This is a genomic window from Cellvibrio japonicus Ueda107 (assembly GCF_000019225.1).
Classification (GTDB): domain Bacteria; phylum Pseudomonadota; class Gammaproteobacteria; order Pseudomonadales; family Cellvibrionaceae; genus Cellvibrio; species Cellvibrio japonicus.
The window spans coordinates 2,158,260-2,215,930 of the sequence record NC_010995.1; the positions used below are offsets into that span (position 1 = coordinate 2,158,260).

The window sequence follows — 57,671 nt, forward strand, 5'->3', positions numbered from 1 at the left end:
GGGATTGCCCGTGGAGCCGGACGTGTATATCACATACGCCAGGTTGTCAGGGCGAGTGATAACAGGCAGGTTCGCGCATGACGCAGGGTGCCAGCTGAGCAAATCCGAGTCATTTGGCTCATCCAGGCACAATACCTTCACTTCGTTGGAGACCGGCAGTAACACCGGCAATTTACGCTGGGTAAGCAGCAATGAAATGCCGCTGTCCGCCATCATGTAACGAAGGCGACTCTCGGGATACTCCGGGTCAAACGGTACATAGGCACCGCCTGCCTTTAGGATTCCCAACAAACTGATAACCATTTCGACGGAGCGCTCTAGCGCAATACCCACTAATGTATCCGGGCCAACCCCCATTCCCCTCAAGGTATGGGCCAACTGATTAGAGCGTGCATTCAACGCTGCATATGTCAGTGTTTGCGCCGCTGAATTGCGTTTATCGGTTTCATTACCCGGGAAGATTATTGCAGTCGCATCTGGTGTCTGTTCAACTTGTGCTTCAAATAGGGCCTGGATACAGGTCGCTTTTCCATAATCAACGCTAGTGTTATTCCACTCGCGTGCCATGCGATGGCTCTCAACAGTACTCAGTAAAGGTAAATTCCCGACAGCCTGATCGGAACCTTGCATAAAGGTACGCAGCAAACCGATCAATTGTTGATTCAGTTGCTGAATCAACACATGCTGAAATTGGTGCTGGTCATAGTGATAATGCAGGCTTAACTGGTTCGACAACCCGACTACTAAGGTTAATCCATAGTTGGTCTGTTCGTGGCTATGGATATCACCAAACGAGAGGTTTGAGGGAGAACCTTTTTTCAGGGTATCTGCAATGGGATAGTTCTCAAAAACGATGATGGTATCGAACAGTGCATTACCACCTTGCCCTGCCCAACGCTGGATGTCATACAGCGGTGTATATTCATATTCCCGCAGTGCCAGGTTCTGTAACTGCACCTGGCGAATCCAGTCGCTTACCTTGTCTGTTGGTTGGATGTGGCCAATCACGGGAAGGGTGTTAATGAATAAACCTATTTGCTGTTCAATACCCACTACATCTGCTGGACGTCCCGCGACCGTGACACCAAAAGTGACAGTGTCCTGACCGGTGTAATGCCGTAGTAACAACAGCCATGCCGCTTGTAATACCGTATTAACCGTAACCTGGTTGTTCCTGGCAAAGTCACTTAAACGCTGTGTCTCATCGATTGTTAAAACTTCACAATAATCACTCCTGAGCGTATTAGGGTTTGTATCAGTTTCACTGGATAAGCGACTCACAGCATTAGCCAGTAAGGTCGGTTCTTCCAATATCCTCAACTGCTCTTGCCAAAATTTTTCGGCAACCTTGCCATCGCGCTTTTGCAGCCAGGCCAGATAATTTTTGTAATGCCCCGGATTGCTAGCGGGTGTTTTACCCTGGTACCTCTGCAATACTTCACCAAACAGCTGTGAGGTGCTCCAACCATCCATCAATATATGGTGGTTGGTGTATATCAAGTGGTAGCGATCATCCGATTTCCTGACCAAATCCACTTGCATTAGCGGGACTCGATTAAGATCAAATCCAGCGCGAAGGCGCTGTCCCAATTGGTTCAATCCATCCTCATCTATCCCGGGGTAATCGTATACTTGTCCCCTCCAATCATGCACTTGACAGGGTAGTGTTACCTTTCTACGTACCACTTGTAGCGGCTGTTCAACCCCTTCCCACACAAACCCCGCCCGCAACACCGCATGCCGATCCAGCACCGCCTGCCAGGCACAACAAAACCGCTCTACATCCAATCCCTCAATATCCACCCGCATCTGGTTGATATAGTGCCCAGCACCAGGATCACTCAAACTGTGGAACAACATCCCCTGCTGCATCGGCGACAGGGGATAAATATCGTCAATCTCCACCGCCGGAACCGGCAGTGCATCCAACTGCCCCTGCGTTAACCTGACCAACGGGAAATCCGATGGCGTGACCGATGGATGTTCCTCCCGGCAACAGTGTTCTATAACCCGACGCAACTCGTGCGCGTACTCGTCTGCCAATCCCTGAATGGTTTCAGGACGATACATCTCTCCGCTGAAACTCCAATCCAGGCTGAGTTCACCGTTGTATACCTGACCATTGATCGATAACCAATTACCCAAAGGCGCTTCCGGACTTTGCTCCGGACCACTGTTTTCTCCTGACGGACTGAACAGCGCTCCTTCCGTGTCGAAACTGCCATCAAATTGCCCCAGGTAATTAAAGGTGATACGCGGTACCGGCAACGCCCTGAGTTGACGCTGTACCCGTTCATCACCTAAATAGTGCAGTACACCAAATCCCAGTCCCTTGTTTGGCACAGCACGCAATTGCTCCTTGATGGTCTTGATCGATGTATCCAGGGAAACCGATGGACTCAATTTCACCGGGTACATGGTCGTGAACCAACCCACTGTCCGCGTCAGGTCAATTCCCTCAAACAGATCCTCACGACCATGACCCTCTAACTGAACCAGCACCGACGGCTGTTGTGTCCATCGTGCTATCACCCGCGCCAATGCCGTTAACAGCAAGTCATTGATCTGTGTGCGATAGGCACTCGGGGCGTCTTTCAGCAATTGTGCAGTTAACACCTTATTGAGGCGCGTCGTGGCATGTTGTGCATGCTTGTTCTGCAACCCGGCATTCGGATTATCACGCGGCAAGTCTCCGTCGGTATCCGCCCATTCGGTTTGCCAATAGGACAATTCCTGTTGCAGCGCCTGACCCTGTGCATAGTGCTGTAAGCGCTCGGACCATTCCTGTAGCGAACTACTCTTGGGTGGCAAGGTAATCGGTTGCCCTGCCCGCTGTTGGCGATAGGCTGTTTGTAAATCGTCCAGCAGGATGCGCCAGGACACACCGTCCACCACCAGGTGATGGATGGCCAGCAACAAACGCTGTTGTTGACCTGGCAGTTCCACGAGTACAGCGCGCAGTAATGTCCCTTGCTCAAGGTTGAGGCTGCGCTGCGCATCACTGCACAGTGACTCCAGTTCATTGACATCGCTTACTGTTGCCTGCCACAGCACATTGTTATTGACTTCATGCGGTGACAGGAAAGCGCCTTTCCATCCGGCTCCTGTTCTGGCCGCGGTTATAAATTGCAGGCGTAACGCATCATGGTGAATCAACAGCTGTGCGAGGGCCGCTTGCAACACATCCGCTTGTAATGGCTCGGCGGGTGTTAACAGCACTGACTGGTTCCAGTGGTGACGCTCTGGTATGGCCGATTCAAAGAACCATTGCTGAATAGGCATAAGTGGCAGGTGACCTGTTACCGGGCGTTGATCAACCTGAACACTCCCGTCGCCAACCTGGGCTACCCTGGCCAGGCCCCCGAGACTCTGGTGCTGGAACACATCCTTCGGGACAAACCGGATGCCCTGCTGGCGAGCCCGGCTGACCAGCTGGATTGCGACGATAGAATCGCCACCCAGCTCAAAGAAGTTATCGTTGAGCCCTACCCGCTCAACACCCAACACCGCTTGCCAGATACCGGCCAGTTGCTGCTCCAGTGCCGTTCGCGGTGCTTCATAGGCCCGTTGAAATGCCTGGCTATCTACACGCGGTAACCCTTTGCGATCCAGTTTGCCATTCGGTGTCAGCGGCAGCGCTTCCAATAACAGGTATTGGTTGGGCACCATGTAATCCGGCAAAGTATTTTGCAGATGCGCTTTCACCTCGGCGCAAAAATGGTTGCGGGCGTCCCGCTCCACGTCGGTATCACCGGCAACCAGTGCTGTATTGGTTGGCACCAGGTAGGCCACCAGTTGCTGCTGGCTGCCTGTTCCTGCCTGTGCAAGGACAACAGCGTCTTTGATCGTCACCTGGGATTGCAGCCTTGCTTCAATCTCCCCGAGTTCTATGCGGAAACCGCGGATCTTCACCTGGTGATCGATCCGGCCGGCGTATTCGATGTTTCCGTCTGGACGGAATCGGGCCAGGTCTCCGGTTCGGTACAGGCGACCGCCGCCGGTCTCATCAAATGGATCGGGGATAAAGCGTTCGGCGGTGAGGCCGGGGCGACCGTGATAGCCTCGTGCCAATAGTTCCCCACCAATAACCAGCTCCGCAACTGCACCTATCGGCACCAGATTAAGGCTGTTATTAACGATATAAACCAAACGGCCTTGCAGGGGCTCTCCGATAGGGACTGTGGTGAGTTCAGGTTTATCCGAATTGAAATAACGATTGCAGCAAAAACTCGAAGTAGTGACTGTGGCTTCAGTCGGTCCGTAAAAATTCCACAACGTTACCTGTTTAGATACACCCAGCTGTTGCCATATTGCCAACGCACTTGGCGGCATGCTTTCTCCACCCACCAACATTTGACGTAAGTACCCGAAGTCCGTTATACCCTTTGCTGCGTAATCTGTGATCATCTGATGCCACAATGCAGGAGTCAGATTCACAATGCTGATATCCTGTTGGAGGATATTTTTATAAAGCGTGTCGTGATCCCATAGTTCCTCACCGCGCAGCACAACGGCAGCACCACAGCACAGCGCAGGGAAGAGTTGTTCACCAAAGGTATCGAAGTTGAGTGTGGCGTATTGCAGAACACGATCCCTGGCATTCAATTCCAAACGGTTGGAAAAAACTTCGACATGACAAGCCAGTGATCCTTGGTCAATACCAACGCCCTTAGGTAATCCAGTGGTACCGGAAGTAAAGATCAAATAAGCAAGATTGTTGGGATGCGGCTGGGAAGAAATATTATCAGCACTATAGCCTGTGTAATCATCCTTAATATAAACACGCTGTATACCACGTGGTATGGGTAAATGGTCATCCAGCAACGATTGGGTTAACAGCAGGGTTAGACAGCTGTTTTCCACCATGTAAGCTAAACGCTCTTCCGGGTAGGCAGGATCAAGTGGGACATAGGCACCACCCGCTTTCATAATTGCCAATACTCCCACAACCATTTCAACAGAGCGCTCGACAGCTATGCCAACCAATATATCCGGACCAACCCCCATTTCTTTCAGTTTATGAGCCAGTCGATTGGATCGTGTATTAAGCTCCGCATAAGTCAGCGTTTGTAGACGCTCTTCTTTTCCCTTATATTCAGGGAATATCAAGGCTACAGCATCAGGATCCTTATCAACCTGTTTTTCAAATAGCCTGTGGGTTAAAGCTCTTTTCCTAATATCTGCCGCTGTATGATTCCATGCTTTGATAATATGCTGCGCCTCACACTCATCAAGCAGAGGTAAATCAGCCAAGCGTTGTTCAGTATCATCCAGCATTCCTTCGAGCAATCGTTGCCAGTGAGTAGCTAAACATTTTATTGTCTCTGCTTCAAATAAATCGGAAGCATAGTTAAACGATGCTGCTAGCTCATTCGCCTCTAATGAGATATCCAAGGCGAGATCAAATTGCGCAGTCCCCTGATCCCAGGTTAATTTTTCTATCCGTAGGTCATTCAATTGCTCATACTGTTGATCAATATGGCTATCCTGGTCCTCCTGATAGTTAAACACCACCTGAAATAATGGCGTATGATCCAGGGTTCGCTCAGGCTGTAAGGCATCGACTAATTGCTCAAACGGCAAATCCTGATGTGCCTGGGCATCGAGGACTTTTTGTTTCACTTGTTGTAAAAGGCTGCTCACCTTGGTATCAAAGGTAATTTCCGCTCGCAGGATTTGCGTGTTAACAAAGAACCCGATCAACCGTTCTGTTTCCAGTCGGGTGCGATTGGCCACTGGAACACCAACCCGGATATCGTCCTGATTAGTGTAACGGTGTAATAAAGCCTGGAATGATGCCAATAAAAACATAAAAGGTGTGACATTGGCTGCTCGTGCCTGTTGCTCAATTGCCTTAACCACAGACTTGGGTAATATTTTCGTCCAGCGAGCCCCCTTGTGACTCGGCTGTTGTGGACGAGGATGATCAGTGGGAAGCTCCAATACTGAATAATCCCCCTCCAACGCCTTCTTCCAATAGGATAATTGACGTTCTGCCTCACCGGCCTCCATCACTTGCCGTTGCCAAATTGCATAATCAGCGTATTGAATAGGCAAAGGAGAAAAGTCAGGAGATTGTCCCTGGCAATAGGCGCAGTATGCAGCCACCAACTCTTCCACCATTACCTGCATTGACCAGGCATCAGAACTGATATGGTGTTGTACTAAAAATAAAATGCTTTCACCGGAAGACAAACCAATCAACCACGCCCGCAATAACGGCCCTGTCATTAAATCAAAGGGTTGTCTGGCATAAATACTCAATACCCGCTGCAATGCCATTTCTTCCGTTTCATCATTGCATGTTGTCAGGTTCTCTAAAGTCAAAGACAGTGGCAATTCCTTTGCAATGACTTGATGTACCCCCGTTTCCCCCTCGACGAAATAAGTGCGAAGGGTTTCATGGCGATCAATCAGTAAATCAAAGCTCTTTTTAAGTGCCTCCAGGTTCAGGGTTCCTGTTAGCTTTAAAGCAACACTCATATGATAGGCAGCACTCTCCGGCGCTAACTGCCATAACACCCACTGGCGCTGCTGGGCATAGGAGAGTGGTAAAGCATCTCCCCGGAAAACTGGCTTTATAGGGGTAATGGCAGTCACAGCCTCACACGCGACCCGTTTTGCAAGTGAGCGTAAATCATTAGTTTCAAACAGGGCTCGCAAAGGCAATTCAGTTGACAGGGTTTGACGGATTCGGGATACCATTTGAGCAGCAAGCAGAGAATGTCCTCCCAATGCAAAGAAATTATCGTTGAGCCCTACACGTTTAACACCCAACACATTCTGCCAGATTTCTGCCAACTGCAATTCCATCTCTGTCCGAGGCGCTTCATACTCACGGTAGAAGGTATCGCCCTCTATTAAAGGCAATGCCTTGCGATCCAGCTTGCCATTCGGTGTCAGTGGCATCGCATTCAGCAACACATACTGATTCGGCACCATATAGTCAGGCAACACCTGCTGCAAATGAGCCTTTATACTGTCTTTAAATACATCCTGATGTTCAATGTCTGCATCCTCTGCTACCAGATCACTATTAACTGGCACTACATAAGCGACTAGTTGCTGGCCGCCATCCCCAATAACGTCCTGAGCAATTACCACAGCCTCGCTAACAGAGGTTATGGTTAGTAGCTGCGCTTCAATTTCACCCAATTCAATTCGAAAGCCACGTATCTTTACCTGATAGTCAATACGGCCTTCATACTCAATATTACCGTCTGGACGGTATCGGGCTACATCACCTGTGCGATACAAACGCCCGCCGTTATTGTCATAGGGATTTGGCACAAAACGTTCTGCTGTTAACGCTGGACGTCCATGGTAACCACGGGCCAGCCCAATACCTCCTAAATACAATTCTCCGCTTACCCGCACCGGGACAGTATTGAGTTGAGCGTCTTGAATATAGGTTTGCAGGTTGGCGATGGGACGACCAATAGGTACACGGGAATTGCCATCATTGGTACAGGTCCAATGTGTCACATCAATAGCAGCCTCTGTCGGACCATAGAGGTTGTATAACATTACGGACGGCAGAGTATGGAATACCTGATGCTGCGATTCAGCCGATAAGGCCTCGCCACTACAGATAATGCGTCGAAGACTCCGACAATGGGGCACCAGACCACAACCTATGAAGGCTTGCAGCATGGATGGCACAAAATGCACTGTCGTAATACCAGTATTATTGATGATCTTGACTAAACGCTCTGGCTCGCGATGAATACCCGGTGCAGCCACCACCAGGCGAGCACCATGAAGTAAAGGCCAGAAAAACTCCCATACAGATACATCGAAGCTAAAGGGTGTTTTTTGCAGAACACGGTCAGCAGATGTTAATGCATAGACCTCTTGCATCCAGGCGAGCCGGTTATGCAATGCAAGGTGTGTATTACCAACTCCTTTAGGTTTTCCTGTAGAGCCCGACGTGTAAATCACATACGCCAGGTTTTGCGGTACCGTGATAGGTGGCAGGTTATCATTCAAGCCGACCCGATAGTTGGCATCCCTCAATTCGCTTATATAATTATCCAGACACAGCACATTTATGCTATCAGGAATTGGCAGAATATCCCTTAATGCGGTCTGCGTCAGCAGCAAACTGATTCCACTGTCTGCCATCATATAAGCCAGGCGCTCTTTTGGATATTCAGGATCCAAGGGTACATATGCACCACCGGCTTTCAGAATACCCAGTAGGCCGATGACCATTTCAACAGAACGCTCTACTGCAATTCCTATCAGAACATCCGGCCCCACTCTCATCTTTCTGAGAATATGCGCCAATTGGTTTGCCTGTGAGTTGAGTTCAGCATAAGTCAGTGTTTGTGCGCCTACCTTTTCTGCAGCATTGGCATCGTCACCGGTGAAGAGCAAAGCTATTCTGTCTGGTGTTTTCTCAACTTGCGCCTCAAACAAACGATGGATACATACACTCTCTCCATAATCTACTTCCGTTGTATTCCACTCACACAGAATGCAAGCATGTTCCTCTTCACTGAGCATTGGTATGGCTTCCACACACTGCTCTGGGGTACTGGCTATTGCTTCCAATATGCACTGCAAATGACCGGCCATACGTTGGATTGTTGTCACGTCGAACAGTTCAGGGTTATAGGTAATAGCCGAACCGATTACCTCTCCTTGTTCCCACGTATCAAGTTTTATATCGAATTCCGTGGTCTGTTTATCCCAGGCATACGAACTCATTCGCAGTCCTGTGGATGTTGACAGTTTGTCAATGTCAGTCAGTAATGCCTGGTGGTTAAACATCACTTGGAATAGAGGATTATGTACAAGGCTACGTTCCGGTTGCAGTGCATCTACCAATTTTTCAAAGGGTAGATCCTGGTTGGATTGAGCATCAAGAACTATGACACGCACTGTTTGCAATACATCAGAAAAAGTATTCCTATCATCAATAGTTGCACGCATCACCTGAGTATTAATAAAGCAGCCAATTAAATTTTCTATTTCTGATCGATGACGATTAGCGACGGGAATACCAATTCGAATATCTTGTTCACCGGTATAACGGTAAAGTAATACTTTAAATGCGGCCAGCAACACCATAAACAAACTTGCATTATATTGTTTTGCCAATGAGCGAAGCCCATTGATCAAATTTCCATCAAGCCTCCATTCATGGCGAGCACCCAAAAAATGATTTTTTATCGGTTTGGAGTTATTTACGGGTAGTTGCAATACGGCCTGATTACCATCCAACTGGTATCGCCAATAGTTCAACTGCCTCTCCAACTCGCCAGACTCCAACCAGCTACGTTGCCATAAGGCATAATCTGCATATTGAATGGATAAAGGAGCGACATCAGCAACCGTATTGGTGATATAAGCCTCGTAAAAGCGCATCAACTCATCAGTTAATACATTGATTGACCAGCCATCAGCCACAATATGGTGTAATGTAATCATTAACACATGATGTTGCTCAGAGAGAACAAACAACTTAACCCTAAGCAATGGACCATTTGCCACATCAAAAGGTACTAAAGATTCCTGCTTAATGCGTTCCTGTACTTCCTCCTGCTTTACACCGGATGGCAGGGACACAAGATTCTCGATACTAATATCAATTGGTGCAATGCTATGGATCAGTTGATAGGGCTGGCCATGTTCATCCAAGGGGAAACATGTCCTCAAGCTCTCATGACGAGCGATGACACTATTTAATGCCCAAGTAAGCGCCCCAACATCCAAAGGGCCATTGAGTTCGGTCGTTGCAGGCAGATTATAAGCAGCACTGTCCGGATCCAGTTGCCATAAAAACCACATGCGCTGCTGTGCATATGACAATTGCGTGCGACCTGCCTCACCGACACTCGATACTATCGGGAAGGTAGAAAAGTCTACGCCTTCTTTTGCTAATGCCTTCAGGAAAATGCTGCGCTTTTCTGGCGCAAGCCGAATAAAACGTAAGGCAAGAGCCTGGGCCTGACTGTCGCTCATAGTTACTCCAGATCATATTTCTTAATACCCTAAGAAAACGAATGGAGTAACAGCGAATTTAAGGGGAGAATTGTATTTTTACCAAAGCGAAACTATTGCTTGCTAATGCAATAGTCGCTTCATAAAAGCAGGTGCACTGCGCATTGATGTAGAAGATTGGCTGGAAAAATGACTTAAAAAGAAAGCATAAAAATATTTATGTACTGCCCTGTCAATAGAGGCATATGATAGCCATATAAAAACAAAGAGAATCCATACTCATGGCATAGTGGCATTAAAGGCTTCTGCCATTGCCACCACCACCTTCCTGTTGCCACTAAAAGGCTCTCTGGCATGTGATGCCAACATATTGTCCAACATCAGGATATCCCCTGACTGCCACGGAAACATAACCTTGGATTGGTCCAGGACTCCCCTAACCTCTTCAAGCAGTGAATCCTCTATAGGAGAGCCGTCACCATAATAAACATTACGTGGAAGGTCTTGTTCCTCCACAATATCGAGTAATGCTTCGCGCACTTCTGCTTGCAGGTTGGAAACATGGAATAAATGCGCCTGGTTAAACCAAACCCATTCCTTTGTGTGTGGATGCTGTGCCACAGCCTGGCAACGCTGCCATGTGCGCAGCTCGCCATCCTCTTTCCATGCAAACTCAATGGCATTTTCACGGCAATAGCGTTCCACAACCTGACGATCCTGGGTGTTAAAAACGTTTTGCCATGCCACATCCAGTCCGCCACCGTAATTGCGCACATACATTAAGCCATGGCGGGATAAGCGCTCGCGAATGGATGAACTGATAGAACGGTACACCAAGCGGTTATCGGCAATCGGGGTTTCTCCGCCGTTTGGTGCACTGGTAACACAGTAAAACCATATTTTCATTGGCCAGGAGAGCGTATAAGCCTGTTCACTGTGTAAAGGGATAGACTGGTGGGCAGGATATTCGGTGGAGGTATAAACCCCCTTCGCCACATTGCTACGCGGTGTGGAGCCAAACTCATAAGACAATAAGGGATGGCCAAAGCTCTCGGCAAATGTGTGAAATCCATTAATGTTACCCACATCAAAGCCACGCATCAGCAACCCACCACACAGGGGAAGGTGCTGTTCGGCCAGCATTGAAATTTCCATGGTTGCATCGGCAAGAGACATGCCCGCCTCTGGTGCTGATATCAACATGGGCAGGTTTCCACTTTTTGGCAATAGCGGAGAGCCCGAGAGTGCGACAACGGCCATAGATAAACTCCAAATTTTTAATCACACCAAAGAAGTATAACTACGAGTAAAAATTCCTTTACTGTTATTTTTTTGCCAAAACGGTCGGAGATGATTGCGCACAAACCGAATCACATCATCCCTGCTGTCGTGAATGAAAAAATGCCCGCCCCTGAATGTTGACAGATAAAAGTATTCCCCGGCCTCGTCCTGCCACGCCAGTAATTCATCGCTGGTAATGTCTTCATCCTGACCACTGATCACCACCAGTGGACAGGGTAAATTCCTTTTAAGGCCAGGTGCGTATGAATAGCTTTTGCACAGTTCGAAATCCGAGCAAATAACGGGCAATGCCATAGCCATTAGCTCTTCATTATCAATAACGTCTTCTGACATACCACCCAGTTTTCGCAAATAGGATTTCACATCAGCCGTTGTTGTTAACTCACTTAGCTGTTCAACACAACGTTGCCGACGGGTTGGTGCCGATGTGCCGGAGACAAATAGTGTAACGGGAGTGGTGGCCCCAATATTTATCAGGCGTCGTACCAGCTCAAATGCCAAAATAGCCCCCAAACTGTGGCCAAAAACAGCATATGGCTGGTTGCCTATCCGCTGGCTCATCTCCTCCGCCAGTTGCTCAACCAATACTGCCATATTGGTTTGCAGTGGCTCATCCATGCGCATTCCCCGGCCAGGCAGTTCAACAGGACAGACCGTTAGCCAGTGCGGCAGCTCTCGCTGCCACTGATAATAGATGGAGGCACTTGCGCCGGAATAAGGAAGGCAAAAAAGATTCATGTTATAGGTTAATGCTCGGAAACTTCAGGAATTGCATGCTCTTTTGGCGTTTTATTTGACGGGTTCTGGGCATTTTTTTCCTGAGCCTCCATCGCTTTGCGCAAACTCAGTGGGCGCATATCTGTCCAGACTTCTTCGATATAGTCGAGGCATTCTTTTTTGTAGCCACTTTTTCCTGCCTTGCGCCAGCCTTTGGGGATTTCTTTATAATCTGGCCAAATGGAATACTGCTCTTCGTGGTTTACAACCACTTGAAAGATAATATCTTCACGATCAAACACTGATGTCATGGTATGGCTCCTATTTTTAGCACTGACTTATTCGCAAAAAAGTAATCCTCAATTCTTGAGGATAAACGAATAAAAATTGATGAAAATTAGTATTTTATGGCCGCCTCAACAGCTTTTGAAAAAATTGATGCAATCTTATCTACTTCACTATCGGTAATAATCAAGGGGGGCAGGAAACGCACTACGCTGCCAAAGCGTCCGCCCACCTCCACAATCAATCCGCGCACCAGGCATTCCCGTTGGATAACGGCAGCGAGTGAACCTGATGGCGGTGGGTTTCCGCAAGCATCCGGATTCCCAGCAGGATCAACGATTTCTACGCCCAGCATTAAGCCGCGCCCACGGACATCCCCCACTTGCGGATAACGGATTTGCAGTGCCCGGAAATGTTGGAATAAACGCATTCCCATCCTGGTTGCATGAGTGGTCATGTTTTCACGCACCAGGTATTCCATGACGGCGGATCCAGCAGCCATCGCCATTTGATTGCCGCGAAAAGTACCTGCATGGGCACCCGGTTGCCACTTATCCCATTGCTCGTTGTACACCAATACTGCCAGTGGCAAACTGCCCCCAATCGCTTTGGAAAGTACAATGGCATCCGGGATGATGTCTGCTTTTTCAAAAGCAAACATGGTTCCGGTGCGCGCAAAGCCACTCTGGATTTCATCTACAATGAGTGGTACCCCATAGGTACTGGTAATACGCCGTAATCCTTTTAGCCAGTGAATATCGGCCGGTATAACCCCACCTTCGCCTTGAATAACTTCGACAATCACACCTGCGGGAAGTGATACCCCACTTTCGGGATTGGCAAACAGACTTTCCAGGTAATGAAGGTTGGCGTTAACACCTTGCTCCCCGCCCAATCCGAATGGACAGCGGTAATGGTTAGGGTAAGGCATAAATTGCACATTGTTACTTAACAACGCAGCGAGCGGTTTTTTCGGACCCAGGTTGCCCATTAAACTCAGCGCCCCCTGGCTCATACCATGGTAAGCCCCCTGGAACGATAAAATAGTACTCCGCCCGGTAGCCGTGCGTACCAACTTCAGGGCAGCCTCTACCGCATCGGTACCACTGGGGCCACAGAATTGAATTTTTGCCTGCTGACGGAATGACGCGGGTAATATCGCAAATAAATCCTGTATAAACTTATCTTTTACCGGGGTGGTAAGATCCAGTGTCAGTAATGGAAGGCCGTCATCCAGAACTCGACGCATCGCTTCCACTACCACCGGATGATTGTGCCCCAGTACCAGTGCCCCAGCACCCGCCAGACAATCAATAAAGCGCCGCCCTTCAACATCCTCTACATAAATGCCATTTCCTTTACTCAACGCCAGGGGAATACGCCGAGGGTAACTGCGGGCATTGGACTCTTTCTCTTTTTGTCGTATTAACAAGGGGGAGTCTTCAATCAGGTACAGCGGATCATCATTATCAATAAAAGTATGAGCCAAACTTTCTTCATCGAGTAACATGGCAACAGTCCTATTTAACTCGCCTATTGGGCTTACAATTCACGCACTACACGAAGGCCTAACCAATCCCCAACCAATCCCACAGGCCGACTATTACGATTTCCAGAGCGGGAAAATATTGGGGGTTCAATCCAATCATTACCTCGCATAATCCGCTCATCGCAATCCCCTTCCATCCAGGGACTTCCATCTGTTGGTGCATTGTCATAACTATCGTTAACGCAATCCATGAGCCGTTCATGCACATTGCCATGCATATCAAACAGCCCAAACTTGTTCGGTGGATAACTGCCTACCGGTGACGTGTATTCATAGCCATCGGCATGACCGTAGGTATTGGCATTTTTATTGATTTTGTATACCCCTTCTTCATCAAAGGGAAATGGAAAAGGGCCTGTTGACCCGGCCCTGGCAGCGTATTCCCATTCTGCTTCACTGGGCAGGCGATAGGTCTTCCCCGTTTTTTTGGTCAGCCATTTCACATAATTTTCAGTATCCTCAAATGTCATGCATACCGCAGGTTGCCGGGCACTGTAGGAATAGGTTGGCTTGCCATCCGTACACGCCCGCCCCGGGCGGGTATCTCCACTGCGGCGCGGTGTATTGGTTGCCTGAATAAAGGCGTCCCATTCAGCAGCTGTTACCGGATAAATACCGATTGCAAAAGGCTTGGCGAATGTAACGGTTCGCTGGGGACCTTCGTCAGGTTGGCGACCAATCTCATCGTCAGGCGTACCCATAATATAACTGCCCGCCGGAAGAACGACGATTTCCGGGCATACATCACAGTCTTTGAGTAAGGTGCCCGGACGGGGAAATTTTTCTGCAGCGAAAATGCCTGCATGAGGTGACATGAATAACAGGGTAATCAAAACAGGAAATATTTTTTTCATAGCGTTTCCTTAACTATCTACCAATATCTATCTTGCACTTGATGCAGATAGGCAGCCAATAAAGCGTTTTTGTGTTGTTAAGGAAACGATATGCAATTGGAAGAATTTAGGAAAACCGAAAATAAGCTTATTCTGTCGCTTGATAGCAAATGCTATGACAGAAATCGTGAATGCCTGATTGCCAGGCAAGCCACCTGTCATTCACAAAAAATTTAAATATCGGCGATAAAATGATAACAAAGGGCATCCCTTCCCTTTTATTGCCGGACTGAAGTTACACTTCAAGTTGCGCCATTAAATCACTTAAGCGATCGGCTTTTTCCCGGGTAATGGATGAGCTCTCAAGCCCCCGGATAAAGTCTGCCAATGATTCAACGGTATGGCACTCGAACATCGCGCGCAGGGGAATACCTTTGTGCAAGACCTTTTGTACCCGTGAGGCAATCTGGGTGGCAAGCAGGGAGTGTCCGCCCAATTGAAAAAAGTTGTCGTGTATACCAACCTTGTCAATTTTCAACACATCGGCCCAAATGGCTGCCAATTGCTGCTCTAAGGTATCCCGTGGCGCGACATAACTCTGTTCCTGCAAAGCACCAATATCCAAAGTGGGTAGCGCCTTGCGATCCAGTTTGCCGTTGGTGTTGCGCGGCATTTCTGCAAGCAGTTGCCAATAGGCAGGTACCATATAATCAGGCAGGCAAGCCTGCAGCCACGACTTGCACCGCTCGATCAATTCAGATTGTGAGTGGGAGGCGATGAAGGTTTGGGTTGGTGTCAAATAAGCCACCAGATAATCCCCACTCAAGCGCGCCTGGACAATCACCGCAGCCTCGCGCACGCCTTCAACATCCAGCAGGCAGGATTCAATTTCCCCCAGTTCAATACGAAAGCCACGCATCTTGACTTGATGGTCTGCTCGCCCGACGTATTCCAATAAACCATCTGAACGACGCCGTGCGAGATCGCCTGTGCCGTACAGCCGCTCGCCAATGCCTCCAAATATATTGGGAATAAAAGCGCGCGCAGTGCGCACCGGATCAGCGAGGTAACCCCGCCCTACCCCTGTCCCTGCCACATATAATTCACCCACGGCGCCAATAGGCGTGAGTGAAAGTTCGTCATTCAGTACGTAAAGGCGATTGTTGTCCGTGGGTGAGCCGATCGGCAGATAACTACCTGTTGTAAACGACTCACTCACCGGGAAGAATGCCACATCGTCCGAGCATTCTGCCGGCCCGTAAGCATTCACCAGGCCAATATCCGGATAGCGTTCCAGCCATCGTTTTGCCAGAAGCGGTGGCATGGCTTCCCCGGTGGGCAACATCCAGCGCAAACCCGATAGCGGTTGTTCATCTTCTTCCAACATGCGTTGGATCAACGAGGGCACACTTTCCAGGACAGTAATACGTTCTGCAACAACCTGTGCCATCAGGGCCGTTGGATGGTGTGCAATATCATTGGGGACAATGACAACCCGGCCGCCAAACAGCGGAGCCGCTAAAAACTGCCACACCGAAATGTCAAAGCATTGGGACGCCGTCTGGGCAACGACATCGCGCTCATCCAACTGCAGATACGGCACTTTACTCAATTGGTTATTGAGCATACCGCGCTGGGTAACCATTACCCCTTTGGGTTTCCCCGTAGAGCCAGAGGTATAGATCACATAGGCGAGACTGTTTGCAGTACCGTATATCCCCGGATTATGGTCGGGCACAGCATCGTGTTGTGTGTCCTCCCATACCAGCAGCAATGGACGATTGTGCTCTGGACAGAGGGCGAGTACATCATGGCCGAGTGCAACCTGGCTCCTCTCGCACACCAGTACGGGAGCGCGGCTCATGGTCAACATGTCGGCAAGCCGTTGAAGCGGATGCGCGGGGTCCAGGGGGAGATAGGCCGTCCCTGCTTTAAAGGTGCCCAGTATCATGCCCAGTAACTTCAGATTGCGTTCGGCAAGCAGCGCCACCGGTTTGTCAGCCAGATTGCCAAGTGCCAAAAGACGATGTCCCAGGCGATTGGCATACTGGTTAAGTTCCCGGTATTGCCATTGCTCACCACGGCAACTGGCCACGATGCTTTCGGCGTGAATGGAAACCTGCTGCTCAAATAAACGGACATAGCTCTCCAGCGGGTAGTTACGCTCACTGTTATTGCACTCGTGGATCAGGAAATCCTGCTCACTTGAACCGACCAGCGGTATATCACCGAGCATGCCATCAAAGCCCTGTACCAGTGCCAACAGCAAGCGCTGGAATTCCCCTAGCATGGCCTCCACGGTAGCGTCGTTAAAATAACGTTGGTCAAAGGAGATATGTAAACCCAATTCCTCGCCCGGATAGCAAACTGCGGTCAACGGAAAATTGGTGTGGGTACGCCCGGAGTCGGAACTGGCATTGAATTGCCGCGCCCTATCCAGCACCGACACTTCCACGGGGGCATTTTCGAATACGAATAGACTGTCAAACAGCGGCTCCCCTTTGGGTACCTCACTGCAAGCCTGAATATCGACCAGCGGCAGGTGTTCGTGATCGCGCAGCTCCAGGTTATGTGCTTGCAAGTGTTGCAGCCAATTACTTACCCGGCAGTCTTCACCGATGTCGGGAAAGCCAACCCGCAACGGAATACTGTTGATAAACAACCCCACCGTTTGCTGTAACGCCGGTAAATGGATGGGTCGCCCTGCGACGGTAACCCCGAATAATACGTCGCGCTGGCCGCTGAGCCGACGCAGAACCAGGGCCCAGGCTGCCTGGGCAAAAGTGTTGATGGTCAGCTGGTGCTGTCGCGCCAGGGTTTGCAATTGGTGGCTGGCCTGCGCGCTGAGATGACTGTAACAATCGCCCACTTGCATTCCGCCGTTATTGCCGGCGTGTTCCCGCAACAGCGGCCTATCGCTGGCAATAGGCGTAGATGCACCGAACCCCTGCAATGCGGTGCGCCACCATTGGCGGCTGAGCGCAGGATCCTGGCTACCCAGCCAGGCGATATAGTCGCGATAGCGCGGTGCTGCCGGCAACGCCAGGTTGCGACCTTCAAGCAGTGCGCTATAGATGGCAAAGAAATCCCCGATCAGCAACGAACGACACCAGGCATCGATCAGGATGTGATGGTTACTCATCAAAAACCAATAGCGCGCCTCATCGATACGGATCAGGCGCAAATGGAACGGTGGTGCATTGAGCAAATCAAAGCCCGCCTCCCGCTCGGTTTTCAATAAAGCGCGCAACCGCTGCTCATTATCAGCCTCTGAAACGCCCCGCCAATCCTGATAATCCATTGGCACCGGCCAGGTTTTATGGACGATTTGCACCATGGCTTCACCGGCATTCCAGCTGAATGACGTGCGCAAGGCTTCGTGGCGATCCACCACCGCTTGCCAGGCACTCGCGAAACAGGCAGGGTCAACCGCACTGTCAATACAGTAGCGATCCTGCATGTAATAAATACCGGTGCCCGGCTCCAACAGGGTGTGCAGCAGCAAACCTTCCTGCATGGGAGTTAAGGGATAAATATCCTCGATGTGCCGCGCGGGTATTGGCAATGCATCCAATTGCACCTGGGAGAGCTGTGCCAGGGGGAAGTCGGATGGCGTCAGCCCTCCGTTTGTATCCACCAAACAGGTAGCAATAAGGGTATCGAGCTCACGGATATAGTCTTCCGCCAGTTCGGCTATCGTACTTTCGCGATAGCGCGCCGCACTGTATGTCCAGCGCAATACCAGGGCCCCGCCCTGCACCTGGCCATCGATACTGATATCGTTGGGCAAGGGGGCCTCGGGATCGCGATTACCGGTTTCCGCGCCACCAGCCCAGCGGAAAAGCCCATCCTGGTCGATGCCCTGGTCAATCTGTCCCAAATAATTAAATGTCAGGGACGGAACCGGCAGTGCAGCCATTGCTTCGCGCACCCAACCGGTTGCCAGGTAGCGCAGCGGGCCATAGCTTTGCAAACGTGACTGCACCGATCTGAGCTGTTCCTTAACCGCCTTGATGGATGCAACCCTATCGCCCATGTCCGGCGTTAAGCGAACCGGGTAAGCAGCGGTTAACCAGCCTACCGTCCGGGTCAGATCCAGGATGTCCTCTGTGTACTCCCGACCATGCCCCTCCAATTGCACCAACACTGATTCATCCCCGGTCCAACGGCACAATACGCGTGCCAATGCCGTTAATAACAAATCATTCACCTGGGTTCGATACGCAGCAGGCGCCCGCTGTAACAGCGCTTGTGTCTGATCGGGATCCAGGCAGACGGTTAGCGTATTGGCCTGCCATTCGAGGTTTTCACCAGCGGGAAAATCACAGGGCAATGCGTGTTTTTTCGCGGTCGGGTTAACCTCTATAGCGTCGCCCTGGGTGCCATTGGACAATCCGGCGAAGTCTAATTCTGTTTGCCACCACGCCAGTGCCTCAGGTATTGCATCGCTGTTGGCATAATCGCTCCAGTAGGCTGCCCAATCCCGAAAGGCTGTGGTTTTGGCTGGCAGATGGATCTCTGCACCGGCGTGTAATTGCCGGTAACACAACTGCAAATCTTCCAGCAGGATGCGCCATGACACGCCATCCACAACCAGGTGGTGAATCACCAGCAATAAGCGCTGGCCGCCGTTCTTCGCCTGGAGTAACAAGCCGCGCAATAACGGCCCCTGTTGCAAATCCAGGCTGCGCTGCACAGCATCCACATCCGGCGAAGCGTCTGTCACCTGCGCGACATTTACCACCTGTAATAACGGCTGTGCTGCGCCATTGAGATCGACCGATGCCTGGTATGCCGCCTGCCATTGCCCCTCCTGTTGGTCAAAACGCAAGCGCAGGGCATCGTGATGATGTATTAATCGCTGTAACGCCAGTTCCAGCAGTACAGGTTTAACAGGCTCACTCATGTCCAGCCAAACCGCCTGGTTCCAATGCGGTGGATGCGGCACATTCAGGGTAAAGAACCAATGCTGGATAGGTGTCATCGGTGACGGGCCTGCCAGTGGCCCCTGTTCGACGGTGAGCGCCAACCCGTCCGATGCCTGGGTTTTTAGCGTGGCTACCCTGGCCAGGGTGCGCACCGTCTGGTACTGGAACAGGTCTTTGGGCTTGAAGTGGATACCTCGCTGGCGCGCACGGCTAACCACCTGGATGGATAAAATCGAGTCGCCGCCCAGCTCGAAGAAATTGTGGTCTATGCCGACGCTGTCCACATTCAGAACCTTACTCCAAATGTCTGCCAGTTCCCGCTCCAGGTCACTTTCCGGTTGGGTATAGGCTTGGGTGAGCGCAGCTATTTCAGGGGCGGGTAACGCACGGCGATCCAGTTTGCCGTTGGGATTGAGTGGCAACCGATCCAGCACTATCAGTTGTGCGGGCACCATATAGTCCGGCAACTGCTGCTGGAGATAGTCCTTCACACGGGCCTTGAAAGTGTCAATGGTTTCATCAGCCAGCACTTGTCCACTGAGATAACCCACTAGTTGACGGTGGCCCTCATTGCCCACAGCGAGGACCGCTGCCTCCCGTACACCGGGAGCCCCCAACAGGCAAGACTCGATTTCGCCCAGCTCAATGCGAAAACCGCGAATCTTGACCTGGTTATCGCCGCGCCCCACATATTCAGCCAATCCATCGGCATTCAAACGCACCAGATCACCGGTTCGATACAAACGCCCGGCAATATCGAAAGGGTTGGGAATAAATCGCTCTGCAGTCAGGTCCAGCCGGCCATGGTAACCACGGGCGACACCCAGTCCCCCGATATACAGTTCACCGGTAGCACCGGCAGGTACCGGCATCAGGTTATCGTCGAGGATATAGGCAACCCGCTCTCCCACCGCCTTACCAATGGGTAGTGTCGCTGTTCCCTGGCGGACGCTATCACCGACAGGGGCTGCCAACGGCATTACCACCGTTTCTGTCGGCCCATATGCGTTAAAAAAATACGCAGGCTGAAACGCCCGGCTCATCGCTTGCCAATGTTCCGGGGTCAGTGCCTCACCGCCGGTAATACACAGGCGCACCGATGAAAACGCATTTTCCTTCACCGCCCGATGATCCATTACCCATTGGGCCAGCTGGCTGCCATAGCCTGGAGTCAAGCCCAGAATCGTGACCTTATGTTCCGCAATCAGCGAGGCAATCTCTTCTACTGCCCATTGTCCCTGGCGGCGCAACACCACGCGGGCCCCGCATAACAGGGCAGTCAATAAGCGCTCGCTGGCCGCATCGAAATTGATGGAATAAAAATGCAGCTCGCAGTCGTCGTCACGCATACCGAAGGTATCAATTACCGCCTGGCAGTGCATGGCCAATGGCCCATGGTCAACGACCACCCCCTTGGGCTTGCCCGTGGAGCCGGAGGTATAGATCAAATAGGCTTGATGCCGGGGCTGGGTCAGGCTGGCAGGTGCGCTGTCCGGATAATGAGCGAGGGCCACGCTGTCATCCTCCAGGCACCAGCGATTGACCTCGGCTGGCAATTCACCCATGGTGTCAAACAGGGCGCGATAGCCCAGTAGCATCACAATGCCGCTGTCTTCGATGATGTAGTGCAGTCGCTCCCGGGGATATTCCGGATCCAGCGGCACGTAAGCTGCACCCGACTTGAGTATGGCTAACAGCCCAATCACCATCTCAAAAGAGCGCTCCAGAGCCAGTCCTACCCGCTGTTCCGGTTGTATTCCTTGCGCGCGCAGCCAATGGGCCAGGCGATTGGCGCGGCGCTCCAGTTCGCCGTAACAGAGCGTTTCGCCATCCATGATTAACGCAATCGCTTCAGGCGCGGATGCAGCCCGCTGGGCAAACCTGTCCTGCACAGGGATTAGCTCGCTATGGCTGACGGCATCGACCGGGGATGGGTTCAAGCACGCAAGGAGTTGCGCCTGTTCAGCGCTGTTAAATAAGGGGAGAGAGGCCACTGCCTGTTGGGGATCACCAATCATCGCCGCGAGCAGGTTGCGCCAGTGATCAGCCATGGCAGCAATGCGCGGCTCATCAAACAGATCACGGCTATAGGTTAGGCAACATCCCAAGCGGCCATCGAGATCGGTGACCTCCAGGTTGAGGTCAAATTTAATGGCCCTGGCATCGTTGACAATGTATTCAACAGTCATACCTGCCAATTCACGGGTTTGCTGGAACTGCCAACGCTGCACGTTGCACATAACCTGGAACAGCGGGTTATAGGCGGCACTGCGCTGTGGCTGCAAGGCATCCACCACTTGTTCAAAAGGCAGATCCTGATGGGATTGCCCCTCGATGACTGTGCGCCGCACCTGGTCCAGCAGCTCTGACACTTTCATCTCAGCGCGCACCTGGCAACGCAACACCTGGGTGTTCAGGAATGCGCCGATCAGCCCTTCGCTCTCGGGGCGAATACGGTTGGCCACCGGTACACCAATACGCAGATCGTCCTGACCGCTGTAGCGGTATAGCAACAGCGCCAAAGCCGCCGTAACCGTCATAAACAATGTAGTGCCACGGGTTGCATTAAACGCGTGAACACGGGCGGCCAGCTCATCGGGCAGATCGAAGCGATAAAGCTCGCCGCGGTGGCTTTGTACCGCAGGTCGGGGGCGGTCAGCGGGTAACTCCAATAGCGGGTGTTCAGTGCCCAATTGTTCACGCCAATAATCAAGCTGGCGTTCGCGCTCACCGGACTCCAGCCAGCGCCGTTGCCATACGCTGTAATCCAGGTATTGCACCGGCAATGGCGCCAATGGCGATGGCAAGCCAGCGGCAAATGCTTCATACAATAGAGCCAGTTCACGGGCGAAGATATCCATCGCCCACCCCTCAGTCACAATATGGTGCAAGGTCAGCACCAGATAATGTTCCTGGTCACTGAACCTGATCGAATGGGCGCGCAGCAGCGGCCCCTGCTCCAGGTCAAAAGGCTGATGTGCCTCCCGGTCTGCCAGTGCCGCTAACCGCGCCTGGCGATCAGCGGGCTCCAGGTGAGCAAGATCATGCCTGGCCAACCTAACGTCTGACCTGTCCCTCACTTGCTGTACCGGAACGCCATCGACTTCAGGAAAGGTAGTACGCAAGGTTTCATGGCGCTCAATGAGCGCCTGCAGAGCCAAATCCAGGGCATCCACATCCAGCGCCCCGTTAAACCGCGCCATACCGCCGACGTTATACGCGGGACTCTCAGGCTCCAGATGCCACAGGAACCATAAGCGTTGCTGGGAGTAAGACAAGGGGATGGGTTGATGCCGATCCACCGTCTCAATCGGCGGCTGGCGATTGATCTCACCTGCCTGCCTGGCGCGTGCTACCACAGTCGCAAAAGCCCGTAATTCACTGGCGTCAAAGAGCGCCTTGAGCGGAAGTGTCACATTACAGCGCTGACGGGTACGCGCCACAATCTGGGTAGCCAATAGCGAATGCCCGCCCAGCGCAAAAAAATCATCAGCCAGGCCAATATCGGGCAGGCTTAAGACCTCCTGCCAAATAGCTGCAATCTGTTGCTCAAGCGGCGTGACCGGCGCGATATACTCACGTCGCTGCCAGCCAGGCAGTGGCAAACCCTGGTAGTCCACTTTGCCACTGGACAATAACGGCATCTCATCCAGCGGAATCAATTGGGCCGGAACCATATAATCTGGTAACACTTGTTTGAGTGCCTGCTTCAGCGAATCTGGAGCAATGCCCCGGCCTTTTTCCAGGGTGTAATAAGCCAGCAGTTGCTGGTCGCCATTGGCCCTGGTGTGTACCTGAACCGCGGCCTGCCGGATACCCGCCATCTCACACAAGCGAGCCTCTATTTCCCCCGGTTCAATACGAAACCCGCGCAGTTTCACTTGTCGATCCAAGCGCCCGAGGAACACCAGGGCACCATCGGTATGCCAAAGCGCTCCATCGCCAGAGCGATATAAGCGCGCCCCTGCATTCGTGTCGTCGGCATAGGGATCGGGAACAAATCGCTGCGCTGTCTGCGCCGGGCTCCCCAGATATCCCCGGGCAAGCCCTGCTCCGCCAATACACAGCTCGCCTGCAACACCAGGGGGTACTTGCGCAAACTCGCCGTCCAGCACCCGGCAACAAGTCCCGGACAGCGGCCTGCCAATCGGTGAGAATTCCGTATCGTCTTTTTGGCATTGCCAGTAGGTAGCGTTGATAGCGGCCTCGGTTGGGCCATAGCGGTTGTGCAGTGTCACCTGAGGCAATACATCCAGCACACGGTCGCGCAGTGCGGGCGACAATACTTCTCCACCGGAAAACAGCAGGCGCAACGAGTGGCAATTCGCTGCATCGGGCTGCTCAATGAATTGCTGCAGCAGCGATGGCACAAAATGCAATACGCTGACATGTTCCCTGATAACCCACTCCAATAACCGGTATGGATCGCGCTGGTCCCCTACCCCGGGCAATACCAGGCGGGCACCGGCAAGTAATGGCCAGAAACATTCCCACACGGACACATCGAAGGTCAGCGGTGCCTTTTGCAGCAGGACATCCTCACTCGTCAAGGCATAGGTGGCTTGCATCCAGGCCAGCCGCTCCCCCATTGCGCCCCGGCTGACACCCACGGCCTTGGGACGGCCAGTGGAACCGGAGGTATGAATGACATAGGCCAGGTGATGGTCGTGCAAATCCACAACTGGCGGGGTCACCGGCCAGTTAGCCAACTCTAGTGTGGCCAGATCAATGCTGATCGCCCTGCTGAGTCCCTCCGGAGCAGCGCCTGAAGTAAGCAATAGCGTCGCACCGGTATTGCGCAACATGTCATTGAGCCTGGCGATGGGATACTCCCTATCCAGTGGCACATAAGCTCCCCCGGCCTTTAAGATCCCCAAGATTGCGCTCAACATCAGCGGCGAACGCTCAATCAGCACACCTACGCAGACATCCGGCCCGACACCACAATGTTGCAGATAATGGGCCAGGCGATTGGCAGTCTCATGCAACTGCTGATAACCGATACTCTCGCCTGCCCACTGGATAGCGATGCGTTCAGGGTACAGGGCAGCGGCATGTTCGAGGCCCGCCAACAGCGTGCTGCTGCGACCCAGTCCAGGTACATGCTCCCAGGTGGATAACTGGCGATACCCGGCAGCATCCAGTAATGACAAATCAGCAATGGCCCGCTGTGGATCATCTGCTATTTGCTGCAGCAGGTATTGGAAATGCTCCGCCATACGCACGATGACATCCGCATCAAACAACGACTCCGCATAATCCCAGGACAGGCATAGATTTCCCTGGTTGTCTTCCTCCGATTGCAATTGCAAATCGCATTTGGCGTGGCGGCTATGCCAGGGCAGCTCTTCCACCGCCAATCCCGGTATGGCGCAGGCCGCTGCCGGGTCACGCTGCTGGTGGTTGAACATCACATTGAAAGCGACCCCCAGTGCTTCGCTCAGCTGATCAAAGGGAAGGTCTTGATGTGCCTGGGCTGCCAGCGTGTTAGCTTTTACTGCCGCCAGCATTCCTGTGAAAGCCAGGCGCGGTTCAAACTCACCTTGCAATACCAGGGTGTTAACGAAAAATCCCACCACTTGCTGAATCCCGGGCTGATGGCGATTGGCACTGGGGATACCAAGGCGTATCGTTTTTTCACCGCTATAGCGGTACAACAACACGTGGAATGCGGCTAACAACACCATAAAAAGTGTGGTGTCGTTATGGTCAGCCAAGGCGCGCAGGCTCTTCGCCAAAGAGGGCCCTATCTTTCGACACAAGCGAGCAGCCAATACCGGTTCACTATGGCGGTCATTGATATGCTCTCCCGGATGTCGGGTTGGTAGCGGCAGCAGCGCCTGTGTCCCGGCCAACTGTGTTAACCAATAAGTGCGCTGCTGTTGGGCCTCTTCACTCGCCAACCACTGCTGCTGCCATTCAGCATAGGCTCCATAGGTAACAGCCGGCATAGGCAAGGTGATGGTTTTGCCCTGGTTATAGGCGCTGTAGAGCTGGGCCAATTCCGCCATCAGGATATTGGCAGACCAGCCATCCACGATAATGTGGTGAAAGGTGACCAGTAATTGGTGCTCATCATCAGCCAACCTTATCAAGGTAACTCGCAGTAAGGGGCCTGTTTCAAGATTGAAAGGAGCCAGGGCCTCTTCCTCCCGGCACTGGCCTGCTCTCTTCTCCCGCTCGGCGATGGGAAGTCGGGTCAAATCGATAGGATGCACAGGGACATTCTGTTGTCCTGTCACTGACTGATAAGGCACGCCATCGCGTTCAATAAATCGGGTACGCAATACCTCATGACGCTCCACCAGGGTTTGCAATGCCTGTTGCAGCGCCACCTTGTTAAGCACACCCTGCAGGTGCAAGCCGCCAGGAATGTTATAGGCAGCACCTCGCGGATTCAGTTGCCACAAAAACCACAAGCGTTTCTGCCCCGGTGAACACGCAAATTCCGTCTGGTCACTCGCTAAGGGCGGAATAGCATTAATGACCGGAGTATTCCCGGCAAGCTGCCTGGAAACCATCATGCTAAACGCATCCAGCCTGGGCACTTCAAACAACTGCCAAACATCCAGGGATAAACCTAACCGCTCCCGTAACGCACTGATCATTTGTACGGCGCGAATTGAATTACCACCATTAACAAAGAAATGGGCATTGGGGGCTAAATGCTCCACAGCCAATATGTCACACCAAATAGCCCGAATCATTTCTCCACAGTCCGAGCCGCTGGTGGTTTGGTTATCAGGGATTACCTGTTGTTGCGCTGCTGGATAAAGCGCATAAGCGTCCAAACTACCGTCTGCCAATCCAATCCGGCAGGCGGAGCGCTGCAATTTACCACTGGAGGTTTTGGGTAAGGTTCCGGGGTTAAGCAGCGCAACTTGCTGCGGCACCTCTTGAAATACTTCTGCCACCACCTGCCGAATGCTGTCGATCAATACCTGGGCTGGCACCAGCCTCTGCAATTTACGACTGATTTCTGCCGCAATCCCGATACCTTCTTCGCCATTAAAATTGACAGCATAGGCCGCTACCCGCCCTTTCCGTACGACCTCCACTTCTTCTTCAATCGTGCGCTCGATATCCTGGGGATAGAGGTTATGCCCGCGCACGATCAGCATGTCTTTCAGACGCCCGGTGATGAATAACTCACCCTCACGCAAAAAACCCAAGTCCCCGGTGCGCAACCAAATGCGGCCATCCAGATTGACAAACGCTTTTGCTGTCGCCTCGGCATTACACCAATAACCATTGGCAATCCCCGGGCCGGATGTCCATATTTCGCCGACAACACCATCGGCTAACCCAATTTGGCGAACAGGTTCAACAATGCGAATTTCCTGTCCTGGTTGATGTCGGCCACAGCCAACCAGAGTCGCTCCCGTTCCAGGGACGGCATGATTGCGCGATAGTGCCTCCCGATCCACCTCCAGGAGTGTCGGTGCCCGCCCACGTTGCCCACCTGTTACAAACAAGGTGGCCTCAGCCAAACCATAACAGGGAAAGAATTTATCGCTGTTGAAGCCACACCCCGAAAACTTCTCGCTGAACAAGCGCAGGCTGTCTTCACGAATGGGTTCGGCACCGGAAAACGCCACCTTCCAATTGCTCAAATTGAGCTGTTGTAGTGCTGTCTCACCAATACGCTCGACACACAGGCGATAAGCAAAGTCGGGCCCGCCGCTGATCGTGCCGCCGTAATGACTAATGGCCTCCAGCCAGCGAACCGGCCGCTCCAAAAAATAATTAGATGACATCAACACACAGGGAATACCACTGAAAATGGATTGCAGTAGTGAGCCAATCAATCCCATGTCGTGATAAAGCGGCAGCCAACTGACAATCACATCATCATCGCCAATGGCAAAGCTTTGGCGAATCATCCATTCATTGGTTACCAAATTATGATGACTGACTTGCACCCCTTTGGGTTGTGCCGTAGAGCCAGAGGTATATTGCAGAAAAGCGATGTCGCCGGGATCAATATTGGGTTTCTGCCAACGCTCAGCAATAACACTGTCCAGGGTGTCAACACACAACCACTCCGGAGCATCGGCACCAAGCTTTGCCAAAAGATGCTGGCCAGCCTCCTGCAATGGTTTGAGCAAAACCGAATCCGTCAATAACAAGCGGGGACGAGCGTCTTCGATAATAGATGCCAGGCGCGCCTGGTGTTGAGGTCTGACAGATTCTGGTGGATAAGCAGGTACGGCTATAACTTTTGCATATAAGCAACCAAAAAATGCTGCCACATAATCAACCCCACTGGGAAACAGCAGGATTGCCCTATCACCCGGACTGGCCATGGTTTGTATAACAGCCGCAATTGTTCGCGCCTGCCTATCCAGTTCGTAATAGCTTAGCTGTCTAGCCCCATCCCCCTGATCATTCAGAAAGTACAGCGCCGTACTGTCCGGCATGTACTCAGCTTTCGCCCGCAATGCATGGGCCAGTGTTAATGGCATTATGAATGAGTCGGCCATAAATCCACTCCGTTAGGATATTTGTCCCGGCCCGCTCAACAATCGCTTTTTTCAACTTCCGTGAAATAGAGAATCGATTGCAAACAAGCCGCTATCTATTGGCGACAACCCATCGCCAACATGTCAAAACATATTGATAAGGTCTGCGAATGACTGGTGGTGTTACCGCTCAATAACCGGGTTATCAAGACCTTGACTATGGACAAGTAACGAAGGTGGGAAAGAAATAATTAGTCGTGTAAAGAGCGAATGCAAATACACGCGACAAAGTCCAAACTGATCAATAAATCGGGGCCATTCTGCAACAAAAAATTCATCGTATAGAAAATCAAAAACATGATTGATAATACTTCTCATTATCGATATTATTCTTTTCGCCTATGTATCCGGGCTCTGGTTATTAAATAAATATTCACTGATATTGGGACAAACTATGCTGGATGCGAGCATTCACACCCCCCCAGCTCCCTGGGTTCAGATTTACACAGAAAATTTGTCAACGCTGCTCCGGTTTGCCTATAAACTCACTGGCTGTAACCATCAGGCAGAAGATATGGTGCAAGATGCTTTTTTCAGGCTTACGTCTGCTCCGCCAGTGACGTCTACCAGAATTTCATCCAGCAAGGACCAACTCAATTATCTTTTCCAAATTATTCGCAATCTGGCTATTGATCATTATCGCAAGCAAGTATTAATCAATAAACATATCGCCATTGATGCAGAAGAAGATGATATTAATCCCTATGAAATATCCCCACAGAAAATTTACGAGGATCAACGGCTTTTGGAGCAGTTATCCACGCTGCTGTCTGAACTACCTGATCGCACCCGCTATGCCTTTGAGCGGCATCGTATATTTGGCATCCCCCAGAAAGAAATTGCTGAAGAATTAGGCGTCTCTCCTACACTTGTCAACTTCATGATAAGAGATGCACTGATTCACTGCTCCAAGCTTTTTTAAGCGCCATAACACCAATTATTACAATACTTCCGGTGTGGGCTAGCCAATAGCCTTCCCTGATAAATTGTATTAAATTTTCACCACGTCCATAGGTTGCATAAAGCCACCTGTCACTGAATCCATCCTTCGCCATGTATCAGTAATTACCTGGTACTAACCTCGATATGCCTTAAATAATATGGCCCTTCATTCGTTCATAAAGTGAAAACCTATTTTTAGCATCTGCCAATACAGTATCGGTAAAGCACAATGCATAGAATAATTAACCTCTTGCTGGGATGGCTAAAATGGTTGGTTTTGGCAGGGGTATTAATCATCATCATTGCCAGTGTTTATTTACACAGAAAGCCAGCAATTCACAGTCAAGTTGAACTCATGCCCGAAGCGAAACTGTTACCAAAAGAAATTTCACTAACATAGGTATCACACGGTTATTTTATTTTTTTCCGCAATGGCGATAATCCAAATAGTAATGACCCCATAAAAAAAGAAGCAGCCTTGGCTGCTTCGCGAAATCGGGCTAGTCGCTGCGTCAGGCATTGGCGACCATGGCGTACAGTTCGCTTTCTTTCGGGGTTACCGGTGCGGCATGCAATAAATCCATTAGCTGTGCAGCCTGTTCCTCATCCAATGCATCCAATTCCATACCAAAACCACCGTCATTGGTATGGATAACAATCGCATCATAGCGATAACGATGCAATTTATGCGAATTGCGATAAGCCAGAATCTCAATGCCCAGTTGCTGCAAGGGTTTAATGCCGACCAAATCTGATTCAACAAACAAGCCGTAACGATTGCCATTTTTAATACGGCCAATGGCTACGGGAAGTTGATATTTATAGATAAGTATTTTGATATCGGCCGGATAACGCTCGCTGCATCTGTGTTCCATAATGATTTTCCTAGCAAAGTTGAGTGAATTGTTTAACCCGTCACACCTGGTTAACCAGGCGATGATAGGTTGCTAATTGTTGGCGGATCCGAGTCGCCAACCCTGGATCAACTTGATCCCAATCAAACGTCCACACCCAATTTTTATCCGTTGTCCCCGGCATGTTCATCCTGTGCCGTCCATCCAGCTCCATAAAATCTTGCATGGGAATAATAGCCATGCGACCAACCGATGATAATGCCAGGTTTATTAATAACCAGGGCATTGCATCGCTTGAGTGAAAACAATAACTGCGCAATTGTTGTCGCGAAAAATCGTTTAACGACGCATACCAACCCAGACTGGTATCGTTGTCATGCGTTCCGCTGTAAATCACATCCGCCAGGGAATGATTGTGCGGCAGATGGGGATTGGCAGGGTTGCCATCAAAGGCAAACTGCAGTACCAGCATGCCCGGCAGGGCAAATTGCTTGCGCAATGCTTCAACCTCGTCGGTAATAACGCCCAGGTTCTCAGCTACCAGAGGCAGATCCGGGTATGCTGCAAAGCAGGCGTTAAGCAAGGCTTCTCCCGGTGCCTTGATCCACTCTCCCTGGCGAGCGTCCTGGGTATCGCCTGGAATCGACCAATAGGCTTCAAAACCACGAAAATGATCAATCCGGATCAGGTCAAATAATTCTAGTTGAGTTTTCAGGCGCGCGAGCCACCAGCGAAAATTATCGGCGCGCATTACGTCCCAATCATAATGGGGGTTGCCCCAATGTTGGCCTGTTTCCGAAAAATAATCCGGTGGAACACCTGCAACACTCATGGGTTGCCCTGCTTCATCCAGCAGGAAACTGCCCTGCTCCGCCCAGACATCCGCACTGTCGTGTGCAACAAAAATAGGAATATCTCCGAACAGGTAAATGGATTTTTTCTGCGCATAATTGCGCAATGACTGCCATTGCTGAAAGAAAGCAAATTGCTCAAAACAGACCTGGGCAACCTCTGGCGCCAGCTCCTGGCGGGCGGCAGACAACGCCTGTTGATCGTGCTGACGTAACCCTTCCGGCCAGGTGGTCCAGCTTTGTTGCTGGAAATGGTTGCGCAAGGCACAGAACAGGCTGACATCATCGAGCCAATAAGCCTGGGCTGCGCAAAAAGCATGATAGGTTTGTGCGACGCTAGCACCGTATTCCGTCTGAATAAACGCAAAAAAACTGGCGCCAGCTTGTTGACGGGCTATAGCCAGGTTAGTGCGATCAGGAGAAAAGAGATGAACAGATTCTGCTGGAATCCAGCCCTGCTCTATCAACCAGTCAAAACTGATTAAATCCGGGTTACCTGCGTGGGCAGAAATCGATTGATAAGGCGACAAATCCTGATGTGTGGGACCAGTAGGTAGCATCTGCCATACACTTAAACCTGCTTCGGCCATAAAGTCGATAAAACGATAAGCTTCTTTTCCCAGGGTGCCAAAGGCAGTGGTTCCTTCCAGGTAACGGGATTCACTGCATGGCAGGGATGTTGGATGCAGGAGCACTCCGGCGCGACGTTGTGAAAAAAAACTGACCTGAGCCTGGGTGCTCGACATGAAAAAATTCCCCGAAGGAAAAGCAAGTTGATGAACTGTCCTGCCTGCAGTTAATCAGGCATGCCCATGGCGCATAACACCGCCGCTGGCAGGGTCACCACCGCCAACACTGATAACCTGCGCAAGATAAGCCGGCACCGGCTCTTCAATAAGTGCATATAAGTTACTCAAATGGCGACGATAGAGATATTCAAAATCACTCACACTTTGTGCCGGATTGTAATCGCCAAACCACCAAAACCAGTCAGATCCCTCGCACAGGGCTAATTGTTTTTCAATTTGCGCGAGCCGCTCGGCGGTAAAGGTTTTGGTTTTAAGTGCATTGTCTACATGGGATTTGGCCTCACAGAGCATATCCCAGCCACGGTTTTTGTCACGATCGCCAATCCAGGTTGAAAAGGTGCCATAAACCCAACTGCCCGCGACCAGATGTGGCATCTCGGTTGGGATTGGCTGTTGTTGATCCAACACTTCGGCATAGGTTGCCATTGCCAACTGTGGATGATCAGACAGGGAGCGATAGAGTGTCGATAAAAAGTGATAGGCGTTTTCCGGAAAATATTCCCAGGCGTTTTCACCATCCATGATGACGGAAATCACCGTATTGGCGGGGTCGTTGGCGCTATTGGCAATGTTGACCATGTGATTGATCAAATCGCCCACCGCATCGTCGGAATGCCAATTGGAATATTTGAACCCGATAAGGTCAGAAAGACCATCATCGCGAAAAAAGGTTTTTAAGGGCACCTGTGCAAATTCATAGGCGCGATGCAGGGAAATATGCTGCTCTTGCAGGCGCTGTGCTACAGCCTGGTTTTGTTCATGGCGCAGGGTGTTATGCAATACGGAATCACCGGTGGCGGCCCATTCAAATTTGGCCTCATGCAAGAGCGCCAGGGTCGCGTCACTCAGGGCGCCCTCCGATGCCCAACAGCCACGTGGGCGCACGCCAAAGTAATGCTCGAAGCTCCTGATACCTTCATTGAGATGCCATTTGGCACGGTTGCGACCATCCGGGTAGTGGATGGCATTGGGCAAGGTAACATCCGGCATTGCCTCTTTGGCGCTGTTGATATCGATCAACAAAGGCACAATGGGATGTGCGTAGGGGCTCATGCAAAGTTCTACCTGGCCATTTTCAGCCAGTTTGCGATAGCGCGGCACAACAGAGGCAACCAACTCGCCAATAACTGTCATCAACAAACGGCGGTCATCCATGTTGAAACCGCGCGCTTTGTCTTGCAGGCGCGTAATGCGCGAGTCGGTACGGCGCACGATTTCGGCGGTCCAGGACAAGTGATACCAGACACAAAGATCAACCAGGTATTGCTCGCTGAGGTAGCGACACAAATGGGGCTGATGGGAAAAACTGCTGGCAATATCCGCGAGTTCCCGATAATCCGGGAAACGCTCAATCAAGCGTTCGCGGTTTGCACGCAGGAGCTTTTCCACCAAGCCTGCAAATGCAGTAGAACCTGGCGGCGGCAAGGCGATGTCGGTTAAGGATGCCAGGACGGCATCCTTGATGTTGGTGTGCGATGAAAGATGTGACTGGATTTGCTCGGCATAGTCGTCTAGCTGTTCCAGCAGGATAGGTGCGAAATTCACGACTGCCTTGGCTTTGGGCTGGAGCTCAATGTGTGCAGCCATGTCCACATAATCCTTGATGGCGTGAAGATAGGTCCATGGGAAATAGTATTCACCGGTAATAATGTCGCGATAATCCGGCTGGTGCATGTGCCATAAGAAAACAACTTTGGTTTTGCCGGCATTAACCATAAATATCATCCTGTCCCAACATATCTGGAGTGACCAGTACTACCCCTTTGGGCGATACATGAAAACGTTTCTTGTCTTCCTCAAGGTTGTAACCGATTACGGTTCCCTCGGGGATTTTGCAATAGCGATCAATAAGGGCGCGGCGGATTTTACAATTGCGATGGATTTCCACATTGGGGAACACAACTGAATCGGAAATTTCACAGTAGGAGTGCACCCGCACGCGAGGGAATAACAGCGAATGCCGCACTGTCGACCCCGATACAATACAACCCCCGGCAATCAGGGAATCTATCGCAATACCGCGACGGTTATCCTGGTCGAAGACAAACTTGGCCGGAGGGACTTGTTCCTGGTGCGTCCAGATTGGCCAAGCTTCGTCATACAAATCCAGCTCCGGGTTTACTCCCGCCAGCTCCAGGTTGGACTCCCACAGGGAGTCTACTGTCCCCACATCACGCCAATAGGCATCGCCACCGGAAACCGGATCGCGGAATGGGAAGGCCATCACGCGATTGTTTTTAATCATGGACGGAATAATATCTTTACCAAAGTCGTGTGATGAATTGGGATTATCGCGATCTTTCATAAGTTGTTGGTACAGCACTTTGGTACTGAAAACGTAGATCCCCATAGAGGCCAGTGCCTTGTCAGGTTTGCCCGGCATGGGTTCGGGATTGGCGGGTTTCTCGGTAAATTTAACAATGCGGTGGTCTTTATCCATGTCCATTACGCCGAAGGCATGGGCAATGTCCAGGGGTACTTCAATACAGCCTACGGTGATATCCGCTCCCCTTTCAACGTGGGCAGCAATCATGGTGCCGTAGTCCATTTTATAAATATGATCACCGGCAAGAATTAATACATATTCGGGATTGTGGCGGCGAATGATATCCAGGTTTTGCACCACTGCGTCTGCCGTGCCGGCATACCAGGATTCGTCCAGGCGCTGTTGCGCAGGCAACAATTCCACGAACTCACCCATCTCGCCACCCAGGAACCCCCACCCGCGTTGTATATGGCGATCGAGTGAGTGGGATTTGTATTGCGTAAGCACACTAATACGACGAATTCCCGAGTTGACGCAATTGGATAGCGGGAAATCGATGATGCGAAATTTACCACCAAAATGCACAGCAGGCTTGGCACGCCAATCAGTTAATTGGTGGAGGCGTGAGCCCCTGCCTCCTGCCAAAATAACCGCCAGGGTTTCACGGGTAAGACGACTGACAAAACGGCCCGAAGTATGTGGTGTACTCATTAAAAGCGATTCCTTAAGCGTTATCTTTTGTGGATAGGATTCTGTCGTCCCGGGTTACCCCAGTGTAGGAGCAATATCAATGCCAAAGCTTGATCGAGCTCAAAACACGGATTGAATAACAAAATCTGAAAGGCATGCGGTGAGACACAATGCGGTAACATACCCTCACCGGAACAATCCAATTGTAGACACAAGTTTGGCACTGAACCTGCAAATCCCTGGACGTGTTTAAAAAATTTTGAAAACCTGGATGCAACAAAAATGAAGGACAATAGCTAAGCTAGTAAATCCCATGGGTATTACGTTTGTGTGTCGGTGATACCTGTCGATGTTGTATGCCAATCCTGGCACGCGTTATTAATTAGGAAGGATGGAATGTCGAATCCCAAGCAAGAACAACACTTAAGTCAAGATTTGCTACGTATTATTACTGCAACACACCACGATCCCTTTGAGGTTTTGGGTAGACACTCCCTCCCCGTTCCAACTGCAACCGCCGACACCCTGGTTCGGGTTTACCTGCCAGGCGCACGTTCAGCCGAGCTGGTAATTAACAGACAAAACAGACAAATTGCCCCATTGAACCGCCTTCCGGGAACTGATTTCTTTGAGTGGTACGGTTTGGGGCAGCAGCTTCCCGTCCACTATCAAATTGAATGGTACGACCGCCACAACCAACACCGGGTTCATTATGATCCCTACGCCTTTGCACCACAATTGGGCGAACTGGATATGCACCTGTTCGCTGAAGGTCAACATTGGAACATTTACAATCTTTTGGGTGCACACCCTCGCCAGGTGGATGGCATCAATGGGGTGCTTTTTGCCACCTGGGCCCCCAATGCCGAGCGAATCAGCGTCGTTGGCAATTTCAACGATTGGGATGGCCGTCACCATCCCATGCGTGTGCGCGGTAGCAGCGGTTTGTGGGAATTATTTATCCCGGGTGTTCAGCCGGGCGACCTGTATAAGTTTGAAATCCGCAACCGCCAGACAGGTGCGGTATTCCTGAAGTCAGACCCCTATGGCCAGTCCTTCGAACATCGTCCCAGTACCAGCTCCATCATTACAGCCGATTCAGCATTTGCCTGGCAGGACGCGGACTGGATGGAACATCGTGCCCACTGGGATTGGCAGGCCTCTCCCCTCTCTATATATGAGGTGCATTTGGGGTCCTGGCGCCGCGGTTGGGCCGGTGAGTTTTTAAGTTATCGCGAGCTGGCCCACCAGCTGGCGGATTATGTGAAATACATGGGCTTTACCCATGTTGAAATACTGCCGGTCAGCGAGCATCCGCTGGACGATTCCTGGGGATACCAGACCACGGGCTACTATGCGCCTACCAGTCGCTTTGGTTCACCCGATGACTTCCGTTATTTCGTAGATCACCTGCACCAGCAGGGTATCGGCATTATCCTCGATTGGGTGCCCGCCCACTTTCCCAAAGACGCCCATGCCCTGGCGCGCTTTGATGGTTCAGCACTTTATGAGCATGAAGACCCACGCTTGGGCGAGCACAGGGACTGGGGCACCTTGATCTACAACTATGGCCGCAGTGAGGTGCGTAACTTCCTGCTGGCCAATGCCCTGTTTTGGTTAAAGGAATATCACATTGATGGCCTGCGGGTAGATGCGGTCGCATCCATGCTGCACCTGGATTATTCCCGCCAACCGGGCGAGTGGATTCCCAATATCCACGGCGGTAATGAAAACCTGGAGGCCATGACCTTCCTGCAACAACTAAACGCGATCTGCCATGGCCAGCATTCCGGTGCCCTGGTGATCGCCGAAGAATCCACCGCCTGGCCACAAGTCACCCGTCCTACCTGGGTTGGCGGCCTGGGTTTCTCGATGAAATGGAATATGGGCTGGATGCACGACACCCTGGAGTATATGAGTAGGGAGCCAGTCCACCGCCAGTATCACCATAACCAATTAACCTTCGGCATGATGTACGCCTTTACCGAGAACTTCCAACTGCCGTTTTCCCACGATGAAGTGGTGCATGGCAAAGGCAGCATGATTAACAAAATGCCGGGAGACGATTGGCAGAAGTTTGCCAACTTGCGCCTGCTCTATACCTACTTGTATACCTATCCCGGCAGCAAACTACTGTTTATGGGGGGCGAATTTGCCCAATGGAGCGAATGGGCCCATGGGCGCTCACTCGATTGGCACCTGCTCGATTACGGCCCACACCAGGGTGTGCAATCGGCGGTGAAGGACCTCAACCATTTGTACCGGCAGGTTCCATCGCTCTACCAACGCAATTTTCGCGGCGATGGTTTTGAATGGATTGATTGCCATGACAGTACCCAATCCATCATCAGTTATATTCGTTCCAGCGATAGCGAGTTCACCCTGGTTATCCTGAATTTTACGCCGGTGCCCCGTTACAACTACCGTATAGGTGTGCCTGTGGCCGGGCAATACCAGGAAGTGTTCAATTCTGACTCCCAGTTTTATGGAGGTAGCAACCTGGGTAATGCCAACCCGCTCTACACCCAGCCTGTGCCCTGGATGAACCACGGCCAGTCGCTGGAAGTGACCCTGCCGCCACTTGGGGGCCTGTTGCTCAAACTCGCCTGAGATAACGAGCAAGCTATTGCCGCATCGAGCGTATCTGCTCGATGCTTTTCCATCAACGACACAGTCAATAGTAGGGATTAGCCATGCATTCGATCTTATTTGCGACCAGTGAAGCCTATCCACTTATTAAGACGGGTGGCCTTGCCGATGTTGCCGCGAGCCTGCCCAGGGCCCTGCTCAAACTGGGTCATGATGTCCGCATCCTGCTGCCGGCCTATGAGTCCTTATTAGCCAAGGCGGCCAGTCAAGGACTTAAAACCCTGGGCGAGATTAGCCTGGATGACATCAACCTAACCCTGCACCAAACTCGCCTGCCGGGAACGCGGGTGACCGTCTGGCTGGTCGATATACCGGAATTCTCGGCGCGCGCCGGCAATCCCTATTGTGGGGCCGATGGTAATGATTGGTACGACAATCACCTCCGTTTTTACTGGTTTGCCCGTGCTGCTGAAGCCATTGCCCTTAACCAGGCAGGACTCAACTGGCAACCGGACATCGTCCATTGCAATGATTGGCAGACAGGGTTGATTCCCGCCCTGCTCTCCCTGCACCCGGAGCGGCCGGCCACCCTGTTTACCATTCACAACCTTGCCTATCGCGGGCTTTTTTCCTACCAGGCATTTGGTGAGCTCAACCTGCCCCCGGCCTTTTGGCACCACGAGCGCCTGGAGTTTTATGGGCAAATGTCGTTCATGAAAGGCGGTTTGGCCTTTGCGGATTTTATTACCACGGTCAGCCCCAGCTATGCACAAGAGATCCAGTTGCCCGAACACGGCTATGGACTCGATGGTTTGATCCGCTATCGCCAGGAATCACTGAGCGGTATTTTGAATGGTATTGATACCGATGAATGGAATCCCGGAAAAGACAAACACCTCGCAGCGACTTACAACCGCCGCACCCTGGGTAACAAAACCAAAAACAAACTGGCGCTACAGGAAACGCTGGGGCTGGCGCTTAACGCCGATGTGCCCCTACTGGGATTCATTGGCCGCCTGGTCGACCAAAAAGGTATTGACCTCATCCTTAACCAACTGCCTTTACTGCTGGAGCAGGATTGCCAGTTGGTTGTCCTCGGCAGCGGCTTCCCCCACTATGAGCAGCGCCTGCGTGAAGTAGCCCGGCAATATCCTGATCGGGTGTCTGTCACGATTGGCTATGACGAAGGCTTGGCCCACCAGATTGAAGCGGGATGCGATATTTTCCTCATGCCCTCGATTTTTGAGCCCTGCGGCCTTAACCAGATGTACAGCCTGCGCTATGGCACATTGCCTGTTGTCCATGCGGTTGGCGGCCTGAAAGATACGGTGCAGGAGCGTCCACTGGATAATCCCGGTGAAGATGCCAATGGCTTTGTGTTCCACTCCCCGGATGCCCTGGACCTGCACGCCGCTATCCTGAGGGCACTGGATGCCTATCGTCAGCCCGCCACCTGGAAACAGTTACAGATTAATGCGATGAACCGTGACTCATCCTGGGAGCAAAGCGCAAAAGCCTATGAGGCGATCTACGCAAATCTATGCTCTTGAGATCGCCAGGTTTTTACAGGCTTGTTAGACTATAAGCGCGACCAAAACAACTCTCGCAACCGCTGGCCAAATGCTCCTGTGAACGGCGCTCCAAGGCCAGCGGTTGTTTATTTATAACAACAACTCACCGGATCTATACGGAATTATCGCCAGGAGTTCGCTATGCCCATCAGCCCCTATGCTGGAAAGTTACTGCCACTGGATATGTTGGTGGATCTCCCCCAACTGGAAAGTGCCTATTACAACAACAAACCTGACGTAAGCATTCCCGAGCAGCGCGTCAGCTTCGGAACCTCTGGCCACCGGGGCTCTTCGCTGAATACCAGCTTCAACGAAAACCACGTCCTGGCCATTACCCAGGCAATCTGTGACTACCGCAGCAAAGAAGGCATCAACGGCCCCCTGTTTATCGGTATCGATACCCATGCCCTGTCTGAGCCAGCGCAAATCAGTGCGGTGGAAGTGCTCGCGGCTAACGGTGTCAATATCATGCTTGCCAAGGGCGGTGACTACACACCGACCCCGGCAATTTCCCACGCCATTCTGACTTACAACAAGGGACGGGCCACAGGCCTGTCGGACGGTATCGTGATTACCCCGTCGCACAACCCTCCCGATAACGGCGGTTTTAAATACAACCCGACCAACGGTGGCCCCGCCGATAGTGACATCACCAATTGGATACAGGCACGTGCTAATGAATTGCTGCAAAACCAATTGCGCGATGTCAAACGCATGAATTATTTGCAGGCGGTGAAAGCCTCAACAACCCATCATCACGATTATGTCCAGGCCTACGTAAGCGACCTGTATAAAGTGATTGATATGGATGCTATTCGCGGCGCTAATATCCACATGGGAGCCGATCCGCTCGGTGGTGCCGGTATTCACTACTGGCAGGCAATTGCAGACATGTACCAACTGAATCTGAAAGTGCTCAACACCAGTGTCGATAAAACCTTCGCCTTTATGACCGCTGATTGGGACGGCAAGATTCGCATGGACCCCTCATCGGCTTACACCATGCAAGGCATGGTCGCGCGTCGCCACGAATACGATGTCGCCTTTGCCTGTGATACCGACCATGACCGCCATGGCATAGTCGCCCCCAGTTGCGGCCTTTTACCGCCCAACCACTATTTGGCGGTGGCCATTGAATTCCTGTTCCAGCATCGTCCACAGTGGGGCGTGAATACTGCTGTCGGCAAAACCCTGGTGAGCAGTGCCATGATTGACAAGGTGGCACAAAAACTCGGTCGACGTTTGCATGAAGTGCCCGTCGGCTTTAAATGGTTTGCTCCCGGTTTATACGATGGCAGCCTGGGCTTTGGCGGTGAGGAAAGTGCGGGTGCTTCCTTCCTGCGTATTGATGGCAGTGTCTGGACAACCGATAAAGACGGCATTATCCCGGCTTTGCTTTCTGCAGAGATCAAAGCCAAAACCGGTCGCGACCCCGGCGAGTGCTACAAAGCCCTGGCCGATGAGTTTGGCCATGCAGCAGAAGCCCGCGTTGAAGCCCCGGCCAACAGCGAACAGAAAAAAGCCCTGGCAAAATTATCTGCCGCGCAAATTACCTCTACCGAGCTGGCCGGTGATGCTATTGAACAAATCATCACCCATGCGCCAGCGAATAATGCCCCCCTGGGCGGTATTAAGGTGGTTACTGGCAGTGGCTGGTTTGCCGCACGCCCTTCCGGTACCGAGGAAATTTATAAAATCTATGCCGAAAGCTTTAAAGGCAAAGACCATTTGCAGCAGTTGATTTCCGAAGCGCAAACCATTGTGGATAAGGCAATTGCCTGATTATCGACAGACCTAAAAAAACCGCTGATTTACAGCGGTTTTTTTAGGTCCAGTGACAACACTTAGTGTGCTGTCCTGCGCCTATTCCAGTCACCCATTAACGTCACTATGACGTAGAGCACAACCAATGGAATCAATCCGTAGAGTACGACTTCCTGCAGTTGTGCCAGATAATCAAGAGACAGGGCCATAGCAACCAGAATCCATACATAAGCAACATACAACACCAGGAACATAACCCCTTCAATCCGGTTAAGGATACCCCCGACGAAAAATAAGGGGACACATAACACCGCAACAGCCAACATAACAGGTATATCCAGGGTGGCAAGTTGTTGCCCTGCAAGCAAGGGGGAGGGAGAGATAAGGCCTGATACGCCCAGCACACAGAGGATGTTGAAAATGTTGCTACCCACCACATTTCCCACCGCAATATCACGTTCGCCGCGCAGTGTAGCCACAATCGAAGCAACCACTTCTGGCAGGGATGTGCCTGCAGCAACAATGGTTAAACCAATCACAGCTTCATTAACACCCCAGGCCATTGCCAGCTCAACCGCACTCTGTACCAGCCAGCGCGCGCCAAGTACCAGCATCACCAAGCCCCCGGCTACTAATAACAGGTTTTGCCATGCCGGAATTTTTTCCTTGAGCATTTCCTCTACTTCGCTATCAGAGACATCCTGGCCTTGTTGTTTGCCCTGGTAAAACAAAAACCAGGTATAGGCCACCAACCCTGCCACGAGAATGACAGCTTCCCAGCGCTTGATATCACCGTCCAGTGTCATCACCACCGCAACAATAGAAACCCCCACCATAATGGGGACATCCTGGCGAATCAACTGCCTGGAAATAAGCAGCGGAGAAATAATTGCGGCCAGTCCGAGAATAACCAATACGTTAAAAATATTACTGCCGACAACATTAGCAATAGCCAGCTCCGCCTGTCCCGAATAGGCCGATTTAACACTGACGGCCAATTCCGGGGCACTGGTGCCGAACGCGACAACTGTCAGGCCAATCACCAGTGACGGAACCCCAAAGTTAGCGGCCAAACGCGCTGCACCTTTGATCAACAGATCTGCGCCATATACCAGTAGAACCAATCCAATTATTAAAAACAACCAAACCATAGAAGTAACCAGATACGCTTAATGACTATTATGTTTAAGTAATGCCCGCAGACGCATCAACGCGGCAGTGGGATCCTGTCGGTTTCACCGGGCACCAGGGTAAATTCCCCTGCATCCCAGCGAGCGCTGGCAGCATGAAGTTTTTCTTTGCTGCTGGCAACAAAATTCCAGAAAATAAAACGCTCATCGGTAATGGGTTCACCCCCTGCAACCATCAAGCGAACATCGGATATAGCTATCAGTCGATCGCCTGGCTCCAGCAGGGCCAATTGATAAGTACACACCGGATCCTGTGAATCACCCTTGGCAATCGCCAACTCCCCTTCACAGACATACACCGCCAGCTCATGACCGGGAATATCTAATGACAGGCTGGAACCTGCATCCAGTTGTAAATCCACGTAGGTTGTTGGGCTTGCACTGGTCACCGGTGACGTTTTACCCAAGGCAGTTCCAATCAGGATGTGGGCACAGTAACCATCCCCCTCTACACGGGGAATATCACTGGCATCATAGTGGGCAAACTCCGGCTCGCAGTCTTCCTGCACTGTGGGGAGCGCCAGCCAGGTTTGTATGCCTTCAACCGGTGCGCCACTGCGACGAACGCTATCGGGAATACGCTCTGAATGTACGATACCGGAACCTGCAGTCATTAAATTAATAGCGCCAGGCTCAATTACTTGCTCTACCCCCAGGCTATCGCGATGCACCATGGCTCCGGAAAACAGGTAGGTCACTGTGGCTAAACCGATATGCGGATGTTGGCGCACATCACCTTCAGTTGTGTCGGGCTTAAACCTTGCTGGCCCCATATGATCGAAAAAAATAAACGGCCCCACCCGCTGTTGGTGACGGGAGGGTAACAGCCGTCTCACTTCAAAACCGATTTGCTGCACACGGGGCTCAATAATTAACCGCATAATTTCTCCGCGTATTCGATAGATTGATTGGCAAATGGGTTTTGGAAAATTGGTAATTGAAAACCTTAGCCTTTGAGTTGTGTCCGTATCTGGATGCGTCCGTGAGACATGAGTTTGTGGATCGGGCACTTCTCTACAATCGCAAACAACTGCTGGCGCTGCTCGTCAGTTAATGGGCCGACAAAATCCAGCGCCATCGACAAACCATAATCGCCTTGTTTTTCCTGGCTATCGTCGCGTGTGAGCTGGACATTAATGCTCTCCAGCGGCATCCCGCGACGCTGGGCGAACATGGTCAGGGTAATTGCGGTACAAGACATCAGCGATGTATCAAACAAATCATGGGGGCTGGGGGCAGAGTCCTCGCCCCCCAGGGCTTGGCTGACGTCAGCATAAATATGATGGGTTCGAATACTGATCTGCTGGCGGTATTTACCATCGGTAGCTTTTTGTAGTTGGATCATAGGCAGCTCACTGGATATTAAGTAGTTGTTTCATTTTGCTGGGGTTATAACCGCGCAGGACTTCACCGTCGATCATCACCAGGGGAATACCGCTGCCGCGCAATTGATCATATTGGGCGCGCCCTTCGGTAGATTTTTCAATATCGTATTCCACATAAGCAATATTGTGTTTTTTAAAAAACTCGCGGGTTTTTGCGCAGTAACCACACCAGGTTGTTGCATAGAGCACAACGCCCTCCTCATGCGCCGCAGAAAAATCCGGTGGTGGAGCGAATTCATCGCGGATTTTATGCCAATTCAAAAACACACCCAGTGCGACCAGCAAAAATAGATATTTTTTCATCCTGTTTCCCTGTTGTTTATCAATGCTGCTCAGATACGGCAACTCAACGGCAAATCTTTAATATCGATGTTGGTTTTATTATCCCCAATTGCCTGCATTCCTTCCGGTACGGCAGAGTTGCCGCAAATCCAGGACATGGGACTTTGCGGTGAATCCTTAACGACAACAGGCCTGACACTGAGCCATTTCTCTTTCAGGTTGGGGTGGGCTTTGTTGCCGAAATGCAAGTGGAATGCCCCTTTTTCCAACTCGATACGGTCGACATAATTCCCCAAAAGCTTATCGGCTTCGGGAATACCGGCCTCCTGGTTGTCAGATAAGAACTTAAGGGTGGTTTTATGGTAAAACGCAACCAGGCCCTTATAATCCTCGATCAATTCCAGCGACTCACTGACCTGCTTGCGCGTCAGGGTTGGATCGGGTGATGGCATTGCCATAAGCGCCACTATGGCAATAATGGCTAATACCACCATCATCTCTATCAAGGTAAACCCTCGCCGCATCCTGTGGGTTAGGAGTCCCGGGGGATTAGCGCAAAAATTTTTCCACATACCAGCAGCTCGCCTGAATCACTAAATGATGCTCCCTTGCCCAGTGCAGCCCGGTGCGCACCAGTTTTTCTGCCATACCCTTGCCACGCAGGGCCGGCGGGACATAGGTACTATAAAAGTCGACCTGTTTATCCCCAAGCCGATAAGCCAGGACGGCATCACCTTGTGGATGTCGAATGACAAACCGCCCCGCACTTACCTGATGCTCTACCTGAAACTCCATTATCGTTACCCAATGACTTGCCTGTTCTGAAGTGTACAAAAAAATCCCCCACTTGCCTGCGCAAGCGAGGGATTTTTGTGATCTGGTCTGAACACGGGCAAGTTAAACGCGTGTTCCCCAGAGGTCATACTCATCGGAATGCTCGATCTGTACATTGACGATATCACCGGGCTTTACCTGGATGTCGCCATTGAGATAAACACAACCGTCAATTTCCGGGGCATCCGCATAACTGCGGCCAATGGCACCTTCATCGTCAACCTCATCGATTAATACCGGCAGGGTTTGACCCACTTTTTGCTTGAGCCGCTCGGTCGAAATCCTCTGCTGCAACTGCATAAAACGATCATAGCGCGCCTGCTTGATTTCATCGAGAACCGGGTCGGGCAACTCATTCGCCTTTGCCCCTTCTACCGGTGAATATTGGAAGCAACCGACACGATCCAGTTGCGCCTCCTCAAGGAAGCCCAGTAACTCTTCAAAATCTGCCTCGGTTTCGCCGGGAAAGCCCACAATAAAGGTAGAGCGCAATGTCAGGTTAGGCACCTGTTCACGCCAGTTTTTGATGCGTTCCAGGGTTTTCTCAACCTGGCCCGGGCGGCGCATCTTACGCAGCAGTGTGGGACTGGCATGTTGGAATGGAATATCCAGATAAGGCAATACCTTGCCCTGGGCCATCAGCGGAATCACGTTATCTACGTGCGGATAAGGGTAAACATAATGCAGGCGTACCCAAACGCCGAGTTCCCCCAAGGCAGCTGCCAGCTGGTACATATCGGTTTTCAGTGGACGGCCATCCCAAAAATCGGTGCGGTGTTTGATATCGACACCATACGCAGACGTGTCCTGGGAAATCACCAACAGCTCTTTTACCCCGGCTTTTACCAGGCGCTCGGCCTCGCCCATTACCTGGCCAATCGGGCGACTCACCAGCTTGCCACGCATGTCGGGAATAATGCAGAAACTGCACGAATGGTTACAGCCTTCGGAAATCTTCAGGTAGGCGTAGTGACGTGGAGTCAGTTTAATCCCCTGGGGAGGCACCAGATCGGTAAAGGGGTTATGGGTCTGGCTGGGCGGTAAATGCTCGTGTACCTGGGCCAGGACTTCCTCATAGGCGTGTGCACCGGTGATGCCCAATACATTGGGGTGAACCTGGATGATCTCGTCTTTTTTGGCACCGAGGCAGCCAGTAACCAACACCTTGCCATTTTCATTGAGCGCCTCACCAATGGCACCCAGGGATTCCTGCACTGCGCTATCGATAAAACCACAGGTGTTTACAATCACCATATCGGCATCGTTATAGCTGGGGACTATGTTGTAGCCCTCCATGCGCAGCTGGGTGAGGATTCGCTCGGAATCCACCAGGTTTTTCGGGCAACCCAGGCTAACAAAGCCAATGGTGGGGTTGGAGGTGGAGCTGGATTTCATAGGGTTACAGCCAGAGGTGGTCAAAAAGGGACGCCATTGTAGGCGTTTAACCGCAATTTTGCATTTTCCAAATACAGTAATCGACTAATTTTTAGGCTGGTGACCAGGTTGGCAGGCCGGAGGTACAAGGACTCATGATGGGTTAATCGGTACAAAACTGCTGTATAACCCATGGATATCGTAGGTAGCTATCTCAAACAGGTACTGCCCCTTGAGGAAATCCAGGTAATAGGCATCGGCATAGCCGTCGTCTATGGTAATAACGGTATATTCACTCTCGCCCTCGCGTTTGTAGCGCAGCTCGTAACCACCAATTTCGGTCACATCCAGTGCATCGCCATTTTCCCGCTCGGTTGGGGTAGTCCAATAAAGCTCAACAGGGCCATCCACATAGCGGCCAAACACAGAGGAAGATGAGGAGGAGAGACTGGAGGATGAAGGTGCTGACGACGGTGAATTGGACGTTGAGGAAACCACCAGCGAGCTCTGGCTGCTTTTTTGTTGTGTCGGTGCCGGGCTGGAGCCCCCGCCCCCACCGCCGCAGGCGGCCGTAAACAAAGGCGCAATAAACACCATAACGGCCGTTGTTTTGCGCAGGCGGCGTTGCCAATTCAAACTGGACTTTAGTTGGCTGCGATCGATAAAACCCAGCTCCACCAGGATTTGTCCCAGCTCTTGCGATTGCGGCTCCCGGGGTTGTTCTGAGCGGCGTCGCTGCTGGAGCTGTATGGCCTGGCGCAATTGCAACGAGGTTATCGCTCCTTGCTCCACTAATAAATCACCCAGTCGGGTGGATTTATATCTCTCTTTCATTACTCAACAACCTCAATGTCGACTCGCTGAACCCCAAAGCCATCTATCGCTTTGGCTGTCATCTATATCATTTCCGCAAAGTGTAGCTGGCACTATTCATAGACACCGATGAATTTCGCACTTTCTGCAGAAAAATGTGCTAATGGTCATGTATTTTCATATTATTTTTTTAGAAGCCAATTGCATCAGGGTAAGCGAGCGATGCCATCCCTGATGGCCACCAGGGCATCATAAATATGGGCGCGGGTTGTACCTATATTCATGCGCATAAAGCCGCTTCCCCCTTCACCAAACACAATGCCAGGGCTTAAACCCAATTTGCACTCATGGATAAAAAAATCACGCAATTGGTTGTCGTTCATAGCCAACTGCCGACAATCAAGCCAGAGTAAATAGGTTGCCTCCGGCACCTGCATACGAATTTGCGGAATCTCGCGCGCAAGAAAATTAGCCACCATTCGGCAGGTTTCGGCTAGATAATCCATTAACGCCTCTAACCAGGCCGCGCCACCGCGATAGGCTGCCTCAAAGGCAACAATACTCAATGGGTTGGTATTGCTGATATGCAGGGACTCAAACACATGCTTCATGGCCTGGCGCTGCCGGGGATCGGGAATGACCAGTGCCGATAATCCCAGGCCGGGAATATTAAATGACTTGTTCGGAGCCAATGTCGTTACTATTTTATCTCCCGCCTGGGCCAGCCGCCCCAACATGGTTTGGGTATATCCCGGATAAACCAGGTCGCAGTGAATATCATCGGACAGGATGGTCAGGTTATATCGCCGGGCAATATCCAAAATCCGCATTAGTTCATCAACGGACCAGACTCGCCCTACCGGGTTGTGTGGCGTGCATAACATCAACAAGCCCGCGCCCTGCTGCGCACACTGCTCAAGGTGGTCAAAATCCATTTCATAGCGTCCCTGGTTTTCGCGCAATGGATTATTCAGCAGGCGTCTTTGATGCGTTGTTACCGCAGAGAAAAAAGGAAAATACACGGGTGATTGAACGATTACACCCTCACCGGGATTGGTAAACGCCTGCACGGCGGCAAACAGCGAAGGCACGACACCCGGCGCCATGACAATCCACTCGCGCTCAATTACCCACTGATGGCGACGGGCAAACCAATCAATCATGGCGTCGTAGAGGCTTTCAGGATAAAGGCTATAACCAAATACCGGGTGTTCAATTCTGTTTGCCAATGCACGGGTAATACATTCAGGCACGGCGAAATCCATATCGGCCACCCACAAGGGCGTTACACCTGCTGTGCCAAAGTACTGTTGTCGGCCATCAAATTTTACCGAGTGGGTGTTTTCCCTTGTTATAGGTAGATCAAAATCAAACGGCATATAGGTCTCAAATCTATCGTTTAACGAGAGGCCATCTCAAAAATCATTCAGCGGCCTGTTATTCCGGTTCCAGAAATTGACTGCGAATTTCCAGCATGTTAGGCAGCGCTTTTATAAAACAATCAACCAACTCCGGGTCAAAGTGCCTGGCAGACTCAGCTTTGATGTAAGCTACCGTAGACTCTATGCTCCAGGGCTCTTTATAAGGCCGTTTACTGGTGAGCGCATCAAATACATCTGCCAGGGCGACAATACGCGCTTCCATGGGAATCGCCTCACCAGCCAGGCCCTGCGGATAACCGCTGCCATCCCATTTTTCATGGTGGTACAGGGCAATACGGCGAGCCATTTGCAGCAAACTGGAGGAGTCTTCACCAATAATTTCTGCACCGATACGCGCGTGCTGCTTCATAATGTCCCACTCTTCCGGCGTTAACTTGCCAGGTTTTTGCAAAATGGCATCAGGTATACCCATTTTGCCGACATCATGCATAGGTGCGGCATTAAATAACTCTTCAGCATCCGCGATCCCCATACCGGCAGCCAGCGCTATTTCCCGCGCGAAATGGCTCATGCGAATGACATGTAATCCGGTTTCGTTATCCTTGTATTCTGCTGCACGGCCCAATCGATGGATAACTTGCAAGCGGGTTTCACGCAAGATTTCTGCACTGACCAGCGATAATTGTGCCTTTACGCGTGCCAAAACAATCGGAGCGCTGACGGGTTTAGTAATGTAATCCACACAACCTGCAGCGAAACCTTCTGTCTCATCCCGGTCATCCGCCAGGGCCGTAATAAAAATCACGGGAATTGCCTGCGTCAGTGGATGCTGCTTCAATCTGCTGCAGGTTTCCAGGCCCGTAATACCAGGCATCATAATATCGAGCAGGATCAGTTGGGGCTGCTCTGACTGTGCCAAGGCAATTGCTTTTTCGCCATCGCGGGCGAAGATCAATTGGTAGTCTTGTTGCAATATCTGGCGCAACACCTGCAAATTCAATGGCTCGTCATCGACGATCAATAATTTGGGGCGACTATCGCGGTGTGGAGTCATTATGCGTCTCGCGTAACCCAGGGGGCATTATTTATCCAATCCGCCAGCAATGCAGCGGCGCTATCAAAATCAAACTGATCGATAGCACTTTCCAATTGTGCAAACCATTGACTGGGCAAAAGGCCTTGAAGCTGGCGTAGGCCTTCCTCATCAATACTGGAGTGTTGACAGGCATACGCCAGGCGAAGGAGCAGGCTAAGTGGAATAGATGGCTCTCCTGCAGTGTCTGCAGCTTCCGTCGGTAACAGATTGTCGAGTTGATGAATGACCTGAGTGATAGCGTGTGCCAACAATGAGAATTGTGCATTACCGGACGGTTGGTGTTGTTCAATATTTTGCAAAATATATGCAACCTGTGCCAAACCAAGGTTGGCCGCCGCCCCCCTTAAACGATGTACCTGCTGTTGCAAATTGTCTGCACCCGCCTGAAGTGGATCACTACTCACATCCCGACAGAATTGATCAATGGCTTTGTATAACTTGTCGCTGTTTCCCCAGCGTGCAAGCGCAGCCGGCAAGTCAATAACAGGAAGATTAAGCGGTTGCTGTTCAGGGCGGTTATTGCGTGTACCTGCCTGTAATCCAAGGCAGCGGGCAATTTCTGTATAGAGTTCGGCCTTATCAATAGGTTTGGAGGCGAAACCACTCATTCCTGCCATATCCGCTTCCAGGCGGTCCTTGGGTAACACGCTGGCAGTCAGCGCAATAATCGGGGTTAACTGACGCTGCTGTAGCCGCTCCCACTCGCGGATAATTTTGGTGGCCTGTAGACCATCAACCTCCGGCATTTGTATATCCATCAAAATAATGTCAAACACTTCTGCCTGAAACATAGCCCATGCCGACAAGCCGTTATCCACACTTTTCACCTGATGGCCATCACGGGTTAATGTTAACTCCAGTACCTCAATATTTTGTGGCACATCATCAGCGATTAGAATTTTTAATGGTGGCAGCGCTGTTGTTCTGGTGTGGATTTTCAAGCTGCTACCTGCAGCCGCTTCCAGCGGCAGCCACACAACAAAACAACTACCTTGCCCTTCAACACTCGTTACACTAATTTTCCCTCCCATGAGTTCGGTCAATTGGCGTGCAATAGTAGTTCCCAAACCTGTGCCGCCAAAACGGCGTGCCATGGATGCATCCGCCTGGGTAAAAGGGGTAAAAATATGTTCAATACGCTCGACAGCAATACCTATACCAGTATCCTGTACTTGCATACGTACACCCTCGCCCAGAACATCTACGCTTAAGCGCACCTCACCGGTTAAGGTAAATTTGATGGCATTGCCCAACAGGTTGACCAAAACCTGGCGTATGCGCAGTTCGTCACCAAGCACTTGATCCGGCGTGGTGTGCACATAATCCAGATGCAGGCCAAGCCCCTTTTTATCAGCCTGTATTTGCAGTTCGGCCATAATTTGCTGGCATAGCTGTTTTAACGAGAAAACATGCATGTCCAGTTCCAGGGCACCGCGCTCCAGTTTTGCCGTATCAAGAATGTCATTCAGCAATCCCAAGAGCGAGCGCGCTGATTGACGTACAGTTTGCATGTGCTTTAACTGAACAGGGTCCAATGCAGAATCGAGCAGCAACTCGGTAAAACCAATAATGGCATTCATGGGCGTGCGGATTTCATGGCTCATGTTGGCGAGGAACATGCCCTTGGCGATAGAAGCCTGCTCGGCGCGCTCTTTGGCGGCGACCAAATCCTGCTCCATCGCTTTGCGCTCAGAGAGGTCACTGGCAATCGTGAAAATCTTCCAGGGTTTTCCATCCACATCAAAAATAGGTGTATAAATAGCCTGAACCCAGATTGGGTTTTCATTGCAATCGATATAGCAAAACTCACCACTCCGAAAAATTCCCCGGTTCAAATCTTGCCAAAATTGTTGATAGTCTTCGCTGGCGGCCTCTTCCGGCATGCAGAGTATGCGATGGTGACGCCCCAGTAATTCGTTTTTGTGATACCCCGTCAGTTTCAGGAAATTTTCGTTAACACCAATAATGGTCCCATCCATATCAAACTCAGCCACAGCCGATGCCCTGCCAATAGCCTCAACAACCCCTTCAAACTCATGGGCGCGACGCTTGGATTCAGTGATATCCATAATCACCCCGTCAATCCATATTGGGGTGCCGGTCTCATCGTAAACGCCGCTAGCCGTTTCCGAGACCCAATGCTCGCTGCCATCGCGATGGATGACCCGATATTCACAGGTATAGGAACGCTTGCGCGACAAGGCATCCGTTACTTGCGCATTGATACGCGCCACATCATCGGGATGTAATAAATCCCCCATAGTGACATGCCCGGACATAAAGTCGCTGGCAGGCCAGCCAGTGACCCGCTGTACCGCATCGCTGATAAAAATCATATTCCAGGGCGCCACCAGATGGGAGCGAAATGCGATGCCGGGAATATTGCTGATCAGGGTACGGTATTGCTGCTCACGCGTGCGCAATTCCCGCTCCATGGATTTACGGACACTAATATCGCTGACAAAACCAACAAACAGCGTCTGCCCTGGTAACTCTGCTTTACCGACAGCAAGACGCACAGGAATTTGCCTGCCGTCTTTATGCAGGGCTACCACTTCCCGACCGGTTCCGATGATTCGCGCATTACCTGTCTTGGCGTAATTGTGAAGATAGGAGTCATGCTCGGAGTGATAAGGTTCCGGCATTAACATCTTGATATTACGCTGTTCAATTTCTGCCGGGGTCCAACCAAAGAGTTGCTCGGCAGCATTATTCATTGCCAGGATCTTGCCCTGGCTGTCGATAGTAATTATTCCATCGACGGCAGTATCCACGATGGCTCGCAAACGCGATTCACTATTGAGTAACTGGTTATAGAGCTGGCGATAGCGGAGCACCAAATTACCGGCCAAGGCCAGCATACTCAGTGCCAGGGTGGTCGCACTGATAATAATGGCGAGCAAACCATGGTTCTCACTTGATTCCACCAGGTGACCACCTGGCTCCCCCATAAAACGGGCGGCCCCCATACCGGTATAATGCATGCCCGCAATCGCCAATCCCATGACGCTACTGGCTAATAGGCTTTTTTGTACGGGGCCTAATTGATTGTTGCCACTCAAGCCAAAGCGAATCCACAGCGCCAGTATCGCTAACAGGGCAGCAACCAGAATCGATGCGGCAAACCACCAGGGATCATATTTCAGGCTGGCGCTCATGTGCATAGCGGCCATGCCGGAATAATGCATGGTGCCAATACCCGCCCCCACCAATATGCCCCCAACCCACAACTGGCGCCGACTGATCTGATCGTGGGATAGCATCTGCAATGCAACCCAGGATGCCAGTACAGAGGGAACCATCGACAGAAAGGTCACCAGAGGGTCGTAATGCACATGGTTACCAATGCGAAAGGCAAGCATCCCGATAAAGTGCATGGACCAGATGCCGCCTCCCATGGCCAGGGAACCGGTGAGCAATGCAACCTGGGCATGTAATCCCCTGGGGGCTCGATGTGCCATGGCAGCAATCTGCAACCCGATATAGGAAGAACCAATGGCAATGAGGATAGAAAGGCAAACCAGCCAAGGGTTATAAGTCCCCTTGAGCAGCATGGCAGGATCAGGATGGGTAATAAAAATATCTAACATCGAATAAATGGGGTTTATTAAAGGGAAAGGAAATAACGAATGGTATTTACAATCCTTGATACTCAACTGCCTTGCAGCACAAAGTCTAGTTGAGCCACCCCATTTATGCGAACAATATTATGGCAAGCACACGCTGCAATTTACTTGCCATCGCAGGAATGCTTATAACTTTTCCCAAACGGTCACTTCCGAAAGTGTATGTTGAAACTTGCGTTTGGTTTCACGGATGATAAATGGTACTTCACAAGGGCCGCTGATCAGGCGGAAATGTTGGCCGAGGTGCGCGTGCAAGCCATCCAGTGTCGTGAAGCTTTCACCATCCTTTTTAAAGCCGCCAAGCCAATCCTCGCGTGGGGTGTGATCAGTGAGCCAGGTGTAAGGCGATGCCAGCATGAGTATTCCGCCCGTGTTGATACGCTCGTGAATACTGCCCAGGAATTTGGCCGGATTGTACAAGCGGTCAATCAGATTGGCAGCAAGGATGAAATCATAACCGCTGAACACAGGTTTTAAATTGCAGGCATCGCCCTGGAAGAATTCAACCTTGTCTTTGACATCGACCAGGCCCAAATCTGCGAGTGAACGGGATTTATAGGAGACAAGCTCGCCTTCGTCAGCCAAGGTATAACGCAGGCTTTCGCCGTTGGCGAGTTGTACACCTTGACCAATAAAACGTGCAGAGAAATCCACGCCGGTAACTTGCTCAAAATACTGAGCCAATTCAAATGTGGCGCGACCAGATGCACAGCCCAGATCCAGCGCTCTGCGCTTGGGTTTGTCAATTAAAGCGTTTAACGCCAGATCAACGAGTGATTTGGAAAAATTCGGCACACCGAAATACTCATCACCGTAGTGGAATTCGGCGTACTCCGACATGAGTTTATCCGTTTCATAATGGGAACTGGGCACGGGTTTTATTTCTCCGGAGACGACATAGCGGAATCCTGCATGTTGGAAAAAGTGGCGACGAAATGCGTAGCGCGAAGTGTGCAGGCTTTCGTTGCCACAGGAAATCCAGGAACCGCCCTTAATAAGGTTATGGCGCCCATCAAAGGTAGGCGTGGTGAAATCATCGTAAATAGCATGGACCTCAAAACCGTCAAAGGGATAGATTGGTGTTTCGGTCCATTGCCAGGCATTGCCCACCACATCAAAAAACTCACCATGGGCAAAATGGTTTACCGGACAGGAGGATGCTCCATGATCCAGGTGGATATTAGCCTGGCTCTGCTGGTCGTTGGGATCCTGTAAGCCTGCGCTTTCATAGAGACGATACCATTCATCTTCTGTGGGTAAACGCACTGGCAAACCGGTTGCAGATTTCTTCCAATTACAAAAAGCCTTGGCTTCGTGGTAGTTCACCTCCACAGGCCAATCCCAAGGCATGGAAACTTCTTCGGTCATTAAACGTAAATACCAACCATGGTTTTTTTTCACCCAGAAAGTGGGATGTTGGGCTCTGCTATAAGCTAACCAGCCTTTACCTTCTTCTTCCCAATGATAGGCGTTCAAATAGCCACCAGCTTCAACAAACTGCAAAAACTCCTGGTTACTGACCAGGTATTTTGCGGCGTCAAATGCGGCAACAACGGCCTCATGCAATCCGTATTCATTATCCCATCCATAATAGGGATCCGTTTTATCTTTAGCTAAACACACCTGTCCCGCACTCACGTTTACCAGCACATTGTTTGGTGCAGCGCCGGTTATGCGATTGGGTTGCCAGCCAGGCGAGCTTTTCACAAATTCCAGTTTGTGCTGGCGGATCAGCACCGAGGAGGTTTCCAGGTGGATGCGCTCATGCTCTATGCCCATGATGACAGTCCACCAGGGATTGTGCCAATCCACGGGCAGATGTAATGGCGCCTTGTCGATTAAATCCAGTACCAGGTTGCGCACCTGATCACGATAGGCTTTTACTTCTGCCGGTGTTGGCCATTGGTAATTGGCATCATTGAGGTCGTCCCAACTCATTTCATCTACCCCCACCGCAAACAGGGATTCAAAACGCTGGTTGATACGCCGGTTGATCATACGGGCAAGCAATAGTTTGTTAACGAAAAACGTCGCGGTGTGGCCATAGTAAAAAATCAGTGGGTGACGCAGAGTGATCGGCTTGGTGTAAAACGCCTGATCATTGGCAAGGCACTCAAACAGGGACTCGTAGGTCGTAAAGGTATCCAGGAAATAATGGCGCAGGGCAAGGCGCAAGCTGGCTTCATCACCATCACGCAGGTTTGGTGTCCTGGAAAACAGGGGGGAGCGGGTTAACAGGTTTGTGGCACTCAATGGGGTGGATTCAGTGGTTTGGCGCAGCGTGGAATGTCCCGTATGCATCATGAACTCCCGATCAACATAAAACTGGAAAATAGCGATATCACTCCCGCCCCACAAAATCCCTGGCAAATTGCCAGGCAACACGGCCGCTGCGGGCACCGCGAGTCCTGTGCCACAGCAGGGCCGCTGTTTCGGCCTGTTCACTCCACTGCCCACCCAGGCTTGTCACCCAATAGTGGGCGGCTGCGAGGTAATCGTCCTGACTGAAAGGATAAAAGCTGAGCCAAAGCCCAAAGCGCTCGGAGAGAGACACCTTTTCCTCAATGCTGTCACTGGGGCGCAACTCGCCATCTTCATAACTAACATCCAGGTTTTCACGCATATTTTGCGGAATCAGGTGGCGGCGATTACTGGTGGCATAGAAGAGCATATTGGCCGTCGGCGCAGAAATAGAGCCATCCAATACAGACTTTAGGGCTTTATAGCTGATCTCCCCGTCCTCGAACGATAAATCGTCGCAAAAAATAATGAATTTTTCGGAGCGTTCACCGACCAAATCAACAATATCGGCCAAATGCAGCAGGTCGGTTTTGTCCACCTCGATAATCTTGAGTTCCTGGTCGGCGAAAGCTCCCCAAGCGGCCTTGATCAAGGTGGATTTACCCGTCCCCCTGGCCCCTGTTAAGAGCACGTTATTGGCAGATCGCCCCGCCATAAATTGTGCTGTATTACGCACAATGGCCTGCTTCTGGGTTTCAATATTTTTCAGTGATTCAAGCGCCACCCTATGGGGGTTACGCACCGCCTGCAGAAAGCCCCGTCCATTTGCCTGTGGGCGCCACCGGAAGGCACTGGCACGCCAGTCGATCTCCGGTGACCTGGGGGGGAGTACGGCCTCTACACGATCAATCAGCAGCTCCAGGCGGCTCAGGAATTGGTCCAGTTGTGTCACACTTGCTCCTCACTTTAAAACGGGTAACGCCCACAGTCATATTGGGGGCACAAAATGGCTGGTCTGATGACAAGACTGGGCTATATTGAAAGAAGTTTTCCCGTACCACAAGTTTAAGGTTATTTATGTTTAGCAAACAGGAATGGCAGGTTATCACCCAAACCCTGAAACAAAAACGGGATTGGTTCAATAAAAGCCTGGGTAGCCAGGATCAACTGACCAATAAGCCTGCCTATGAAAAAAATATACAGGTCATCGATGGTATTTTGGAAAAAATCAATGCCCTGCAAAATCCCGTAGAGCTAACCCCCAACACCAATAATACCGAGAATATCGCACACTATATCTCCACCCCTGCCACCTCCCCTATCCGGCAGGCCGCGCTATCCCGCCGGCAAAACCTCCAGCCAAAAGAAATCCGTGTCTTATTAGTCGATGATGATGAGCTGATCTGTGAATTGGTTTGTACTTATTTACAGGCGGTCGGTATTAAACAAATTGACCGGGTTCACAGCGGCTTAAAAGCCATCAGTGCCATGTACGATGCTTACCCGACTTATAATCTGGTGCTTTGCGATTGGAATATGCCCACCAAATCCGGCCTTGATGTACATAATGCCATGCGCGCTGCTGAGCGCTATATGGCCGCTGTTTTTATGCTGGTGACATCCGTATCCGATGCCAAACAGATTCGCAATGCCATTGAAGAAGGCGTGGATGATTACATCGTTAAACCTATCGAACCAGAGGTGTTAATCAAGAAAATCGCCCGGTTCTTTCCATCCATCAGCGCAACTCCAACGGCATAATCCCAGGATGATTGCACATTGGCTATTCCACTTCCGCCATAAAATCCAGCGCTGCCTGTTGGCGAATAGTCCGGCGATGGTTGGCCATTAACAGGGCAATTTTTTCCTGGTCACAGACCTGGCGATCCAGCATGACCCGGCTCTTCAATTCACCCACCGGTTCCGCGGTTGGGCATTTGCTGAAGACAAACTGGTTGGAAATCAAATCCATAAACGGACCGGACTTGCTGCTGGGCATAATAAATAGCAGCTGCAAGCCCAGGCTTTCTGTTAAATAGTTAATCACCTCGCGCGAGCGATGCTCATCCATTTTCGAGAAAGCCTCATCCACCAAAACCATACGCAAGTGGCTGTTCCCTTCATTAAACCGAAATGCCGAGGTAATAGCTGCGCTACGAATAATATAAGCGGGGGTTTCCAACTGCCCGCCAGAGCCAGTGCCATACTGGCTGAGCGGAATAGGTGATTTTCCCTCCGGCTCTTTATAAATTTCATAGCGACGATAATTGCGGTAATCGGCAATACGCATTAATTCGCGCAGGGCTTTTTGTTCATCTTCATCCAGCAGCATCGCCATCAGCCGCTCGCGCACTTTTTGGTGCTTCTCATCCAGGGCAAGGTTAAACAGGTTTTCGCCCTGCTCCAGGCTAGGGCTATCAATCACCGCTTTAAAGAACTGCCAATAATCCCTGAATTCAGGCACCCATTCCCAAGCAAAGCGGAAGCGTTCGCGATCGGCACCAAAACGATGATGCTCCAGTTCACGGTTAAGGTCTTCCAGAATTTTCTTGCCGTCATTGATAGCCTGATAAATGGAATGGCAAAGGTTGGTTACAAACGCATTGTTAAAACTCTGGCGCAGGGACTCGATCTCCTGGTGGCGCTGAGCCAGGATATGATTCTTGTCGCGATTGTAGAGCGCATCAAACTGGCGACGGATATCACAAATAACCGTAAAGTTTTGTGAGCCCAGATCATCGTTATAATCGACATCAAACAAAATTGTGTCTACATTGCCACAAAACTGGTTGTGCTGCATAACAGCCTGCTGCAGGCGATGCAGGAGTGTTTTTAATTCGGTATTCACACCTGCAAGCTGACTCTCAAAATAACCAAGGCTATGCTGGCCAACAGCTTCATCAGCCACGTGCAAGCGAGCCTCAGCATCAAAATCCGGCCAGAGCGCAACCAAACCTTGCAGATTGGATTCACAGGCATCGACAACTTGCAGGGTCTTGTTCTGCTCAGTGTCCAATTTCTGGCATTG

The 57,671-nt window shown here is 51.1% G+C and carries 30 protein-coding genes (2 of these 30 cut by a window edge); 5 read left to right on the plus strand and 25 right to left on the minus strand.

Going from position 1 to position 57,671, the window contains the following annotated elements; translation table 11 throughout:
* From CJA_RS09125 to CJA_RS09155, 7 genes are all read right to left on the minus strand, one after another.
* A protein-coding gene (locus CJA_RS09125) for a non-ribosomal peptide synthetase (protein WP_012487488.1) crosses the window boundary here: on the minus strand, positions 1-9,969 show its 5' portion. The gene continues 1,377 nt to the left of window position 1, outside the view; only the first 9,969 of its 11,346 coding nucleotides appear in the window; it begins with the start codon at positions 9,967-9,969; the stop codon falls past the left edge of the window.
* Positions 9,970-10,227: 258 nt separating this feature from the next.
* Positions 10,228-11,151: a TauD/TfdA family dioxygenase gene (locus CJA_RS09130; protein WP_238526852.1), complete on the minus strand. Its 924-nt coding sequence runs from the start codon at positions 11,149-11,151 to the stop codon at positions 10,228-10,230.
* Positions 11,152-11,229: 78 nt separating this feature from the next.
* Positions 11,230-11,988, minus strand: coding sequence for a thioesterase II family protein (locus CJA_RS09135; protein WP_012487490.1), 759 nt, complete (start codon positions 11,986-11,988; stop codon positions 11,230-11,232).
* A gap of 8 nt (positions 11,989-11,996) precedes the next feature.
* On the minus strand, positions 11,997-12,278 hold the full coding sequence (locus CJA_RS09140) for an MbtH family protein (protein WP_012487491.1): 282 nt from the start codon (positions 12,276-12,278) through the stop codon (positions 11,997-11,999).
* An 86-nt stretch (positions 12,279-12,364) separates the two neighbouring features.
* A complete protein-coding gene (locus CJA_RS09145; protein WP_012487492.1) occupies positions 12,365-13,762 on the minus strand; it encodes an aspartate aminotransferase family protein in 1,398 nt (465 codons plus the stop codon).
* 32 nt (positions 13,763-13,794) lie between these two features.
* A complete protein-coding gene (locus tag CJA_RS09150) occupies positions 13,795-14,655 on the minus strand; it encodes a formylglycine-generating enzyme family protein (protein WP_012487493.1) in 861 nt (286 codons plus the stop codon).
* Positions 14,656-14,929: 274 nt separating this feature from the next.
* Complete coding sequence (locus CJA_RS09155; protein WP_012487495.1) at positions 14,930-28,045, minus strand: non-ribosomal peptide synthetase; 13,116 nt, start codon at positions 28,043-28,045, stop codon at positions 14,930-14,932.
* Between the two features lie 433 nt (positions 28,046-28,478).
* Between CJA_RS09155 and CJA_RS09160 the strand changes: the two genes are divergently transcribed.
* The gene (locus CJA_RS09160; protein WP_041551387.1) at positions 28,479-29,006 is read left to right on the plus strand and encodes a sigma-70 family RNA polymerase sigma factor; all 528 of its coding nucleotides are present in this window, start codon (positions 28,479-28,481) and stop codon (positions 29,004-29,006) included.
* A 532-nt stretch (positions 29,007-29,538) separates the two neighbouring features.
* On the opposite strand, the gene CJA_RS09165 is transcribed toward CJA_RS09160, so the two are convergent.
* The 4 genes from CJA_RS09165 to glgC are packed head-to-tail and all read right to left on the minus strand — an operon-like array spanning position 29,539 to position 34,517.
* Positions 29,539-29,901, minus strand: a complete 363-nt coding sequence (locus CJA_RS09165) for a hypothetical protein (RefSeq protein WP_012487498.1) — start codon at positions 29,899-29,901, stop codon at positions 29,539-29,541.
* 40 nt (positions 29,902-29,941) lie between these two features.
* Positions 29,942-31,477, minus strand: a complete 1,536-nt coding sequence (gene malQ, locus CJA_RS09170; RefSeq protein WP_012487499.1) for a 4-alpha-glucanotransferase — start codon at positions 31,475-31,477, stop codon at positions 29,942-29,944.
* Positions 31,478-31,531: 54 nt separating this feature from the next.
* A complete protein-coding gene (locus CJA_RS09175; protein ID WP_012487500.1) occupies positions 31,532-33,256 on the minus strand; it encodes a glycoside hydrolase family 57 protein in 1,725 nt (574 codons plus the stop codon).
* Complete coding sequence (glgC, locus tag CJA_RS09180) at positions 33,249-34,517, minus strand: glucose-1-phosphate adenylyltransferase (RefSeq protein ID WP_012487501.1); 1,269 nt, start codon at positions 34,515-34,517, stop codon at positions 33,249-33,251. The genes CJA_RS09175 and glgC overlap by 8 nt, the downstream gene beginning before the upstream one ends.
* Before the next feature lie 375 nt (positions 34,518-34,892).
* Between glgC and glgB the strand changes: the two genes are divergently transcribed.
* The 3 genes from glgB (at position 34,893) to pgm (ending at position 40,438) form a co-directional block, all read left to right on the plus strand.
* Positions 34,893-37,106 carry a 1,4-alpha-glucan branching protein GlgB gene (gene glgB / locus CJA_RS09185; RefSeq protein WP_012487502.1) on the plus strand — a complete coding sequence of 738 codons (2,214 nt, stop codon included), beginning with the start codon at positions 34,893-34,895 and terminating at the stop codon, positions 37,104-37,106.
* 83 nt (positions 37,107-37,189) lie between these two features.
* On the plus strand, positions 37,190-38,635 hold the full coding sequence (glgA, locus tag CJA_RS09190; protein ID WP_012487503.1) for a glycogen synthase GlgA: 1,446 nt from the start codon (positions 37,190-37,192) through the stop codon (positions 38,633-38,635).
* Between the two features lie 162 nt (positions 38,636-38,797).
* Positions 38,798-40,438: a phosphoglucomutase (alpha-D-glucose-1,6-bisphosphate-dependent) gene (pgm, locus tag CJA_RS09195; protein WP_012487504.1), complete on the plus strand. Its 1,641-nt coding sequence runs from the start codon at positions 38,798-38,800 to the stop codon at positions 40,436-40,438.
* Positions 40,439-40,500: 62 nt separating this feature from the next.
* Here pgm and CJA_RS09200 read toward each other — a convergent pair whose 3' ends face one another.
* The 13 genes from CJA_RS09200 to CJA_RS09260 all read right to left on the minus strand — a co-directional run bounded on the left by CJA_RS09200 (position 40,501) and on the right by CJA_RS09260 (position 55,595).
* Positions 40,501-41,571: a calcium/sodium antiporter gene (locus tag CJA_RS09200; RefSeq protein WP_012487505.1), complete on the minus strand. Its 1,071-nt coding sequence runs from the start codon at positions 41,569-41,571 to the stop codon at positions 40,501-40,503.
* A 56-nt stretch (positions 41,572-41,627) separates the two neighbouring features.
* Positions 41,628-42,491 carry a pirin family protein gene (locus tag CJA_RS09205; RefSeq protein ID WP_012487506.1) on the minus strand — a complete coding sequence of 288 codons (864 nt, stop codon included), beginning with the start codon at positions 42,489-42,491 and terminating at the stop codon, positions 41,628-41,630.
* A gap of 65 nt (positions 42,492-42,556) precedes the next feature.
* Positions 42,557-42,955: an OsmC family protein gene (locus CJA_RS09210; RefSeq protein WP_012487507.1), complete on the minus strand. Its 399-nt coding sequence runs from the start codon at positions 42,953-42,955 to the stop codon at positions 42,557-42,559.
* Positions 42,956-42,962: 7 nt separating this feature from the next.
* Entirely contained in the window at positions 42,963-43,298 is a 336-nt protein-coding gene (locus tag CJA_RS09215) for a glutaredoxin family protein (protein WP_041551389.1), read from the minus strand.
* Between the two features lie 29 nt (positions 43,299-43,327).
* Positions 43,328-43,849, minus strand: a complete 522-nt coding sequence (locus CJA_RS09220) for a pilin (protein WP_012487509.1) — start codon at positions 43,847-43,849, stop codon at positions 43,328-43,330.
* Positions 43,827-44,111, minus strand: coding sequence for a GNAT family N-acetyltransferase (locus CJA_RS09225; protein WP_012487510.1), 285 nt, complete (start codon positions 44,109-44,111; stop codon positions 43,827-43,829). Before CJA_RS09225 ends, CJA_RS09220 begins: the two co-directional genes overlap by 23 nt.
* A gap of 63 nt (positions 44,112-44,174) precedes the next feature.
* On the minus strand, positions 44,175-45,506 hold the full coding sequence (gene rimO, locus CJA_RS09230) for a 30S ribosomal protein S12 methylthiotransferase RimO (protein ID WP_041551395.1): 1,332 nt from the start codon (positions 45,504-45,506) through the stop codon (positions 44,175-44,177).
* A 132-nt stretch (positions 45,507-45,638) separates the two neighbouring features.
* Positions 45,639-46,319: a hypothetical protein gene (locus CJA_RS09235; protein ID WP_012487512.1), complete on the minus strand. Its 681-nt coding sequence runs from the start codon at positions 46,317-46,319 to the stop codon at positions 45,639-45,641.
* 185 nt (positions 46,320-46,504) lie between these two features.
* A complete protein-coding gene (locus CJA_RS09240) occupies positions 46,505-47,677 on the minus strand; it encodes a MalY/PatB family protein (RefSeq protein ID WP_012487513.1) in 1,173 nt (390 codons plus the stop codon).
* A 58-nt stretch (positions 47,678-47,735) separates the two neighbouring features.
* Complete coding sequence (locus tag CJA_RS09245; RefSeq protein WP_012487514.1) at positions 47,736-48,734, minus strand: response regulator; 999 nt, start codon at positions 48,732-48,734, stop codon at positions 47,736-47,738.
* Positions 48,734-52,366: a PAS domain S-box protein gene (locus CJA_RS09250; RefSeq protein ID WP_041552187.1), complete on the minus strand. Its 3,633-nt coding sequence runs from the start codon at positions 52,364-52,366 to the stop codon at positions 48,734-48,736. The genes CJA_RS09245 and CJA_RS09250 overlap by 1 nt, the downstream gene beginning before the upstream one ends.
* Positions 52,367-52,528: 162 nt before the next feature.
* Positions 52,529-54,706, minus strand: coding sequence for a 5-histidylcysteine sulfoxide synthase (ovoA, locus tag CJA_RS09255; protein ID WP_148208841.1), 2,178 nt, complete (start codon positions 54,704-54,706; stop codon positions 52,529-52,531).
* A 37-nt stretch (positions 54,707-54,743) separates the two neighbouring features.
* Positions 54,744-55,595 carry an ATP-binding protein gene (locus CJA_RS09260; protein WP_012487517.1) on the minus strand — a complete coding sequence of 284 codons (852 nt, stop codon included), beginning with the start codon at positions 55,593-55,595 and terminating at the stop codon, positions 54,744-54,746.
* A 125-nt stretch (positions 55,596-55,720) separates the two neighbouring features.
* Between CJA_RS09260 and CJA_RS09265 the strand changes: the two genes are divergently transcribed.
* Complete coding sequence (locus CJA_RS09265; RefSeq protein ID WP_012487518.1) at positions 55,721-56,404, plus strand: response regulator; 684 nt, start codon at positions 55,721-55,723, stop codon at positions 56,402-56,404.
* A 22-nt stretch (positions 56,405-56,426) separates the two neighbouring features.
* On the opposite strand, the gene CJA_RS09270 is transcribed toward CJA_RS09265, so the two are convergent.
* A protein-coding gene (locus tag CJA_RS09270; protein WP_012487519.1) for an ATP-binding protein crosses the window boundary here: on the minus strand, positions 56,427-57,671 show its 3' portion. 2,409 nt of this gene lie beyond the right edge of the window; only the last 1,245 of its 3,654 coding nucleotides appear in the window; the start codon falls outside the window, past its right edge; its stop codon occupies positions 56,427-56,429.

Bases quoted from the DNA above. Each gene is read 5' to 3' on its own strand.
- CJA_RS09215 (WP_041551389.1), bottom strand. From the start codon at position 43,298: ATGAAAAAATATCTATTTTTGCTGGTCGCACTGGGTGTGTTTTTGAAT.
- CJA_RS09130 (WP_238526852.1), bottom strand. From the start codon at position 11,151: ATGTTGATATCAGCACCAGAGGCGGGCATGTCTCTTGCCGATGCAACC.
- CJA_RS09235 (WP_012487512.1), bottom strand. From the start codon at position 46,319: ATGAAAGAGAGATATAAATCCACCCGACTGGGTGATTTATTAGTGGAG.
- glgB (WP_012487502.1), top strand. From the start codon at position 34,893: ATGTCGAATCCCAAGCAAGAACAACACTTAAGTCAAGATTTGCTACGT.
- CJA_RS09160 (WP_041551387.1), top strand. From the start codon at position 28,479: ATGCTGGATGCGAGCATTCACACCCCCCCAGCTCCCTGGGTTCAGATT.
- CJA_RS09150 (WP_012487493.1), bottom strand. From the start codon at position 14,655: ATGAAAAAAATATTTCCTGTTTTGATTACCCTGTTATTCATGTCACCT.
- CJA_RS09220 (WP_012487509.1), bottom strand. From the start codon at position 43,849: ATGTGGAAAAATTTTTGCGCTAATCCCCCGGGACTCCTAACCCACAGG.
- rimO (WP_041551395.1), bottom strand. From the start codon at position 45,506: ATGAAATCCAGCTCCACCTCCAACCCCACCATTGGCTTTGTTAGCCTG.
- ovoA (WP_148208841.1), bottom strand. From the start codon at position 54,706: ATGATGCATACGGGACATTCCACGCTGCGCCAAACCACTGAATCCACC.
- CJA_RS09135 (WP_012487490.1), bottom strand. From the start codon at position 11,988: ATGAATCTTTTTTGCCTTCCTTATTCCGGCGCAAGTGCCTCCATCTAT.
- CJA_RS09145 (WP_012487492.1), bottom strand. From the start codon at position 13,762: ATGTTACTCGATGAAGAAAGTTTGGCTCATACTTTTATTGATAATGAT.
- CJA_RS09265 (WP_012487518.1), top strand. From the start codon at position 55,721: ATGTTTAGCAAACAGGAATGGCAGGTTATCACCCAAACCCTGAAACAA.
- CJA_RS09245 (WP_012487514.1), bottom strand. From the start codon at position 48,734: ATGACTCCACACCGCGATAGTCGCCCCAAATTATTGATCGTCGATGAC.
- glgC (WP_012487501.1), bottom strand. From the start codon at position 34,517: ATGAGTACACCACATACTTCGGGCCGTTTTGTCAGTCGTCTTACCCGT.
- CJA_RS09240 (WP_012487513.1), bottom strand. From the start codon at position 47,677: ATGCCGTTTGATTTTGATCTACCTATAACAAGGGAAAACACCCACTCG.
- CJA_RS09165 (WP_012487498.1), bottom strand. From the start codon at position 29,901: ATGGAACACAGATGCAGCGAGCGTTATCCGGCCGATATCAAAATACTT.
- CJA_RS09140 (WP_012487491.1), bottom strand. From the start codon at position 12,278: ATGACATCAGTGTTTGATCGTGAAGATATTATCTTTCAAGTGGTTGTA.
- CJA_RS09155 (WP_012487495.1), bottom strand. From the start codon at position 28,045: ATGGCCGACTCATTCATAATGCCATTAACACTGGCCCATGCATTGCGG.
- CJA_RS09200 (WP_012487505.1), bottom strand. From the start codon at position 41,571: ATGGTTTGGTTGTTTTTAATAATTGGATTGGTTCTACTGGTATATGGC.
- pgm (WP_012487504.1), top strand. From the start codon at position 38,798: ATGCCCATCAGCCCCTATGCTGGAAAGTTACTGCCACTGGATATGTTG.
- CJA_RS09175 (WP_012487500.1), bottom strand. From the start codon at position 33,256: ATGGTTAATGCCGGCAAAACCAAAGTTGTTTTCTTATGGCACATGCAC.
- malQ (WP_012487499.1), bottom strand. From the start codon at position 31,477: ATGTCGAGCACCCAGGCTCAGGTCAGTTTTTTTTCACAACGTCGCGCC.
- glgA (WP_012487503.1), top strand. From the start codon at position 37,190: ATGCATTCGATCTTATTTGCGACCAGTGAAGCCTATCCACTTATTAAG.
- CJA_RS09205 (WP_012487506.1), bottom strand. From the start codon at position 42,491: ATGCGGTTAATTATTGAGCCCCGTGTGCAGCAAATCGGTTTTGAAGTG.
- CJA_RS09250 (WP_041552187.1), bottom strand. From the start codon at position 52,366: ATGTTAGATATTTTTATTACCCATCCTGATCCTGCCATGCTGCTCAAG.
- CJA_RS09210 (WP_012487507.1), bottom strand. From the start codon at position 42,955: ATGATCCAACTACAAAAAGCTACCGATGGTAAATACCGCCAGCAGATC.